The organism is Sphingomonas sp. JUb134 (assembly GCF_004341505.2).
GTDB lineage: Bacteria > Pseudomonadota > Alphaproteobacteria > Sphingomonadales > Sphingomonadaceae > Sphingomonas.
On the sequence record NZ_SLYP02000003.1, the window covers coordinates 113,492 to 171,162 of the forward strand.

Genomic DNA, 57,671 nt, shown 5'->3' on the forward strand with positions numbered 1-57,671 from the left:
GCGACTACCGGCATCGTCTCACTAGGATCCGTAACGGACTCGACCTGGGTGCCTCGCCAGCAGTGGGTTGCCGCCTCATTATTCCTGGTCGTTATGATCGGGCTCGTCATGCTGACGGCCGAGTTGCGCGACTCCCTGCGCCGGGGACATCGACTTAACGAGGAGTTGGTCGAGCGCGAGCGGCAAACTGTGGAGCGGGAAAGCTTCCTGTCGGGCGTGCTGGCCAGTTCTACCGATTGCATCACGGTGCTTGACCCTGACGGGTGCTTGACCTTCATGAGCCAAGGCGGCCAGCGCGTTATGGAGGTGAGCGACTTCAACGCCATCGTCGGCTGTCGCTGGACGGATTTCTGGCACGATGCCGACAACGCGGACGCGGTCGCCGCGATCGAGGCAGCGCGCCGCGGCGAGACACGCAGCTTCATCGGCCGGTCCGGCACCCGGAAGGGCACGATGAGGTGGTGGCACGTCGCGGTTAGCCCTATCCCCGGCCCCAACGGACTTCCAGACCGCATCCTCGCAGTCTCGCGCGATATTACCGACGCGCGAGAAAGCGAGGAGGAGCGTGACCGCTTCGTGCGGCTGGCCGAGAACAGTCCTGATTTCGTCGGTATGGCGCACCTGGACGGAAGCGTGTTTTACATTAACGACGCAGGACGTCGGCTTGTCGGATTGGAAGATGCCGACATTACCCGGCTCGCCATTTCCGACCTCGTCCCACCCGACCAGGTTGAGACTGTCACGAGCGAAGCGCTGCCGGCGGTCGCCTGCGACGGCCATTGGGCGGGAGAACTGTGCTTCCGTCATTTCGAGACGGGCGAACTGATTCCGGTCCTCTACTCGGTTTTCCCGCTCCTTGGCGCGAAAGGCGAGCTGAGCGGCTACGGCACTGTAACGCACGACTATCGCCAAATGAAGCGGAACGAGAATGACCTTCGCTTCCTGAACGGCGAACTGGCACACCGCCTCAAGAACGTGCTGGCCGTTGTTCAATCGATCGCTCAGCAAACGCTCCGCAACTCACCCGATACTGCGGTCGCTTCGGCCAGGCTCGGGGCGCGGCTGGTAGCGCTCGGCTCTGCCACGGACGTGCTCACCAGCGCCTCGTGGCGATCGGCCGACCTGCGCGAGTTGGCGACGCGCGCACTCGCACCCCACGGCGCGATTGGCGAGCGCATCCTGATCGATGGCCCGCCCGTCATGCTCAAGCCGGAGGTCACGGTGGCGTTCGCACTGGCGCTGCACGAATTGGCGACGAACGCCGTCAAATACGGTGCACTTTCCAACGGTGACGGCACCGTGACGCTCTCCTGGAAGGTCGATGGCGCTGGCAGCGATGCCGGCTTTGATCTTGTCTGGCGGGAGCAGGGCGGTCCGCCCGTATCGCTACCTGAGCGGAAGGGCTTTGGCTCGGTGCTGATCGAACGCTCACTTCGCTCATATTTCCGCGGCAAGGCCGCGACCGACTTCCGTCCGGACGGTTTGGTGTTCGAGCTTCAAGCGCGGCTCGGAGATGCCGCTATCGTGACCGGAGATTGAATGGGCCAAGGCACATTGGTCGGCAGCAAGATAATCCTGATCGTAGAGGACGAGGCGCGGGTCTGCTTTGGTCTTGTGGATGCTTCGCGGAGGCCGGCTGGCGCGTGTTCGACGCCGACGATGGCGAAAAGGCTCTCGCCGTTCTGCCAAAATCGATGGATGGCCGGTTCACTATGTGCGCGGCCGTTTCTCTCCGACCGTCTTGTTCGAGTGTCGAGCAATGTGGCTATGCGCCGTAAAGAAATGCCGAAGCATGCCATTCTCCTATCAAAGCCACTCGACCAACACCAGTTTACTGCACCGGCTAGTAAGACCGACGTCTCGACCATGTAGTGCCCTGATCCGCTGTATCGTTCATGAACAAAGAGGCGTGTAATCGCTACTGCGGACTCACGAGGCCTCTGGTGACAACGCTCTGGTCCTCAAGAACACTTGCGGCATTCTTCAGAATGCCGGATTTCAACGCTGAACCCAGTCGCCGACGCGGAGGCATGTCGATCCTGAAAAGACAATGCGACCGCCGGACTTTCAGAATGGCGTAGTTCGATAGCGCGTAAGCAGCGCACCGTCATCCCGAGGACAGGTTGAATTCCCTAAGGAGCTTCTCGACTTCTGTGCCCTCCAGCTTGCTCATCGCTAGCTTGCGCAGGAAAGCCGGACCCGGTAACTCGATGTGCTTCCCATCGCGCAGAGGGGTAATGGCGCCAAGCAGCGTGCGAATGTCATAGGTCGAGTTGAATACCTCGGGCACGCCGCGCTCGACGTTCATGAGCGTGTAGACGGCCTCCATCGGCGTTCTCACCGAATATTCGGTCGTAAAGATGCAATCGCGTTGCTTGGACTCGGCGAATTGGCCGATGAAGGCGAAATTCACTGCCCCTTCCGGAACCACGTCCGGGCGGTCGCCGGCCTGACGTGGCATAAAAAATGCGGTGATATAGGGCATCATCGTCGGAACCGTATTGGCGCCAATTGCGGCGAGCTCCGGGATTTCCTCGACCGGCACGCCAAGGTGATAGAGCCACTCTTGGGTGATCTCCTCGCCGGTGCACTCCTGCATCGGCTTCTTCACATAGTCGCCGGGGCAATCCACGAAGAGCGCATAGAACCAAGCGATCATCTGGTCCTTGGGCTGCTTTTTAAAATGCGGCTGCCGGTGGACCGTCCAGCTCAGCAGCCATGCAGAATCCTTCGCCGTGACGATGCCGGCCGAGACGATCTTGCCGGTGAAGGGGTTACGCTTGGTGATCTTCTCGACGTACCGCGCGATCCGGGGATCGCGCGCGGTTATCGATGCCGATGCCCATTTCGTCTCAGGAATATGGGCACCGAACACATCCGGGCGTCCGAAGGCCGGGTCCTTCGCCGCGATGCGCCGCCACAGATCCCAAGCCGGCGCCGGTCCCTCGTTTAGTTCCGCCGGGGTGTGGTGATCGCCATTGTTCGAGTTTTCGGTCAGCGAGCCGATGGTGATGAAGACGAGATCGTCGGGGCCAAGATCGACGCCGCCTTCCTCGCCCTTCTCCCTCCAGTGAATTCGGGTCGCTTCCTTGTGGCCTTCCCGGATGTCGAAATCCACATCCGTCACCTCAACGCCGTAGCGGAACTGAACGCCGTGATCGGTCAGCCATTTAACCAGCGGCAGCACCATGGACTCGTACTGGTTGTAGCGATTGAACTTCAACGAAGAGAAGTCCGCGAGATGAGCGATATGGTGGATAAAACGGTGAATGTAGAGCTTCATCTCGAGGGCGGAGTGCCACTCTTCGAAGGCGAACATGGTGCGCCAATAGAGCCAGAAGTTGCTTTCGAAAAAGTCCTTGCTGAAGACCTCGTTGATCCGCTTGTTCTCCATCTCTTCGCGCGATGCCAGGAAGACCGAGATCAGGTCCTTTTGCGCCCGGGCGCTCAGCGTCAGCAGATGCTTGTCCGGCACGTCCTGGCCCTGGTTCTGGGTCACGCGCTGCAAGGAGATGTTCGGATCATCCTTGTTGAGCCGGTAGAATTCGTCGAGGACGCTGGCATCCTCGATCTCCAACGACGGGATCGAACGGTAGAGATCCCACAGGCATTCAAAATGCTCCTCCATCTCGCGGCCGCCGCGGATGACGAAGCCCTTCTCCGGCACGTCGAGACCATCGAGTGCGCCACCGGGAAGATCCAGCTCTTCAAGAATGGTGATGCGCTCGCCAGCAACACCGCCGTCGCGGATCAGGAAGGCCGCGCCCGCCAGTCCGGCCAGCCCGGAGCCGACGAACCATGCCGTCTTCCTGTCAGCGCCATCCGGCTTGCGGGGGCGGACGAAAGCTTCATAGTTTCCGCTGCTGTAATGCATGGCAAGCTCCTTCTAACGCCCCCGACGGCGGGGATCTGACTTCGCCTGGCTACGAAGCACCGTCGCGCTGAGCCTTTCCGTTTCGATCAATCGTTTCCCTGCGGACGCGCATAGCAGAGGTTGCAAAGAAAGGGAACCACACGGTTCCCTTGTGTGTTGTTAGTTGCTAATCTCTTCGAGCACGTTGGGTCGAAGCGCACTTGAACAAGGTCAGCAAGCGAGGTCAGGGTTGAAAGCACCGCTTCTCTATTCGTCCGACATCGAGACGATCGCCGAGGATGAAGAGCGCCTGACGGCCGAGATCGTCGAGCAGATGGCGGCCGGCAACCGCTGCGCTTTCGAGCATCACCGTCACGCGATCCGCGACGCGCATGCCAAGTCACATGCCGTCCTGAAGGGCACATTGACGGTTCACGACGATCTGGCGCCGGAACTGCGGCAGGGTATCTTCGTGCGCCCAGCCACGTATGGTGTGGTCGCACGGCTGTCCTCGGCACCCAGCGACATTCATTCGGACGCGATCCCTGCGCCGCGAGGCTTCGCGATCAAGGTGATCGGCGTCGAAGGAGAGCGGTTGTCGCCCGATATCGGGGGCGCCAACCAGGATTTCCTGATGGTGAACTTTCCCGTCCTCGCCTTTGGCACCATCGCCAAATACAAGCTGATGCTGAGCCTTCTCGAGGCGAATGCGCATGCGCCCGACACCTTCCAGCGGCTGATCGCGGGCACTGCGCGGGGTGCCAAGAAGACAGTGGAGGCGTTGGGGATGACGCCGGGGGCGACACTCGAAGGTTTGGCGCGCGACAACCATCATCCGCTCGGCGAGAGCTACCATACGCAAGGTGCTATCCGCTTCGGTGACCATGTCGCCAAGCTGGCGCTGTCCCCAGCTTCCGATAACGTCCGGGCCTTGACGGGACAGCCGGTGGGCAAGACGGATTTCTCCACGATGCGGGATGTTATGGTGGAGCATTTCGCCGGCCAGGGCGCGGAATATGCCCTGTCGGCGCAGTTCTGCACCGATCTGGCGGAGATGCCGGTCGAGGATGCGGCGGTACGCTGGGACGAGAAGGTGTCGCCGCATCGCCCGATCGCGACGCTGCGGTTCGCAGCGCAGGACGCTTACGCCCCGGCACGCCAGGTGTATGGCGACGACGTCCTGTCTTTCAATCCATGGAACGGCGTAGAGGCGCACCGCCCACTCGGCCAGATCATGCGCATCCGCCGGGCGGCTTACGAACGCTCCACCAGCTACCGCCATCGGATGAACGCGCGCCCCCGGATCGAGCCTGACCGGCTCGATGACATTCCCGATTGAACAAGCAGGAGGTCGTGATGACCACAGACAACAAGGACCCGCGCCTCGCGGATGAGAGCAAGCTTCAGGAAATCCGTCGCCGGGTGGAGGAAGTCGCCGCCGATGCACCCCACCTCGCCAAGATCGCGCTCGAGGCGATGATCCGCAAACATAATCCGGACCTGAAGGGCAGCGCCCGGTCGGCCGGCCGCGCCGGCAAGCAATCCGGCAACGTGTCCGAACTCACCGCCATCGCGACGCTCAAGCCGGGCGGCGCGGAGCGCCTGCGACGGATCTTCGATCTCACCGCCGGCAACATGGACGGCGCCCAGCGCGTCTCCACCCTGCACGACATGCGCTTCGTCTTTTTCGACGATGATACGCGCATCCTGTTCGCGACCGCTTACGACGGCGACTGGGACGCCTACATCAATGACTTTGCGACCAAGATCCCCGAACTCATGGACCTTCTGTTCGCCAACGTCGAAGGCTGGCCGGGGATCGACAGCCCCAAGGTGAAGGATTTCATCGCCGACCACCAGATCGACGCTGCCGGCTGGTTCGTTGCCAATCCGCAGGTGACGGTGGTCGACGTACGCCGCTTCCAGCGAATGGAGAAGGCGCTCAACGTGTTCCTCGATGCAGAGGCCGCCAACATGGGCATCGACCCGACGACCAAGGCGGCGCTCGACCAACTTACAGACGCCATCTCCAAGCCGGAAGGGGTGGATTACTGACATGAGCGTTCTGGCGAACCTGAAGGCGCGCTTCAGCCGGGAGCGGGTCAAGCTGCAGCTCGACGACATCCAGGCCCTGATCCTGCGATCGCGGCCCGAGCCCTATGTCGGCCTGCACGCGATGCTGCACGTCGATGAGGCGGAAGGCGGTCGCGATCTCGTCCGCCGGCTCGCGCCGCACATCCCCTCGGCCCACGATTGGACGGACGACATGGACGCTTGGACCGGCGTCGCGATCAGCCATGCCGGCCTGAAGGCGCTGGGCGTGCCAGAGGCATCGCTGAAGAGCTTTCCCCTCCCGTTTCAACAGGGCATGGCCGCCCGAGCCGAGCAATTGCGCGACTTCGGCGAAAACGCACCCGACCGGTGGGAAGATGCCTTTCGGCCCGGCACCTGCCATATCGCGCTGACGATTTATGCCCGCGACGAAGCCGCGCTTGAAAAGGCGATCGAAGTTGCCATGACCGAGTTGGAAGCCTCGCATGGTGTCACGCTCGTCGGCACGCACAGCTTCGGGGCGGATGCCGATGCCAAGAATCCTTTCGGATTTCGCGACTCCATCTCGCAGCCGACAGTGGCGGGCGGCGGGGTGGACCCGCGGGGCGACGAGCGCGCGATCGCGGCGGGCGAGTTCATCCTGGGCGAAAACAGCGAGACCGGCGCGCCAGTCGCAATGCCCGAACCGGCCCCGCTCGGTCGCAACGGATCGTTCGTGGTCCTGCGCAAATATCAGAGCGCGGTTGGCGCCTTCAACGATTTCATCCGCGCAAACGCCGACAGCGAAGCCGACCAGGAGAAGCTGGCGGCCAAGATGTTCGGCCGCTGGCGCAGCGGCGCGCCGCTGATCCTGGCACCGGATCATGACGACGAGGCGCTGGGGGCGGATCGATCACGCAACAACGACTTCAATTTCGCGGAAGATCCCAAGGGACTGGTCTGTCCGCATTCAGCGCACATGCGCCGTCTGAACCCGCGCGACAGCCAGTTGACGATCCTGACCGACGTTAACATCCACCGCATCATCCGGCGCTCTTCCACCTTCGGCCCCAAGTGGACTCCGGACGTGACGGCGGCCGGCGATGCGAAAGGCGATCGCGGCATCTTCTTCATCTTCATCAGCGCGCGGGCGTACGATACGATCGAGTTCCTCCAGCAGGAATGGATCAACCGGGGTAACTTCATCGATCTTGGTACCGAGAGAGATCCGATCGTCGCACTGCACGAGGAGCCGGGGACCTTCACCATTCCGCATGAGCCGGCGCGAACGCGCGTCAACGGCGTGACCACCTTCAACCGTCTGATGGGCGGCGAATATCTCTTCATGCCGTCGCTGACGGCGCTCCGGTGGATCGGTGAAGCAGGCTGGCGCTGAACCGTCCGGCGGGCCCGGGGGGCGCTCGCAATACCGTTCGCATCGGCATGCCATCACCGTTTCGGCGGACGCGATCGACGAACTGGGCCACGTCAACAATGCTGTGTACCTGCAGTGGGTGCAGCAGGCGATAACCGCGTACTGGCGCGCGGTGGCGAGGAAGGAAGATGTCGACCGGCTTCGCTGGATCGTCGCTAGTCACGAGATCTTCTATCGAAAACCGGCCTATCACCGCGATAGTCTCATCGCGACGGTTCAGATTATGAAGCACACAGCGTGGCGAGCATGGTTCTCGACGCATATCGGCAGGGACGGCGAGACGGTCGCCGAGGTGCACTCGACGCTATGCTGTCTCGACGCGAGCTCGGGTCAACTCGTCCGCATCACTCCGGATCTGGCGCAGCCGTTCTGCCTGTAACAGGTCCGAACCTTTAAGGGGGCGGTTATCCCTCGCGAGCGGTTTTAATTGGATGTTGCGTGGCAGCCCACGAGCAGACGGCGCTCATGCTCAGCCTCTCGGCGGCGTCGGAACGGCTCGAGCGGTCGTCGCCGACGCCGACCAGGGGGTGGATGATTGGGTCTGCTGAAGGCCGAGGAAACGTCGCGAAGATCAGGGCGACCCGCAGCGCCACCGGCGGAGATGGGGAACGAGTGCTTCGCTGACCCGGTCCGCCGCTTCCTCCAGGAGCCAGTGCGACGCGCCCTGGAGCGGCAGGAAGCGGTAATCCGATAGGACGAAGTCCTTGGTCGCGTCGGCGGCGCGGCGGCCGAGCGCCTGATCCTCGGAGCCCCATATGAACAGGGTCGGGACCTGGACTGGGCCGGTGATCGCGTGCAAATCGAGCGCACGATACCAGTTCAGGCCGGCGGTGAGCGCACCGGGCACTTCCCAGCGCCGCACGTAGGTCTCGAGCCTCTCGGACGGCAGCTTGCCCCGGTAGGCGCCGCGCAGGGCGGCCGCGTTCTTCCGGAGCAGCAGTCGTTCGGCGATGTGGAACGGCATGCGGAAAAGGGATATGTAGCGCGACTTCCGCCGCTGATCGGGATCGGTACGCCTGGCGTCGAGCAGGGCATCGACGTGAGGGGTGGACAACACCGTGAGCGACAGGAGGCGCTCACGATGCGCGACGGCGAGCTTCCAGGCGACAATGCCACCCCAATCGTGGCTCACCAGATGGAATCGCTGCGCGCCGAGGGCATCGGCTACCGCCAGTGCGTCGTCGATCAGCTCGGATGTGCGGTAGCTATCGACGCCCAGGGGGCGCGCGCCGGGCGAGTAGCCCCGCTGATCGAAGGCGACGGCTCTGAAGCCGGCCCGGCTGACAGCGGCGATGATGTCTACCCACGCGTCCGCAAATTCGGGAAAGCCGTGGAGGAACAGCACCAGTTCGCCGTCTTCCGGGCCGCAAGTGATCGCATCGAAACGCATTCCGCGGACAGAAAACGGAAGGGGCGCGGTCTGTAGGTCGTGGATCAGCATGCGTTGTTGTCCTCGGCCGCGCGGAAGAGTTCTTGCCACCGCGCAAGATCGCGTCGCGCATCTCGGACGAAGGCCGAACGGCGGATCAGGCTAAGGAACAGATCGGCGATCCAGCCTGCCACGCGCGCCATCGGCCGGCGGAATTGCAGCAGCAGCACGATGCGCACCTCGTCCGTGTCGTTCCAGATCTCGTGCGGGTAGGTGTCGTCGAATACCAGTGCCTGGCCGTCCGCCCAGTGCAGCGTCTCGCTTGCCACCAACATTCGACATCCGTCCTGCCGACCGGGCACGGCGAGTCCGATATGGCAGGTCAGCAGCCCCTTGGTGACACCCTTGTGGCGGGGAATGTGAGCGCCCGGCGCAAGGATTGAGAAGAAGGCACTGTTGAGGCCGGGTACGGCGCCGATCAGCCGGCTGGTCGCAGGGCAGCGCCGACGATTTTCCTCGATCGACTGTCCATAGCCGACAAGGAAGAACGATCGCCAGAGACCATCGGCCGCGATCCGGGCATGATCGGGCGAGATGGCGTTTAACGGCGGCACCGCCTCGCGATGGGCGCATACGATGGTCGCCTCATGCGCAATGTTGCGCCACTCGCTCCGCAACAGGTGCACCCAGGGGAAATCGGCCGGATCATGCACCGGCCCGTTGCCGACCAGCGATCCACGCGTGACGATCGCATTGACTATCGGGCGCAGTTTCTTGCCCAGGCGCAGCGTAATCGGCCGCTTGGGCATGCTCGCCGCGCCAACGGAGGACCGCGCCCGGCCTAGACCGGGCGCGAGCGCGTTACTGATCACCGGCCAGCGCCGCGGGAAGGAGTGCCTTTCCGGCGGTGAGTTCCTGCTCTTCCTGCTGCGCCGCGCCGATGGCGATCTGCTTCAGCGCGGGATCGGTGCCATCCTCGGCATAGCCCTTGTACACCGACCAGGCACGGTCCTGCACCTGAATAGCCTGGGTAAGGAACAGGTTGTCGAAGCTGCCGCGCGGCGCCTTCTGCAACAGGCTGAGCAGCGAGGCTCGATCGGACGACAGCGCACTCGACGGCGTCCTGATCGTGCGCTGGTTGTCGCGAAGCGACGCAAGGAGCGACTTCTGGAGAGTGCGGTTCTCGTCCAGCACGCGCTTAGCATACGCCTTCACATCGTCGCGCTGCGCCTTGGAAAGAGCCATTTCGGACGCCTTGATCGCATAGGTATTGGCATCGGACGCTGCTGCAACGAAGGAGGGGGCACTCTGGCCCGCAATCGGGGGGGTGGTCTGCGCCGACACCGCTGTGACGGAAACGGCAAGGGCACTGGTCGCCAGGATCAACTTCAACATCGATCTTCCTCAAGCTAAAAGAACGGGGGTCAATCATTGCGCAACTGACCGCCCCAGAATGCGCAAGGGAACCGGACGGTTCCGTTAATCTCTTACCTCCCCGCAAAGATTTAGCGTAGGTGTGGATTGTGAAGTCGGGTGAGCGGCTGAAACTTGAGGTGACGGAAGGAATGGCCGCGATGGCCGGTGAGAAGGCGATACTGAAACGCCAACGCGGCCGGATAGGCAGGCCGAGTGCAGAAGAGGCGGCCAGTCTGGAAGAAAGGATCCTCTCCGCCACCTGGGACTTGCTGCTCGCAAAGGGCGCCGGCGAACTCTCGGTCGAACGGATAGCGCGTGCGGCAGCTGTTAGCAAAAAGACGATCTACACGCGATTCCATGACCGCAGTGATCTTTTGATGCGCCTTCTGCAGCGCAAGCTGGAACTGGAAGAAGACGGACTTCATGAGGACGTGCATGTGGACGACTTTCGCGCCGCGTTCTGCAGCGTTGGGAGGCGTATCCTAACCTTCTTGATCAGTTCGGAGCGTCAGGCGATTGCTGCGGTGCTGACGGAACTACCGGACGCGCGTCATGACGCCTGGACCTCTACCTATGCTGTCGGTCTGCGCGCGATTGACGCCTTACTAGCACATCCGGGTGCCGCGATCGCGCTAGCGCATACCGATTTGACGACCTTTCGTCACGCATTCTTGCACTGTTTGATCGGCCGGGCGGAGAACGTGCTGCGCGCTCCTGAAACAGATCAGTCTACGAGCGAGGATTGGATGAAGGCATTGGCAGAGCTATTCTTACGGTATGGTCCAGTATAGTAGTCGTTCGTGCATTATGACTGCTAAGCGGTGCCTCTTCGAGTCTCTCCTCGGAATGGAACTGACCTGACTAGGTGTTTGATCCCACGGTTTGATGGTGCGATCCTTTCGTTGGAATGGAAGGAAGCCGTATGGGACAGGTACGTCACGGGAGCGCCACGACCACGCACGCTGTCCGAGCAGCAATACAGCGATCGCAAGCTTCGCTCGCGACGCTGAGCCGTGAGCTGGGGATCAACCCCAAGACGGTGGCGAAGTGGCGTAAGAGGGCGACGGTCGAGGATCTGAAGACCGGGCCGAAGGCCCCTCATTCAACGACCCTGACCGAGGCGGAGGAGGCAATGGTGGTGGCGTTCCGTCGCCACACGCTGCTGCCGCTCGACGACTGCCTCTACGCATTGCAGCCGTCGCTACCGCACCTGACCCGCTCAGCGCTGCACCGTTGCCTTCAGCGGCACGGCATCTCACGGCTACCGGATGTCGAGGGCGACAAGCCCAAGCGTCAGCGCTTCAAGCGTTATCCGATTGGTTTCTTCCACATCGATATCGCCGAGGTGCAAACTGCCGAAGGAAAGCTCTATCTGTTCGTCGGCATAGACCGCACCAGCAAGTTCGCAGTCACCCAGCTGGTCGACAAGGCCGATAGGCGCACAGCATGGGAGTTCCTCGAACACCTGCTGAAGGCCGTGCCGTACCGGATACACACGATCCTGACCGATAATGGCATTCAGTTCGCCGAGCAGCCGCGCAACCGGAACACCGCCTGGTCGCGCCAGATGCGCTTCGACATGATCTGCGAGGCGAACGACATCGAACACCGGCTCACCAAGCCGAACCACCCGTGGACGAACGGTCAGGTCGAACGGATGAACCGCACCATCAAGGAGGCAACCGTCAAACGCTTCCACTACGAGACCCACGACCAGCTCCGGACGCACCTCGCCGACTTCATGGCCGCCTACAACTTTGCCCGCCGGCTCAAGACGCTCAGCGGCCTCACACCCTACGAATACATCGCCAAGATCTGGACGTCAGAGCCAGACCGGTTCATCGTCGATCCGATCCACCAGATGCCGGGACTGAACACCTAGGAACCGTCGCTCTCGGTTGAGGCACCATGGTTGCCCCGGTGCGTTGACCTCTCTCGAGAGGAGAGTGAAGATGCCCGCAAAGCCCGCCGCCCAGCAGAAGACCGCCGGTGCCGCGCTCAGCGCCAAGCGCGGCGACACCCCGAAGTCGAAGCTGAAAGGTGCCTCCAAGAGCATGGAGGACTCCATGAGCGAGAAGCAGCTGGAGGAGTTTGCGCACACCAAGCGCAAGGGAAAGCCCGAGCACGACAGCAAGGGCTGAACCATGACCGACTTCGCTGCCGCCCGCGCCAGGATGGTGGACGTGCAGATCGCGCGGCGTGGCATTCGCGACGCGGCGGTGCTCGACGCGATGCGCACGGTGCCGCGCGAACGTTTCGTACCGAAGGCGCTTGCCGAATTCGCGTATGAGGACACGCCCCTGCCGATCGGGGCGGAACAGACGATCTCCCAGCCGTTCATCGTGGCGGCCATGATCGAGGCGGCCGAGATCGGGCGGCAGGATCGGGTGCTGGAGGTGGGGGCCGGATCCGGCTACGCCGCCGCCGTTCTCGGCCAGGTCGCCAATCAGGTGTTCGCCGTCGAACGGCATGCGCAGCTCGGCACCGCAGCGGCGGCGCGGATCGAGGCGCTCGGCTACGACAGCGTCCGGATCGAGAGTGGCGACGGCAGCGGCGGACTGCCGGCCGAAGCTCCGTTCGACGCGATCCTGGTGTCCGCGGGCGGGCCGGATGTACCCCATGCGCTGAAGCAGCAACTGGCGGTGGGCGGGCACCTGATCGTGCCGGCGGGAGAACCGGGCGATCAGAAGCTCTGCAAGGTGACCCGCATCACCGAGGATAGCTTCGAGGAGCAGAACCTCGGCGCCGTCACGTTCGTGCCGCTGATCGGCGCCCATGGCTGGCCGGAGGATGGCAGCCGCTCGGCGAGCAATCACACCCCCGGCGCCTCGCGCAAGCAGACGCTGCCGGAGATGATCGCCGAAGCGGCAGAGCCGCTGCCCGCGTTCGACGATCCGGCATTCGGCCGCCTGTTCGATCGGTTCGCGGATCGCCGGGTGCTGCTGCTGGGGGAGGCGAGCCACGGCACCAGCGAATTCTACCAGGCGCGTGCCGCCATCACTCGGCACCTCGTCGAGCACCACGGCTTCACCATCGTCGCGGTCGAGGCGGATTGGCCGGATGCCGCCACCGTCGACCGCTTCGTCCGCCATCGCGAGCCGCGGCCCGGCGCGGAAACGCCGTTCCAGCGCTTCCCCACCTGGATGTGGCGCAACACCGACGTCCAGGCGCTGATCCGCTGGATGCACGCGCACAATGCCGACAGGCCGATGCACGACCGTGCCGGCTTCTACGGGCTCGACATCTACAACATGTCCGGGTCGATTGGCGCGGTGCTCGACTATCTGGACCGGATCGATCCCGAAGCCGGTGCCGCGGCGCGCGAGCGGTACGGATGCCTCACGCCCTGGCAGAAGAACCCGGCGACCTATGGCCGCGCGGCGCTCAGCCGGGGCTATGCCGAGTGCGAGCGGGCCGTGATCGAGCAGTGCCAGGCCTTGCTCCAGAAGCAGCTCGACTATGCGGCGGAGGACGGCGACGATTTCCTGGATGCGGCGCAGAACGCGCGGCTGGTCGCGTCGGCCGAGCGCTACTACCGGATCATGTACTATGGCGGCGCGGAGAGCTGGAACCTGCGCGACACGCACATGTTCGAGACCCTGCGCCATCTGCTGGATGCCAAGGGGCCGGACGCCAAGGCGATCGTCTGGGCGCACAACAGCCACATCGGCGACGCGCGTGCGACCGACATGGGGCAGGTGCGGGACGAGCTGAACATCGGGCAGCTCTGCCGCGAGGAGTGGGGCGATGCGGTCGCGTCTATCGGCTTCGGCACCCATAGCGGCACCGTGGCCGCAGCGACTGACTGGGACGGCGACATGGAGGTGAAGCGCGTCAATCCCTCCCGTCGCGACAGCTATGAGCGGCTATGCCACGACAGCGGCACCGAGCGGTTTCTGCTCGATCTTGCGCCCGGACGGCACGAGGCGCTGCGGCGCGCGTTGGCGGAACCGCGGCTGGAGCGCTTCATCGGCGTCATCTATCGCCCCGACACGGAGCGCTGGAGCCACTATAGCGACGCGGTCCTGCCCGAGCAGTTCGACGCCTATGTGTGGTTCGACACGACCCGCGCCGTGACGCCGCTGGGTCCGGAGCACCATCGCGGCATGCCCGAGACCTATCCGTTCGGCGAGTGACGATCGGCCCACGAGAAGGGCCTGCCCAAGTTTCAGGAGGCACAGATGCACGAGAGCAAATCGGTACGGGTGCACGCATTTGGTGGGCCGGAGGTGCTGCGGGTCGAACCGGTCCCGATCCCCCAGGCCAAGGATGACGAGGTGCTGGTCCGGGTCGCCGCCGCCAGCCTGAATCCTGTCGACTACAAGACGCGCGAGGGCGAGTTCCCGCCGGTCGGCGAGGACGCGCTGCCCGCCATTCTGGGCCGCGACCTTGCCGGGACGATCGAGGCGGTCGGCACCCGTGCGCACTATATGCTTCGCAAGGGCGACCCCGTGTTCGCCTTCATCGGCTTCGATCGCGGTGGGCAGAGCGGATATGTGGTGGTGAAGGCGCTGGAGCTTGCCGCCGCGCCAGCTTCGATCGATCTCGTGCATGCGGCCGCGGTGCCGCTGGCGGGCATGACGGCGTGGCAGGGGCTGTTCGACCACGGCGGCTTGCAGGCGGGGCAACGCGTGCTGATCCATGGCGGTGCCGGTGGCGTGGGACACCTCGCCGTCCAATTCGCCAAGGCAAAGGGCGCGACGGTGTTCGTGACCGCGGGGACGGGCGATCTCGACTATGTCCGCTCGATCGGCGCGGATACGGCGATCGACTACAAGAACCAGCGGTTCGAGGACGTCGCGACCGACATCGACCTCGTGCTCGACCTGGTCGGCGGCGAGACGCAGACCCGGTCCTTTGCCGTGCTGCGCGACGGTGGCACGCTCGTCTCCACGCTCGATGTCGCCGAACCCGACAAGGGCAGGGACCGCAACATCCGCGTGCCGGAACGCTGGCTGGCACAGGTCAACACGAAGCAGCTCGGCGAAATCGCGGCGCTGATCGACGCGGGCAAGGTGAAGGTCGAGGTTGCCGCGGTGTTTCCCGTCGAAGACGCGCCCTCTGCATACGAGCGGCTGGAGAAGGGCCATGTCCGCGGAAAGATCGTGCTGACCTTCTAAATCAGCGGCGCGGGCGGTCGGTCAGCACCGGCATAGGACTCAGCCGTTCCCCTTCGATGCGGATGCCGCGGGCTCCTGCTCAGCCGGCTCGGGTGCCACGAAGCTGATCTGGCCCAGGCGCCAGGATCGTTCCGGATCCCCAGTCCAATAGGTTGCGGGATACACCTTTTGTGCAGGAGGCGTCGCGCCGATCACTTGCGCGTGGATGATCCGGCCGGTTTCGCGCAACCGGACCTCCGCGCCCGGGAAGCGGGCTCTGAGTAGCTGGTCTATGGCGGCGGCATCTTCGGCGATCTTCGGACTGTCGAGAGCCCGCGGCGTTCCGTCCACCAGCTCGGCCGTTGCCGCACAAAGGGCGCGCAATCCGTCGTTGAGGATGTCCAGAGCAATGATGCCGGCCGCTACGGCATCGGCCCACCAATAGCCGAGCCCGATCCCGATCACGCCACCGATCCCGGCGATGCCGGTCATCCAGTTCGCCTTCTGGGTCTGCGCGTCGGTAAACAGCGTCTTGTCGTTGAGTGCCCTGGCCAGCGGCAGCTTCAGCCGGCCGAGCACCAGCGGCACCACGATCGAATAGATCTGGGCTGCGACCATGACCCAGCCGAGCCATAATTCGTGACCAAAGACGTCGATGGCACCGATGGTGGCATGTTCCTGCGCGAACAGGCTCATCGCGGAGTTCACCAGCAAGCTTCCACCGAGCGCCGTCAGCGCTGCCGCCGCGATGGCGAAGGCGAGGCTGGGCGCGCGCTGGAAGCCGTTCGGAAACCGGTTTGTCGGCGCCCAGCGCTCAACCCGGACGGCGACCAGGAACACGATCGGCGGGATCAGGCTCAGGCAATCCTCGATCCAGGCCGTCTTCATCGTCTGGCTGGATCCCATTGCCGCGCCCATCACGGCGATCACGCTGATCGTCCAGGCGATCGACCACCATTCCAGCCGCTCGGCGCGGCGCATCAGCGGCACGAGCGCTTCGGGCAGGGCGTTGCTCATCGTGCCACCTTCCTTGCCTCTCGTTGCACCAGCATGATCCATGCATTCTCGCCGTTGCGTGTCACCGCATGGTCGTTCAGCGTGCTTGCCGCTGCCGTCTCGGACGCGAGCGGGGGACCAAGCGTGACGCGGGTCTTCCAAGGTGTGTCTTCGGCGAAACGCCCGCCGACCACGATGTCGAGGTCGCCGGCTTCCAGTCGCAGCAGCAGCGCCTCTTGCCCGTCGCGGGTCACGGCCGGGTTCGCCCCGGTGTCCTTCGCCAAGGCCGCGATCAGGGCGTCGGCACGGCGGATGCTCTGGAGATCGGCGCCCTCGACCATTCCGACGTGCAGGACCCGTTCTCGCCGGATGCGTTTCAGGCTGCCGTCCGGATCGCGCGGGATGTCCCCGCAGCTGGCCAACAGAAAGAAGAAGAGGGGGAACAGGGCTCGCATGCGCCACCCCATATCGGATTTCGCCCGATTACCGAATCAGGCGGAAGCCGAGCTGGCTGCGGTCCTCGGAAAAGGGCGGAACGATACGCCGCCAGGCTTGCATTCTGTCGACCGTGATACCTGCCCCGGGCACCAGCCGCCCGTCGCCGGGAGCAGGGTGCGCCTTCGCGACCTGCTCCCGGGCACCCGCCTCAATCGGGCAGCGCATAGGCGATCAGCGCGTCGCTGACCGGCGTTTCCATGAAGTGGTGTCCGCCCGCCATGATCACCAGATACTGCTTGCCGTTCGCTTCATAGGTCATCGGCGTCGCCTGGCCGCCGCCCGGCAGCACATCCTGCCAGATCGTCTTGCCGGTGCGCAGGTCGATCGCCCGGATCAGATTGTCGGTGGCCGCGGCGATGAACACCAGTCCGCCGGCGGTCACCACCGCGCCACCGTTGTTGGGCGTGCCGATGGTGAAGGGCAGCATCGAGGGAATACCGAACGGCCCGTTGGTGCGTGCGGTCCCGAACGCACGATCCCAGATGATCTTGCCGTCGGCCATGTTGATCGCCCGGATGCCGCCATAGGGAGGCTCCTTGCACAGCATGCCGGTGCCGTTCTTCGAGAACGGCCAGAACTTGTTGCGCCAGCCGGCATTCACGTCGACCGCATAGGGCGTGTTCGCCTGCGGATCGCCGGCACCCTCCGCGCCGCCGATGTCGCCGCGCGCCTGATCGCGCGGCGCCCAGCCCCGCTTGTTCGCCTCGGCGCGGGGCACCAGCGTGACGTAGTTGGGCATGTCGTTGTAATTGGCGACGATCACCCCGCGCTGTGGATCGACCGCGATGCCGCCCCAATCGGTGCCGCCGTTATAGCCGGGGTATTCGATCGAGTGACGCCCGGCCTCGGGCGGCGTGAAGAAGCCCTTGTAGCTCGCCTTACGGTACTGGATGCGGCAGATCATCTGGTCGATGGGCGACATGCCCCACATGTCGCGCTCGGCCAGGTCGGGCTTGCGCAGCGTGTGCCACAGCGACACCGGCTGGGTGGCGGCGCGCTGCTCCGGCTCGACGCCGCCCGAGGGGGCGCGGATCGCGCCCACCGGCGTCAGCGCACGACCGTTGCGGCGGTCGAGCACATAGATGTCGCCTTGCTTCGACGGCAGCACCAGCGCCGGAGTGCCCTTGAAATCGACGAGCGTCGCCTGTGCGCCGAAGTCATAGTCCCATACGTCGTTGCGCACCGCCTGGAAGCGCCAGCGGGGCTTGCCCGTGGTCACGTCGATCGCGACCAGCGAGGTTGCGAACCGCTTCTCCTCCGGCCGGCGCAGGCTGGAGTAATAATCCACCGCCGCATTGCCCATCGGAAGATAGACCAGACCCAGCTGCTCGTCGCCCGAAGCGATCGTCCACATGTTGGGGGTGCCGCGTGCCCAGGTCTGGCCCTCGGGCGGATAGCCGCTCCACTGCGGGTTCATCATGTCCCACGCCCAGCGCAGCTGACCGGTGCGCGCGTCGAAGCCCTGGATCACGCCAGAGGGCGCCCAGCGGTCCTGTCCATCGAGCACCTGATGCCCGGTCACCAGCACCCCGCGCACCAGCGTCGGCGGCGAATTGATCGAGACGAAGCCCGGCGGCACCTCTCCCATGCCGACCTTCGCGTCCGTCTGGCCGTTGGTGCCGAAGTCCGGGCAGAGCCGGCCGCTGCGTGCATCCACGGCGATCAGGCGCGCGTCGAGCGTGCCTTCGATGATCCGGGTCGCACAAACCTGGTCGGCTGCCATGCCCGGAACCGCATAATAGACGACGCCGCGGCACGCGGCGGTATAGGGAATTGCCTCGTCCGGCACCTTGGGATCGTAGCGCCAGCGCTCCCGGCCGGTCGCCGCCTCCAGCGCAATCATGATATTCTTGGGGGTGCACAGATAGAGCGTGTCGCCGATCTTCAGCGGCGTCGTCTCCGCGCCATAGGTGTTCCGGATTTTCTCCGACTTCGGCAGGTCGCCGGTGTGGATCAACCACGCTCGCTCCAGCTTGCCGACGTTTGCCGGATTGATCTGCGCCAGCGGCGAGTAGCGCCGGGCGCTGTACGTGCCGCCATAGGCCGGCCAGTCGGCGCCGACCTGCTGACCGGACGGATCTGCCATCCCGGCGGTGCCGGGTGCGGGCAGCTGGCTCCAGATCGGATTGGGCGCATTGGCGTCCGCCACCCACAGGTTCACCCCGGTGACCAGCACCGCCGCCGCCACGCCGCCCAGCGCCAGCTGCCAGCGGTTACGCCGCCAGCTCAGCGTCGGCATCACGAGCAGCACGGCGACCAGCAGCACGACGGGCGCGACGATCCGCGGCACCAGCGCCCAGGCATCCGGACCCGATTCCCACCATGCCCATATGAAGGTGACAGCAACGATGCCGAGATACAGCCAGCCGCCGGCAAGCCGCCCCTTGATGAGCAGAGCGCCTGCCACCGCCATCGCGACGCCGACGACCAGATAATAAAGGGACCCGCCCAGCATGGCGAGCCATGCGCCTCCTGCCGCCAGGATCAGTCCGATCAGCGCGATCACGGCGCCGACGACGATCGAACTCCAGCTACCCCAGCGGCGTGTTTCTGGACCCGCCTGCACTTGCGAAGGGGGACTGCCGAAGGAAGAGGTTCTGGAGTCGGTCACGACGGGGCTCCTTCACGACGACCGTTGCCGCGCAAGCTATGCTGCTTCACCAGCGCGCAGCGCCCTTTCCGGTCGGATCGAAGTCTGAGTTGCTGCAAGGGACCTGGGACCATAGTCGCAAGATCAGCTATGGGTTGGATCGGCCAAGATCGCCTCGGGTGCGTCGTCGTGGTCATGCTCGCCCTCCTCAACGGATGGAGAATGGACGGAGTTTGCATCCGTTCCATGAATGGCTTTGACCGGCAGAGTATTTGGGTGCTGCTGACAGGTGACGTTCTCCCTGTTTTTTCATCCAAGCTGAGTGAGAGTTTTCCGGCCCTTTAAAGCCTGTGTGCAAGGAGCTGGGACATGAAGAAGTCGAGGTACACGGAAGAGCAGATCGCGTTCGCGCTGAAGCAAGCGGAGACCGGCACGCCGGTGGCGGAGGTGATCCGGCGGATGGGGGTATCCGAGCAGACGTTCTACCGCTGGAAGAAGGTGTATGGCGGGCTGGGTGTGGGCGAGTTGCGGCGGGTGAAGCAGCTCGAGGACGAGAACCGCAAGTTGAAGCAGCTCGTCGCGGACCTGAGCCTCGACAAGCACATCCTGCAGGACGTGCTCGCAAAAAAGCTCTGACGCCTGGGCGGCGGCGCGAGATTGTCGCGCACGTCCAGGCGTCCCATGGCATCAGCGAGCGGCGCAGTTGCCTCGCGCTCGGCGTCGACCGCTCGTCGGTGCGCTACGTGTCGCACAAGCCAGACCAGGCTCCTCTGCGGCTGCGCATCCGCGATCTGGCGGCGGCACGGGTGCGCTACGGCTATTTCCGGATCTATATTCTACTGCGGCGGGAAGGCTGGCTCGTGAACCACATGGCGTAATCAGGAGCGGTGCTCGTTGGGATAGCCTGTCGTCCCCTGAAGAGGAGGACGGAAGATGACCTGCTATGTTGGCCTAGATGTGTCGATGAAGGAGACCGCGATCTGCGTCGTGGACGAAACGGGCGATCGCATATGGGACGGTAAGTCGCGAACGGACCCGGACGCTATTGCGGCCGTGCTGGCGCGGAGGGCCGCAGGAGCCGTGAGGATCGGTATCGAGACGGGCCCGATGACCGTGTGGTTGTGGCACGCATTGACCGAGCGAGAGCTGCCGGTGGTGTGTCTTCATGCCAGGCATGCTGCGGCAGCGCTGAAGCTGCAGATGAACAAGACGGACCGCAACGACGCGTTTGGGTTGGCACGGCTGGTCCGCTCGGGCTGGTACCGGCCGGTCGCTGTTCGCTCGATGGATACGCACCGGTTGCGTGCGCTCCTGATCACGCGAGACCAGCTGGTCGGCATGAGCACCGCGCTCATCAACAAGATACGCGGCCTGGCGAAGACTTTCGGCATTCTGGTCGGACCCGGAAAGGGTGGCACCTTCGAACGTCAGGTCCGGGCAACGCTGCCGGACGATCCGGTGGTCGCCGCACTGTTCGAGAGCCTACTGGCGATGCTGAGCACATTGCGGGAGCAACAGCTTGCCATTGCCAAGCAGCTCGGCCGGGTTGCCCGGCAAAGCGGCGCCTGCCGCTTGATGATGACGATGCCCGGCGTCGGACCGCTGACGGCCGTCAGCTTCATGACCACCATCGAGGATCCTCACCGGTTCCGACGCTCGCAGGATGTCGGCGCCTATCTCGGTCTCACTCCGCGTCGCTACCAGTCGGGCGAGGTCGACATCAACGGCCGCATCTCCAAGTGCGGAGATCGTCTCACCCGCAAGCTGCTGTTCGAAGCGGCCAATGTCATGCTGTCGCGGACCTCGCAGGCGTCGGCGCTGAAGGACTGGGCTGCCGCCATCGGCCGGAGATCGGGCTTCTGGAAGGCGCGCGTTGCGCTGGCCCGCAAGCTGGCGGTGATCCTGCACCGGATGTGGATCGACGGGCGAGGCTTTGACCCAAAGGTGACTGCCATGGCCTGATATCTGCTTTCCGAGCTGCCGCCCCGCCAGGGTGCGGCCACGGCCATCTCGTGACCCGCTTCGTGACCATCTGGAACACGGGAACCACATCGAGAGGCCGGCGATCTGGCGCCATGCTGAGGCTGGACCCGTCCTGACCTCGAAGACGACAACGATGCGCAAAAGAAGATCGACTACGAGCACCTTGGCAAACGGCTTGACCGATTAGACGACAAGCGTGTGTACCGGCTGTATCGGGAGGATGGATTGAGCCTTCGGCTCAGGCGGCCCCGCCGCAACGTCAGCGCCGCGAACCGCGAGCGCCAGCCGGCGGCATCGGCGCCGAACGAGATGTGGTCGATGGACTTCGTCTCGGACGCGCTGTTCGACGGTCGCCGGCTGCGAGCGCTAACGGTGGTCGACGCCTTCACGCGCGAGGCTCTGGCGATCGACGTCGACCAGGGCATCAAGGGCGAGCAGGTGGTGACCGCGATGGCGCGGATCGCTTCGGTGCGTGGTGCGCCGAAGACCATCAGGGTGGACAACGTCCTGGGTCACGAAGGAAAGCGAGATTTGGTCAACAGATCTCTATGCGCCGACATTGAGCGGCGAGGCATGCATTCTGAGCCAGATGGCTTCCACCGTCAACGGGATCGCTCCCTGCCATAGCAAACACAGGATCCAGCGGCGCCGAAGCGGCCGTGGTCCTCACCGTCCTTAGAACGAGATACGCACCCAGGTGGAAGGCCCGAACATTATCTACAGGGTCGCTTTCGCGCCCTCACGGCACTTGCAGAGAGGGGTCCTTCCACCTGGCATCCGACCGTTCAAGGAACGGTCGGTACTCTGTCCCCGTCTTGATGACGGCATGGGCAACGCGCGCCATCTTGGCGGTGAGCGCCGTCATCGCCTTGCGGCGACGATCGGCATCGTCCGCGTGCCCGGCAGTGTATCGTCCGAGCTTGTCGCGGAAACTGTTGTTGCGCTGACGTGCGGCGACCTGGGCAGCCATCCAAAAGGTCCGCCGCAATCGCGCATTACCGTATTTGGACAGCATCGTGCGGCCTCGGAATGTGCCGGACTGCCGGGTCGCAAGATCAAGACCGCAGAACTTCAGGAACTGGCGGTGATGGCTGAAGCGGCGTAGATCGCCTGCCTCGGCGAGAATGGTCAACGCATTGATGGGCCCAATGCCGGGGATCATGCGCAAGAGCTGATAATCGCGGTTTTCGGCCAGCATGGCATGCGCCGTTCGCTCGATCTCGTCGCGCTGTCGGATCAGGTTGCGTGCTTGGGCGATCACCATGCGGAACATAGCGATCGAGACGGAATCCTCGTCGACAGGTAGCGCCACGGAGGCGCAGGCGGTCTCGTAGATATCGTTGATCAGCCGGGCTTTGGACACCTTGCGGCCGACCAAGTCCCATGCTTCGCGGGAGAAAGTCTCCTGGCCGAGCACAGTCATGCTGGCTGGGGTCGGGAATCGTTCGAGCAGAGCAAGGAACCAGTCGGATCGGCTGTTGCCAGCGAAGCGTTCAATCTCCGGGAAATAGAGCGGCAGGTAGTGGGTCAGGATGCGATGCCATGTCTGCGTCTTAGCCTTGGAGATCGCCTCGTGCGTTTTCGACATCTCCTGCAGGTCGTTGATCCCGGCGGCGAGCGGATCGACGTATCGCTGGGTGGCGCCAATCCGCAGCATGTGCAGGATCACTTGCGCATCCTTGGAATCGTTCTTGTCCCAGCCATTGTGCAGAGCCTCGCGCGTTCGAGCCAAGGCAACGGACGAGATCAAGCGCAACTCGAAGCCGGCGGACAGCAGGCGATGCGCCAGCGTGCGATGGTAGTTACCAGTAGCCTCGAAGCCGACGATGATCGGACGCCCGATGTCGCTAAGATCCGTGGCCAAGCGATCATAATCTGCCTTTGTCGCCATCACCGTCATGCGACGTCGGCGTCCGCCTTCTGGACGTTCGATCAGGACCTCCTGGCGGTGTTTGGACATATCGATGGCTACCAGCACGGCGTCGGTGGGATTAGAGCTACGCTTGGTCATGGTCGGTCTGTCTCCAAAGGGTTGAGTCGACAACTTCACTTTAGAGACCTGCGGGCCGATCATGACCGCCTTGATGAAGCCTGCGGGCGCTACGCGCCCTTGCCTTCATCAAGGCGGTGCGCCCCTTCGAGGGGCCGCTTCCCAATGTGCTATGGGCCGGAGTTCATCTCGAAGGCGCTCGACCGCTGGGCCTATGAAAACGGCGTCACGCTCGACTTTTCGCGGCCGGGCAAGCCTACCGACAACGCCTTCGTCGAAAGCTTCAATGGTCGCCTGCGCGACGAGTGCCTGAACAGCCACTGGTTCCTGTCGCTGGCTGATGCCCGGATCAAGATCGAGGCTTGGCGGCGGGACTATAACGAGAGCCGTCCTCACACGGCTCTTGGCTGGCTGACGCCAGCTGAATATGCTGCATCCGCCGGGGTTAACCCCGGCGGATGCAAGCCGGAAGCTCGCATCACGCCCGGATGAGAAACCGGGGGACCGTCATGCAAGCCGGAAGCTCGCATCACGCCCGGATGAGAAACCGGGGGACCGTCACTGCGATGCTCCCGACTAACTGTGTGAGCACGCGCGGTCACCAGGAAAGCATCGTCATGGCGACCATCGCGGGCTTAAGCCACCGCTCTAGTCACCTGAATCTAAAGTTCGCCGCATAACGTACGGTCTGCGGCTTGGCAGAAGCGCTTTACGGAGGCGAGTATCTCGTCGGCGGACTTGGTCCATCGGTAGGGCTTCGGGTTCTCGTTGTGGCGCTCGATGAAGGCACGGATGTCCTGCTCGAGCTGATTGGTGGAGGTATGGACGCCGCGGCGCAGTTGCTTGCGGGTAAGTTCGGCAAACCAGCGCTCGACCTGGTTGATCCACGAAGCCGAAGTCGGCGTGAAATGCACATGATAGTGCGGCCTGCGGGCGAGCCAGGCCCGGACGAGCGCGGTTTTGTGGGTCGCGTAATTGTCCATGATGATGTGGACATCGAGATCGGGCGGCACCTGGGCGTCGATCTGCTTAAGGAAGTCCAGAAACTCGGCGGCGCGATGACGCTTGTAGCATTTGCCGATCACGAACCCCGAAGCGATGTCGAGCGCTGCGAACAGCGAGGTCGTGCCGTGACGGACGTAACTGTGAGTGCGCCGCTCGGGTACTCCTGGCATCATCGGCAGGACCGGCTGCTCTCGATCGAGCGCCTGGATCTGGCTCTTCTCGTCGACGCTGAGCACCAACGCGCGGTTAGGCGGGGAGAGATAGAGCCCGACAATGTCGCGGACCTTTTCCACGAACAGGGGATCGCTCGACAGCTTGAACGTCTCCGACCGATGCGGTTGCAGCCCAAAGGCCGACCAGATGCGCCGGATCGTCGTGTGGGAGAAGCCGGTCGCACCCGCCATCGAGCGTATCGACCAGTGGGTCGCGTCAGTTGGCGTGGAGCGGAGTGTGCGCTCGATCACGGCAGCAACCTGATCATCGTCGATCGTTCTCGGTCGTCCGGGCCGAGCCTCGTCCATCAGTCCCTCAACTCGGTCCTTCAGGAAGCGCCGTCGCCACTTACCGACTGTGTGCTCGTGCACGCCCAACTCAGCAGCGACAACCTTGCTCTGAATACCGTCCGCACAGCGAAGGATAATACGGCACCGCTCCGACATCGAGCGAGACACCCGCCGCCGGCGAACCTGCCGCTCCAGATAGTCCCGCTCCTCCGCCTCCAACACCAGAGGCATCGTCGGTCGGCCGCCCGCGTTCGCCATGCCAAGCTCCTCATCAGCGGAGCCAGCATACAATGCGACTTACTTCAGTTCCAGGTGACTAGGATCGAGCTTTCATAAAGCTCGTCAGGACCAGAACCGGCGTGAAACAACGACGACGCTAGATCTGGCGAAAGGTATAACGCGTGGTAGGCCTTCGGAACGTCTCCGGGGCGAGTGCTCGCGTGATCGGTGGAAGCGAACGATCCGGACAGTCTGGGCGCTCGCATAGATGGCAGGCCGGACCGATCGGTGTTGTTCCGCTCGCCGCGGCTGCGTATCCGATCCGATCGGCGTGGCGCGCCTCACAGCCCAGAACCAGCAGCGTCGGTTCTGTATCTGCGGGCGCGCTGATCGCCCGTGCCCAGGTCAGATATCTCGCATCGTCCGGCAACACGGCCAAGTCGACCACTGTCTCCCCAGGCCGGCGTATTGCCCGGTGGACGCGCCAGCGTGGGCAACCGCCACCGAAGCGGGCAAAGGGCGTGCTTGCCTCCGCGAAACGCTTGGCAACATTGCCGGCAACATCCAGCTTGAGAAAGAACAGCGGGACGCCTCGCGCACCCGGTCGATCAAGCGTGGTCAGCCGGTGTGCGACCTGCTCGATCGACGCGCCGAAGCGATGTGAGAGGAGGTCGAGGTCGTATCGACTTGCTTCGGCGGCGGCGTGGAAGCGGGCATAGGGCATTACCAGCGCGGCCGCCGCGTAGTTCGTCGCGATCTGGAAGGCGAGCGCTCGCGTTTCCGCATTGGGCGGACCGGCGATCACAACGGCAGCAGCGATAGCCTCGCTCAACTCCACTTGCGCCAGCTGCACGGCGATGCCGAACAGGCGGCTCGCGGCCGAGAGCTGTTCCGAGAGCATCAAACGGCGCCGGTGCAAGTCGTAGTGGCGTAGCGCGCCGGGAAGAACCTCCATCGGGACGACCCGAACAGTGGTGCCATGTTGTTCGCGCAATCGCGCTACCATCGCCTCGCGCAGCACCTCCGGATCGTCGCAGATGCCCAGCGATAGCGCCTCCGCCGCTTCGTCCAGCTCGGGAAGATGATTGCGACGCCGGTCTAGCCAGTCGCGCGACCAGGCGAGGGGCGAGGACAGGCGGGTATCTGACGCGCCCGCCGTTTCGACCCGGGCGGGTAACTGGCGCAGGTCCGCAAGTGCGCGGTACAGCCGCTTCACCGCCTCCGCGACGCCGGGGTAGTTTTCTGCGACTTCCAACACCTCCTGGCGGCCGATGCCGATCTCGCGGACTAGATCGTCAGCAAAGATCTCGTGCAGGTCGCTCGCCGCAGCTTCGTTCGCGCCCGCCACAAAGCCGCGCACGTCGATGTCATAGGTGTCCGCCAGTCGCAGCAGCATCTGCGCGGTGAGAGGACGCTGGTTCCGCTCCAGATGGTTGAGGTAGCTCGGCGAGACGCCCAGTTCCTCCGCCATGCGCGTCTGATTGATGCCCAGCTCGCGCCGGAGCATCCGCAGGCGCGGTCCGAGATAAAGCTTCCGATCGCGATTTGGCGCCACACTGTCGGTTTGTCATCATACGACAACGTGATCAAGTCACGATCTGACCCATCGTCAATATCCGTCCTTCCGATCCGTACGGGGCCCGTTCACCACCGCCTACGACTTACGGAGGGATCAATGATCTATCAGGACCTTGTCGCGGAATTGGTGGGTTTGATCGCGCGCCACGGGAATTGGAACGGCATCGCAGCGGAGGCAGCTGCGCGAATGCGGCTCCAGAACCGCTTCGACTGCGGGCTCGACATCGCGCGGCATACGGCGCGGATCATGCGGGCGGACATGGCAGCGTTCGACGCTGACCCGGCGCGGTACACCCAGTCGCTCGGCTGCTGGCACGGCTTCATCGGCCAGCAGAAGGTCATCAGCATTCGCAAGCATTTCGGCTCCACCGCGCGCCGGTATCTCTACCTGTCGGGCTGGATGGTGGCGGCGCTCCGGTCCGAGTTCGGGCCGCTTCCCGACCAGTCGATGCACGAGAAGACCAGCGTTCCCGCACTGATCGAGGAGCTCTACACCTTCCTGAAGCAGGCGGACGCACGCGAGCTGGGGTTGTTGTTCCGTGACCTCGACGCCGCGCGGGCCACCAACGACCACGCACGCGAGCGCGACCTGCTGGAACGTATCGACGCGTTCGAGACGCATGTCGTGCCGATCATCGCCGACATCGACGCCGGCTTCGGCAATGCCGAGGCGACCTATCTCCTCGCCAAGAAGATGATCGAGGCGGGCGCCTGCGCGCTCCAGATCGAGAACCAGGTGTCGGACGAGAAGCAGTGCGGCCACCAGGACGGCAAGGTCACCGTCCCGCATGAGGACTTCATCGCCAAGATCCGCGCCTGCCGCTACGCCTTCCTCGAATTGGGCGTGGAGGACGGGATCATCGTCGCCCGCACTGACTCACTCGGCGCGGGGCTGACCAAGCAGATTGCCTATAGCCGCGAACCGGGGGACCTCGGCGGCCAGTATAATGAATTTCTCGACTGCGAGGAGGTCAGCGACCTCGCGGCCCTGCGCGGCGACGTGCTGATCGAACGGGACGGACAGCTGGTCCGGCCCAGGCGGCTGCCGTCCAACCTGTTCCAGTTCCGCGAGGGCACCGGTGCGGACCGGGTCGTGCTCGACTGCGTGACGGCACTCCGGCATGGCGCCGATCTGCTGTGGATCGAGACGGAGAAGCCGCATATCGAGCAGATCGCGGCCATGACCGACCGCATCCGCGCGGTTGTTCCCGACGCCAAGCTGGTCTACAACAACTCGCCCTCGTTCAACTGGACGCTGAACTTCCGCCAGCAGGTGTTCGACGCCTGGACGGCGGAGGGGCGCGATCTCGCCGACTACGAGCGCGCGGCGCTGATGAGCGTAATCTATGACGGGACCGAGCTGGCGCGCGAGGCGGACGAGAGGATCCGGACGTTCCAGCGCGACGCAAGCGCGCGGGCGAACATCTTCCACCACCTTATCACGCTGCCGACCTATCATACCGCGGCGCTCAGCACCGACACCCTCGCCCGCGACTATTTCGGGGAAGCGGGAATGCTTGGCTATGTCGCCGGCGTGCAGCGTCGCGAGATCCGCGACGGCATCGCCTGCGTCCGGCACCAGAACATGTCCGGCAGCGACATCGGCGACGACCACAAGGAATATTTCGCCGGGGATTCCGCCCTGAAAGCCGGCGGCGTTCACAACACCATGAACCAGTTCGCCTGAAGGAGAGGAAGCATGACGACCGACACCATCCAGCCCACCCCCGCTCGCGCCCGAGCCGTCTTCTCCAACGAGGATTTCGGTCTGCTCAGGAAAGCGGTGATGCACTACCTGAAGCAGCCGGAGGTTCAGGACGCGCCGGAGTCGGTGAAGTACGTCAACCTGTTCCACCGGCTAGGCCGACTGGGTTGAGCCGAGGGACGATGACAACCTATTGCGATCGGGCGGGGCTGCGTGTCGCTGGAGTGCTGGCGGCCTTTGTGGAGGCGCGGGCATTGCCGGCGACAGGCATCGCGCCCGACCGGTTCTGGGCGGGGGTGGCCGCGATCTTTCAGCGGTTCGCGCCGGAGAACCGGGCGCTGCTGGCGCGGCGCGACGAGTTGCAGGCAGCGATCGACGCGCGTTACGCAGCAGGCGAAGCGGTGGATGAGAGTTTCCTGCGCGGCATCGGCTACCTGGCGGACGAGCCCGCGCCGTTCCGCATCGATACCAGCGGCATCGATGCGGAGGTAGGACAGTTGGCCGGGCCGCAGCTGGTCGTGCCGGTGCTGAACGCGCGCTTCCTGCTCAACGCGGCGAACGCCCGCTGGGGCAGCCTTTATGACGCGCTGTACGGCACAGACGCGCTGCCGGGTACGGCGCCTCCGGGCGGCTACGATGCCGGGCGTGGGGCGCAGGTGATTGCCTGGGCCAGGCAGTTTCTGGACCGCACCGTTCCGCTGGCGAGCAAAAGCTGGGCCGAGTGGAGCGGTGATGCGCCCGACCTCGCCGACCCTCGCCAGCTGATCGGCCGGTCCGGCGAGAACCTGCTGCTGCGCCACAACGGTCTGCACATCGAATTGGTGATCGACCGCACACACCCGATCGGCCGGAGCGATCCGGCCGGGATCGCGGACGTGCTGCTCGAATCGGCGCTGACGACGATCGTCGACCTGGAGGACTCTGTCGCGGCAGTGGACGCGCAGGACAAGGTCGCGGGCTATGCCCACTGGCTGGGCGTGATGTGCGGCGACCTGACCGTCATGTTCGAGAAGGGTAGCAGGCGCTTGGAGCGGCGGCTTGCTGAGGACCGGCGCTACGTCGCTCCGGATGGGATCGAGCTGGTCCTGCCTGGCCGCTCGCTGCTGTTCGTGCGCAACGTCGGCCACCTGATGACCACGCCAGCGCTCCTGCTGCCGGATGGCAGCGAGGCACCGGAAGGCATTCTCGACGCGATCGTCACCAGCCTGGTCGGGCTGCACGACCTCATGGGGCTCGGCCGTCGGCGCAACAGCCGTGCGGGGTCGATCTACATCGTCAAGCCCAAGATGCACGGGCCGGAGGAATGCGCCTTCACCGACCGTCTGTTCGACGCGGTGGAGGACCTGCTCGGCCTCGCGCGCCACACGATCAAGGTCGGCGTCATGGACGAAGAGCGACGCACCTCCGCCAACCTCGCCGCCTGTATCGCCGCCGTCCGGCACCGGATCGCGTTCATCAACACCGGCTTCCTCGATCGTACGGGAGACGAGATGCATACCGCGATGCATGCCGGCCCGATGATCCGCAAAGGCGAGATGAAGGAAGCGACGTGGATCCGCGCCTATGAGGATCGCAACGTTCAAGTCGGCCTGGCTTGTGGACTGGCTGGACGGGCGCAGATCGGCAAGGGCATGTGGGCGGCGCCCGACCGCATGGCGGACATGCTGGCGCACAAGGCGGCACATCCGATGAGCGGCGCCAGCACCGCCTGGGTGCCGAGTCCGACCGCGGCGACGTTGCACGCGACGCACTACCACGCGATCAAGGTGGCGGACCGCCAGGCGGCGCGGGCCGGGGAAGTGGTGGCCCCGATCGCCGACCTCTTGACCGTTCCGGTCGCGACCAGGCGGAACTGGCGGCCCGAAGAAGTGCGGGCCGAACTCGACAACAATGTCCAGGGTATCCTGGGTTATGTGGTTCGCTGGATCGACCAGGGCGTGGGCTGTTCCAAGGTGCCGGACATCCACGATGTCGGCCTGATGGAAGATCGCGCGACGCTTCGGATCAGTGCGCAGCACTTGGCGAACTGGCTGCTTCACGGCGTTGCCACGCACGAGCAAGTGGATGCGGCCTTCGCCCGTATGGCGGCGAGGGTGGATGGGCAGAATGCCGGCGATCCGCTGTACCGGCCGCTCACACCCGACAGTTTCGCGATGCAGGCGGCAAAGGCGCTCGTGTTCGAGGGTGTCGCCCAGCCGAACGGCTACACCGAGCCGCTGCTACATCGATTCCGTCTTCAGGCAAAAAGTGCGGGGAATATGCACTCGAAGTCTGCGGCTTAGCGTCGGTACTGAACTGCGGCGATTCGCAACTTGAAGAAGATGCTTCTTTCAGCCGTGTCACCGGCGGGCTGTCTGACGGGTGCTGCGAAGCGCCCACACCCGACCAGCCAGCCCACCTCACCCGGCCTACAGCTTCGCCGTCAGTTCCGGCACGACTGTGAACAGATCTCCCACCAGGCCGATGTCGGCGACCTGGAAGATCGGTGCGTCCTCGTCCTTGTTGATCGCGACGATCACTTTGGAGTCCTTCATGCCCGCCAGGTGCTGGATCGCGCCGGAGATGCCGACCGCGATGTAGACTTCCGGTGCGACGATCTTGCCGGTCTGGCCGACCTGATAGTCGTTGGGAACATAGCCCGCATCCACCGCCGCGCGGCTCGCGCCGACGCCCGCGCCCAGCTTGTCGGCAAGCGGCTCGATCAGTTCGTGGAACTTCTCGCCAGAGCCGAGTGCCCGGCCGCCCGAAACGATCACCTTGGCGCTGGTGAGCTCGGGGCGTGCATTCTCGGCAAGTTCGGAGCCGACATAGGTGGACACACCCTTATCGCCCGTCGAAGTGACGGGCTGGACCGTGCCCGACCCGCCAGTTGCGGCCGCCTTGTCGAAGGCGGTGGTGCGGACGGTTACGACCTTCTTGGCGTCGCTCGTCTGCACGGTGGCGATCGCGTTGCCGGCATAGATCGGGCGGGTGAAGCTATCCTCGCCCTCGACTGACAATATGTCGCTGATCTGCATCACGTCGAGGAGCGCGGCGACACGCGGCGCGATGTTCTTGCCCGTGGTGGTCGCAGGCGCAACGAAGGCATCGTGGTTCCCCATCAGCTGAACCACCACCGGGGCGACATTCTCGGCCAGCGCATGTGCATAGGCGGCATCGTCGGCGACATGCACCGTGCCCGAGCCAGCGATCTGCGCGGCAGCCTGGGCAACGCCGTCCACTCCCTGCCCGGCGACGAGCAGGTTCACCTCGCCCAGCTTCGACGCGGCGGTGACCGCGGCGAGTGTGGCATCCTTTACCGTCGAACCGTCATGCTCGACCCAGACCAACGTTTTCATGCTTCCGTTCCTTCAGCCACTCCCACCCGTTCGCGTCGAGGAGGCATTGAGCCTGTCGAAATGCCGTTTCGAAACACGTCCACCTGGAGGCGGGGCCCTTCGAGACGGGTCTTCGACTTCGCTCAGCCCCTCCTCAGCAAACGGGGAGGGGAGGATCATCCTTACTTTGCGATGCCCATCGCCTGGAGCTTCATCGCCAGTTCGTCGACATCGGCTACCTTGATGCCCGCCTGGCGCTTGCCAGGCTCGACCACCTTGAGCGTTTTGATACGCGGGGTGACGTCGACGCCGTAGTCGGCCGGCGTCTTCTGGGCGAGCGGCTTGCTCTTAGCCTTCATGATGTTGGGCAGAGAGGCATAGCGCGGCTCGTTGAGGCGCAGGTCGGTGGTGACGATCGCGGGGAGGGTGAAGCGGTCGGTTTCCAGCCCACCATCCACCTCACGCGTCACGGTGACGCTGTCCGCCGCCAGCGTCACCCTCGAGGCGAAGGTACCCTGGCCCCAGCCGAGCAGCCCCGCCAGCATCTGTCCGGTCTGGCTGTTGTCGTCGTCGATCGCCTGCTTGCCCAGAACCACGAGGCTAGGCTGCTCCTCCTCGACGATCTTCGCCAGGATCTTGGCGACGCCCAGCGGCTCCACCTTCTGCTCACTGGTGACCAGGATGGCTCGGTCGGCGCCCATGGCCAGCGCGGTGCGGGGCGTGTCCTGCGCCTTGGGCTCACCGATCGAGACCACGACCACTTTGGTGACGCCCGACTTTTCCTTCAGCCGGATCGCCTCTTCGACGGCGATCTCGTCGAAGGGGTTCATGCTCATCTTGACGTTGGCGAGGTCGACGCCCGACCCGTCCGCCTTCACGCGAGGTTTCACATTGTAGTCAAGCACCCGCTTGACAGATACCAGCACCTTCATCGGAACCTCTCCTCAGAACGTCAGCCGAGCGCCAAGCGACAGAACCACCGCGTGCGCATCCTCCAGCGACCCGTCGGTCACGATCGGCGTCTGCACCGCCGTGCCCGCATAGGCGGCGGTGATCCGGTCGATGGTCGAGTCTTTAAAGTCTACATAGTTCGCGGCGGCGTCGATCGACAGGCCCGGGATCAGCTTGAACGTCGCGCCGGCGCCATAATTCCACCGGTCGGAATCCGGCACGCGCGCGTCGCGATCGCCGTCACGTGTGGGGGTAATGGCATGCTGCACGCCCGCGCGCAGCGTCACGGTCGGGGACACGGCATAATCCACACCGCCCGCCAGACTCCAGCTGTCGCGATAGTTCTCGGGAATGGCCGTGTTGATCGCCGCGCCGAGCCGGATCGCGTCGAACTTGCTCCAGGTATAGCGGACCACCTGGGTATTCAGCGTCAGCGCATCGGACGCGCGGAAGCGGCTGCCGACGATGATCTGCGCGGGCGTGTAGAAGGACGCCCGCGCATCGGAAACAGTACGGTTAGAGGCGGCGAGCGGACCCGCAAGGCCGGAGATTTCCAGCTCGCCCTTCAGATGATGCTCGATGGCCGACTTGTACGCGATGCCCACGGTCGCCCACTAATGATGGAGCTGGACACCCGCCGTCCAGCCGAGATCCCAGCCGTCGCCGGCGAGCCGCTGTTCCCCATCGGGCAGCGCGGCCGACAGGTTCGGCAGCTTGTTGCTGAGGCTGGCGTCTGTGTACTCGACATTGACCGCGCCGCCGACCCGCAGCCAGTCGGTCAGCGCGATGCCAAGCGATGGTTGGATGTCGATCGTCCTCAGCCGTGTGCGATCCGCCGAATAGCGAGCCCAGCTGTTCTCGTCATAGTTGGTTGTGAAGCTGTACGGCGACGTCACCGCTAGGCCCACGGCGATGCGATCGGTCAGCGGCAGGGCGATCGCGCCCGACGGCAGCACCGAAAGTGAAGAGGAACTGCGGGGCATCCAGGAAGTGGCCGACTTCTTGGGAATTACGCCGCGAACGCTCAGGTTCTACGAGGATCGCGGCCTGATCGAACCGCGCAGGATCGGAACGGTGCGCATCTACACCAAGCGCGAGACGGGCCGGATGCAGCTGATCCTTCGCGGCAAGCGCCTTGGCTTCTCGCTCCGCGACATCCAGGAGTTCCTCGATCTGTACGAAGCCGATCCGCAGCACGTCGAACAGATGAAGTCCCGCGCAGATCGCCCCGACGACGGCGAACTCAACATTGCTCAGCGACGAACGCCGGCTTCAGGCGCGTCACCAGTGCCGATACGAAGCGACCAAACGTTCGAGACCTAATCCAATTTAACATAATCCTTGCTATCGGACCCAGCTTCAAGCCGAAGAGGGCCGTGTCCCCTGCGAGACACGGCCCCGTACGGTGCAACGCTCAGAACTGGAAGTTGACGGCTAGCGCATAGGTGCGGCCGAAATAGGCCGTGTACAGCGGGTCCTGGCGCGTGGTGTCGACCGTCAGCCGGTTGGTCTCGTTGGTGATGTTCGAGACTTCCGCGATCAGCTTGAGGTTTTCGCTGATGTTGTAGGAAGCCGAAGCGTCCACGAAGATCGAGCTGGCGTTGGACGTCGAGTCCGCATCGACCGAACCGCTCGGCACCGCCGTGAGGAACGACGACCGATAGTTCACGGTAGAGCGGATGCTGAACTTCTCGTCCTCATAGTACAGCGTGCCGCTGGCGGTTTCCGGTGAGAGACCGACGAGCGGAGCCGTGCGCGTGAGGGTCGGCGAGATGATGTAGTCGATGTTCGAGCGCACCCGCGTGAAGTTCGCCAGCGCCCCGAAGTTGCTGAGCGCCCCCGGCAGGAAGCGGAACGGCAGCTGTACGTTCACTTCCCAGCCGCGCAGCGGACCGCCGGGGGTGTTGTTGCTGCGCTGGACGGTGAACAGGTCGGTCGGCCGCAGCTGCGTTCCCGACAGCAAGCTCAGCGGCAGGCCGATGTCCTCGAAGGGAACCTGGGTGCTCGTCGTCTGGATATAGGTTTCGATGTTCTTGTAGAAATAGGCGACCGAAATCAGCGATCCCGGAGCGAAATACCATTCGAGCGAGCCGTCGAAGGTGTTGGCCCGGATGGGGTCCAGGAACGGGTTGCTGAAGGAGGCCGTCTGGATCACCAGATTGGCGGAACCGGCGGGGATCAACTGGCCATAGGAGGGGCGCGACATCACCCGCGCTGCCGACACGCGCGCGATCAGGTCCGGCGTGATGTTCAGGGCCAGGTTGATCGACGGCAACCAATCCTCGTAGGAGCGGCTAACCTCGGAAATCACGTACATCGATGGGTAGGTCGAACCGGGGGGCGACGCGGTGGTGATCGGACCATAGGTGTTCAGCCCGGTGTGGACATAGCGGACACCGGCATCGCCCCGCAGGGTGAACGGCAGGATGTTCTCCGTGTCGAACTTGAACATCAAATAGCCCGAGCCGTAGGTCTCCTTCACGCCACCATAGGTTCCCTTGGCGCATTCCAGATTGCAGTAGACATAGTCGTCCAGACCGACCGCCGAGCGGAACTTGTCCGGATCGATCGAAACGAAATCCTGCAGTTGCCCGTCGAGGTTCTTGCCCACCCCGCTCGTCACGAAGGTGAGGCTTGAGAGGGATACGCCAGTCGGCAGTTCGAGCGGTGTGTTGGTGGCGAGTTGCCGTTCCCGCGCGGTGTAGCTGTTGGTACGATATTGCCCGCCAACCTGCACGGTGAACTGCGACGCAGCCTCCCACTCACCGTTCAGCTCGAAGGTCTTGCTCGTGATCTTGTTGCGCCGGATGAAGTTCGACAATTGGCCGCGCTGGTCGCCGGTGGGGAGCGGTGGGCCATACTGAAACAGCGCGGCGTTCGTCGTGTCGATCCCATAGGTGATCTTGGGAATGTCCGGATTGTCGCGGAAGTCGATCGAGAAGTCGCGCGTATCGTTGGAGTCGATCGCCACCTGCAGGCGGTCCACGTCGAGCACCGACTGGTTGATCCCCGCCAAGCCGAAAAGCCGGAAGGTGTCCGAAAAGCGATGGTCGAAGTTGAAGTTCACCTGCTTGTAGGTGGAGGTGAAGCGCTCGTCCTGCATTTCCGAGCGAAGATCGACGCCGTCGAAGAGGCCGTGGACCAGTGAGCCATTCTCGTCGACTTCGATGTCGCGCACGGAGGTGAGCGGTTGGCCGTTGTTCGAAATGGCGCGACCGAAGGAACGCGCGTCGAACATGGTGTCGAGCCGATGGACCTTGAATCGGGAATAGAGCCCGTCCAGCGAGAAGTCGGTGTCGTCGGTCGGCTTCCACTGCAGGGTGAGCGACCCTGCCAGGCGCTCCTGGTTCTGGCTGCTCTTCACGGGGCGCGGCAGGCGCGGCAGGTACACGCCGCCGCCTGGTTTGCCGTTCACCCCCGTACGGCTCATGATGTAGTCGTACGCAGCCGCCGTGCCGGTGCGCGGATTGTTGGTGCTGCAGTTGTTGGCGTCGGCGCCGATCGGCGTGCCGTTCGGCTGCGTATAGCCGGGCACCGGGCTGGTCGTCGGAACGCCGTTATAGACATAGCCTACCGGCGTGCAGAACGGGAAGATCATGCCTGCGTTGGCCGTGCCGGCCGGCTGGGCCAGGCCATAGACGGTCGTCGGGACGACATCGACCGCCGAATAGGCGTATTCGTCGATGTGCCGCTTCGAATAGGCGATGCTTCCAAGCACGCCGAACGTGTCGCCGAACTTCTTTGAGACCAGCGCGGAGAGGCGCGGATCCACCTTCTTGCGGATGTCGTTGTAGATGCCGCGGGCGGTGCCCGTCAGGACCAGGTCGTCACCGCGCTGATCGAACGGCTTCGGCGCACGCAGGTCGACCGTCGCACCCAGCGACCCCTCCTCCACATCGGCAGACAGCGTCTTTCGCACGGAGAGAGCAGAGAAGATCTCGGTCGGGAAAGTCACGAAGTCGAATGAGCGCCCGCTCGCGACGCCGCCACGAATGTCGCTTCCGCTGACCTGCGAGACGCCTTCCATGCCGTTGATGCGCACACGGGTGAATTGCGCACCGAGACCGCGGACGGAGATGTTGCGTCCCTCGCCGCCGTCGCCTCGCGATAGCGCGACGCCCGGGATGCGCTGCATGGACTCGGCCAGGTTCGAGTCCGGGAACTTGCCGATGTCCTCGGCAACGATGCTGTCGATTGCCGCGGTCTCGTTGCGCTTCGCGTTGAGGGCGCTGTTGAGCGACGCGCGGAATCCCGTGACGACGATGTCGGTTTGCGGAGCGCCGTCGGTTGGCTCCTGTGGGGCTTGTGTGGAAGCCGCCGCTTGGTCCGCCTGCCCCGCCTCGGGCACGCCCACATCGCTCGTCACTCCCGCGGCAGCGGTTTGGGCCTGCGCCTGGATCGCGGCCGTGAGTAGCGGAATGAGAACACTGGTTGAAAGGAGCAAACGATTCTTGTTGCCGCTGTTGAGCCTCACGCCGCCTCTCCCTGTTATACCCGGCGCCCTTGATGGACGTCCTTGGCAGTGATGTGCCGATTACCGGCATCAATCCTGCTGTCGGGTAACACTGCACAACCTGTATGACAATAGAGGCGAAGTGGTCGGGCAGTTCGCGGCAGTAGTTCTCTTACTAGAATGTAGGGTTCAACTGACCAATGTTAGCGAAACCATAGACCTTGATCAGACGGCGCGACGTGCAAAGGCGCGTCGGCGTTGCGCGGTCTCGGCACGGACGCGTTCGACCGCCTCGGCTTCGTTGAGATGGAGCAGGTGGTCGATCACGCGCGTCAGATGATCACGCATGGCGAGTCTCGCCTCGGCCGGATTGCGCGCTTCCAGCGCGCGCAGGATGCGACCGTGCTCCTCGAGACGCTCCTTCGTGCCCAGGCTGCCAGCCTTGCGCAGCACCTCGCGCGCGAGCGGCGACCGGAAGCGCAGGTCCCAAAAGTCGGTCACCGCGGAGATGATGACGGCGTTGCCCGTCGCCTCGGCGATGCCGATGTGGAAGCGGCGGTCTGCGTCCTCAGCCGCGGCCACGTCCTCCTGCGCCATCTCAGCGACAAGCGCGCGCAGCTGCGCCAGCTGGGCGTCGTCGATCTCCGTTGCCGCCACCGCCGCGACTTCCCCCTCTACAAGGCGGCGCGCCTCGATGATCTCAAACGCGCCGATGTCATATTCCTCGCCTGCCTCGTCGGTCGTCGAGGCGAGGACAAACACGCCCGACCCCTTTCGCGCTTCGACCAGGCCCTGCATCTCCAGCGCGATCATCGCCTCGCGAATGGTCGGCCGACTCACCCCGAAGCGTTCCGTGAGGTCCCGCTCGGCAGGAAGGCGCGATCCGATGGGGAAGACGCCAGCTCCGATGTCCGCGATGATGGCCTGCACGATCTTCCGATACAGCTTGCCGCCATTGTTGCCTGACATGTTTATTCCCGATCTCTAACTGCGCGCGATCCGACACCGCTTCCGCGTCGGCCTTCCCGCATGAAGTCGCGCTGCGTCAACCCCTTGGACGCTCTGACGGTACAAGCACTCCCTTAAAATGTCTGACAGCCTCTTGCATGTGGCCGGACCGCCTTTTACGCATGGAGCATAAAGCGCGTGGCAGCGACCGACGCGCGTCCGGGGATGAGGATGATGGCGAAATGAGCGGAAGCGCAATCGCGTCCAGCAGCAAGTCGCGTCGCGCGGTGGGCAAGGCGGTGCTGGCAGCAACCGTCTGGACGACAGCGATGCTGGTCGGCGTCGCGCCACCCCTCGCCTCCCTCCGCGCCGAGACTGCCGAGCCGTGGCGCGACATCACGCCCGACGCCAGCCTGAGGGGCTGGCACAGCACGGGCGGGAATGCGCGCTACACGGTGGTCGGGGGCGAACTGATCGGCGGGGCCGCGCCGGGCAAGGCGAACAGCTGGCTCGTCTCCGACGCCACCTATGGCGACTATATCATGGAGTTCGACGCCAAGACCGATCCGCTGCTCAATTCGGGGGTGATGGTGCGCGGCCAGAGCCGGCCCGATTACCGCAACGGCGTCGTGCACGGCTATCAGGCAGAGATCGATCCGTCGGCGCGGGCATGGAGCGGCGGTCTGTACGATGAACAGCGCCGCCTGTGGCTCTACAGCCTCGGGCGCAACGATCCCGCCCGCAGGACCTTCCGCTCCGGCGACTGGAACCACTACCGGATCGAGGCGATCGGCAACCGTCTGCGGACCTGGGTCAATGGCGTTCCCGCGGCCGACATCGTCGACGACACGGACGCACGCGGCTTCATCGCCTTCCAGGTGCACGCGATCCCCGAGGAGCAGGCACTGAAAGGGCCGGAAGTGCGCTTCCGCAACATCCGCGTGATCACGCAGGCGCCCGCACGCTATGCGCTTCCCGAGAACGCGCTGGAACAGCAAGGATGGCTCGCCAATCAGCTGAGCCCGGGCGAGCGCAAGGCGGGCTGGTCGCTGCTGTGGGACGGCCGCAGCACCAAGGGCTGGCGCAGCATCAAGGGCGACGGCTTTCCGGCGAAAGGCTGGACGATCGCCGACGGAGCCCTTTCGGTCACCGGAGGTGGCGGCGACCTCGCTACTGCGACCCAGTACCGCGACTTCGAGTTGTCCGTCGACTATCGGCTCACCCCCGGCGCGAACAGCGGCATCAAATATCGGGTGGCGCCTGGCACCGGTTCGGTCGGCCTCGAATATCAGCTTCTGGACGATGCACGGCATCCCGATGCCAAGATGGGCCGAGACGGTAATCGCACCCTCGCCGCCCTCTATGACCTGATCGCACCGCAGAATCTCCTCGACCCACCGAACCCGGGGAAGCGGATCAACCCGCCGGGCGAGTGGAACCGCGCGGTGATCGTCGTGCGCGGCAACCATGTCGAGCACTGGCTGAACGGCTTCAAGATGGTCGAGTTCGAACGCGGATCGCCGAAGTTCCGCCAAGCGGTCGCGCAGAGCAAGTTCGCCGGCCAGCAAGGCTTCGGCACCTGGGCCGAGAGCCCGATCCTTTTGCAGGACCACGGCGACCGGGTGGATTTCCGCTCGATCAAGATCCGTCAATTCTAGATCGGGGGGAAGAACGATGCTCGACCGTCGAACGATGATCAAGGGTGCCGGAGCCACGGTGGGCGTGGCGATGTCGGCGCGCAGCTATGGGCGGATCAAGGGAGCGAACGACCGCGTCCATGTCGCCGTCGTGGGCGTGAACGGCCGCGGACAGGCGCACATGAGCGCGTTTTCCAAACTGCCCAATGTTGCCGTCACCTACCTCGTCGATTGCGACAGCGCCGTGCTGGCGAAACGCGCCGCGGCCTCTGCCGAGCGCGGTTTCCCGGTGAAGACGGAGCGAGATTACCGACGCCTGCTCGACCGCAAGGTCGTCGACGTGGTCACCGTCGCAACCCCCGACTTCTCGCACGTGAAGATCGCCACCGACGCCATGGACGCAGGTCACCACGTCTATTGCGAGAAGCCGGTGGGCATCGCTCCCGCAGAGGGCGAGGCGATGATCGCGGTCCAGAAGCGTACCGGACGCAAGCTGCAGATCGGGAACCAGCAGCGTTCCAGTCCCGAGACGCGGCAGCTCGCAGAGCGGATCAAGGCCGGCGAACTCGGCCATGTCTATGAGGCGCAAGCATGGTACGGCATCGCGCGCAAGCCGATCGGGCGCGGCCGGCCAGTGCCGCCCCCTGCCAACCTCGATTGGGACCTGTGGCAAGGTCCGCGGCCGCGCGCGGCGTACCGGTCCAATCTCGTTCCCTACAACTGGCACTGGGTGTGGCAGTACGGAACGGGAGAGATCTGCAACAACGCCATGCACGAGATCGACGTCGCGCGCTGGCTGATGGGCCTCGCCTATCCCAAGGAGGTGGCTGCGCGCGGATCGCGCCAGTTCTTCACCAACGATGACTGGGAAATGTACGATGCGATGGCGCTCGACCTCGCCTATGAGGGCGACCGCATGATCCGCTGGGACGGGCAAAGCGGAAATGCGATGCCGCGCTTCGGCCGCGGTCGCGGCGTGCTGCTGCTCGGTACCAAGGGATCGGCCGTGGTCGACCGGAACGGGTTCGAGATCTACGATCGCGAAGGCAAGCAGACCCGCGCCGTTAGCGCCGCGGCGACATCAGAGACGACCGGCACCGTGGGCGAAGGCGTGCTGGACGTCTACCACGCGGGCAATCTCGTGGACGTGATCCGCGGCAAGGCAGCGTCGCTGAACTCGCCCATCGAAGAGGCGCACATCAGCACCACCATCTGTCACCTCGGCAACATGGCCTATCGCACCAACCGGGCGCTGACCGTGGAGGGAGCGACGGGCCGCCCCTCGAACGCCGAGGCGATGAAGCTGTGGGCGGTCGACTATGAGCCGGGATGGGAACTGAAGGCCTGAGCCGGTGACAATCGAGCCCGGCGTCGTGCGCTTCGCGGCGATGGGAACGCGCGTCGAGCTTCATCGCTTCGACGGCGGCGGGGATGACGCGCTCGCCGCCGCCCGGCGCGCGATCGAGGCGGTAGATGACGCGCTCACGATCCACCGCCCCTCGCCCGCCACGGCCCTGAACGAAGCGCTGCTGTCGGGCCGCTCCGCCCCCGTCGACGACGCGCTGCTGTTCGATGCCTTGGAGGCCGCGGCGGACGGCCATGCCGAGACGGCGGGCTTGTTCGACATCGCAGCAGACGTCCGCACGGGCACGACATGGACCATGGTCGCTTTCGACCCGCTTTCGCGCCGGGTCAGGGCGGACAGGCCTCTGGCGCTCGACTTCGGCGGATTGGGCAAGGGGATCGCGCTCGACCGCGCGACGAGGGTGCTCCGCGACGCCGGGGTAAGCTCCGCGCTGCTTACCTTGGGTGAGAGCTCGATTGCGGTGCTGGGCGAGCACCCGCTGGGCGGAGGCTGGCCGTTCGCGATCCCGCATCCGGAGGATCCGGAGGTCGAGCTGCTGGCGCTGGAGCTTGCCGACAAAGCGCTTTCAATCTCGGCGACCGTGGGCGCCGGAACACGAGCGCCGGAACGCGCCGCGATCATCCGGCCGCATACCCGCGTCCCCGTTGGTGCGCCGCTTTGTGCGGTGGCGGTGGAGTCCAACGGCACCCGCGCCGAGATCATGAGCACCGCGCTGGTCGCTGCCGATAAGGATGCGGCGGAACGCCTTCTTCACGGGCGGTCGAGCTCTCGCTTCCGCTTCGACCTCAGCTCGATCGATTTACCACAGCGCACAAGGACCTTCGCTGCATGACCGACCAAAGCTTTGATTTCACGCGTCGGTCGTTCCTGGATCGCGTGCTGGCGGCCACCGCCGCCGCGGGAGTCGCAGGTGCCGCACCCTGGGCCGTCTCTGCTGCGAACGCCGCCTCCGGCGTGCCAGCTTTAGCCGGCGCGGGCGATCGCGTCCGGCTCGGCGTGATCGGCACCGGCGATCGCGGCCGCGCGCTGATGCGCAACATTGCAAAGACCCGCAACTGCACTGTTGCCGCGGTGTGCGACGTCTATGCTCCCAATTTAGCCAAGGGCCGCGAGATCGCTGGCGCGAGCGTGCCAGCCTTCACCGATCATCGGGCCATGCTCGATGCAGGTGGGCTGGACGCACTGGTGATCGCCACGCCGCTCGACCTGCATGCGCGCCACACCATTGATGGCTTCGATGCCGGGCTGCACGTCTGGTGCGAGAAGGCGATGGCCCGGACGATCGCGGACTGCGGAGCGATGGTCAGCAGGTCCAAGGCGGCGGGCAAGGTGCTGCAGATCGGCCATCAGCGCATGTTCCACCCCACCTACCTGAATGCCTTGAAGCGTGTGAAGGCGGGCGAGATCGGCACGGTCACCCAGATCCGCGCCAGCTGGCACCGCAACAACAGTTGGCGCCGGCCGGTCCCCGCCGGAGCCGACGACCGCCACGTCAACTGGCGGCTGTATCGCGACAGCTCCGCGGGGCTGATGACGGAGCTCGCCACGCACCAGCTACAGGTCGGCAACTGGTTCCTGGACGGGGTGCCGACCCGCGTCATCGGATCCGGCAGCATCTGCTTCTGGAAGGACGGGCGGGAGGTCTATGACCATGTCGCGCTGATCTATGAATACAGCGGCGGGCGGAAGTTCATCTACACCTCGTTGCTGAACAATGCGCGCTACGGCTGCGAGGAGCAGATCCAGGGAAGCAAGGGCACGATCGAGCCCGAACTCGGCCGCATCTATGCCGAGGTGCCGCCGAAGGTGCTCGCGCTCCAGCGCATGCGCCAGGACGTGGCACGCGGACACAAGCGAACCGTGCCGATCGGAGGGGCCACCTGGTTCCCGGAGCTGCCCGTCACCACGCCGGGCGAGTCCCTGGGCTGGGGCGAATATGACGAGACCATGCTCCAGTTCGAGGGCTTCGGCGAGGCGGTCCGTTCCGGCAAGCCGCTGCCCGGGCTGCTTGCACAGGCCTATCAGGCAAGCGTCGCCTCGCTGCTCGGCGAACAGGCGATGGACCGTGGCGAGGCCATGCCCTGGCCGACCGGCCTGGTTGACGTCTGATCCTGCCGACCCTCTGTTGCCAGACTTCCCCTCTGCCCAAGGACTCGCCGTGACCCACACAGACCGCCGCACCCTCCTCGGCCTGGCTGCTGCCGCCGGCCTTTCCGGCCTTGCTGCCGATGCGCTCGCACAGTCCGCCGCCCGCGGCGATGCCCCGACGGAGGGGGCGCCCGCGCGCCCGGCGCCGAAGGCCAAGTATCGCGTGCCATTCGGCGTCATCGGCATGGATCATGGCCACATCTACGCCATCACCGACGCGATGATCCGCGGCGGCGGGGTGCTGACCAGCTTCTACTCGGCCGTGCCGGAACAGGTCGCGACCTTCCGGAAGCGCTACCCCGGTGCGCAGCTCGCCCGTTCGGAAGACGAGATCATCGAGGACCGGCGGATCAAGCTGGTCTGCAGCGCCGCGGTCCCGGCCCTGCGCGCGCCGCTCGGCATCAAGGCGATGCGCGCCGGCAAGGACTTCCTCGGCGACAAGGCCGCGGTCGTCACGCTGGAGCAACTCGCCCAAGTGCGCGCCGCGATCAAGGAAACGGGCAAGAAGTTCGGGATCATGTATTCCGAACGGCTGGAGGTGCCCGCTGCCGTACAGGCCGGACAGCTGGTGCATGACGGCGCCATTGGTCGCGTCCTCCAGACCGTGAACCTGGCGCCGCATCGGCTGGGCGCACCGAACCGCCCGAAATGGTTCTGGGACACGGAGCGTAACGGCGGCATCCTGACCGATATCGGCAGCCACCAGGCAGACCAGTTCGTCTATCTGACCGGCACCAGGCGCGCCGAGGTGATCGCGTCGCAAGTCGGCAACTTCGCCCATCCCGAATACCCGCAGTTCCAGGACTTCGGCGACATGATGCTGCACGGCGACGGCGGCACCGGTTATGTCCGTGTCGACTGGTTCACGCCCGACGGCCTGCCGACCTGGGGCGACGGGCGTCTCTTCATCCTGGGCACCGAAGGCTATATCGAGCTGCGCAAATACGTGGACATCGAGGGGCGGCCCGGCGGCAACCACCTGTTCCTGGCCGACCGCAAGGGCACGCGCTATCTCGACTGCTCCAAGGTGCCGCTTCCCTTTGGCCCGCAGTTCATCACCGACATCGTCGAGCGCACGTCCGTCGCGCAGGACCAGGAAGGCGCGCTGCTGGCAGCCGAGCTGGTGCTGACCGCACAGGCAAAGGCAACCCGCGCCACCAGCGCCTGAGCACCCGGTCCCGCGGCTTCGCCGGCACTACAGGAAGAAGGCAGAAGATGGTGTTGCAAAAAGCTCCCGCCCCCGCGCTTGCCCGTCCTGCCACCAACGTCCGCTGGATCATCTGCGCGCTGCTGTTCCTGGCGACCACCATCAACTATGTGGATCGCCAGATCATCGGCATCCTGAAGCCCACCCTGGAGGTTGAGCTCGGCTGGAGCGAGGTCGACTACGGCAACATCGTGTTCTGGTTCCAGGCTGCCTACGGACTTGGGCTGCTTGCGTGCGGGCCGGTGATCGACCGTATTGGCACGCGGCTCGGCTATGCGGGCGCGATCGGGCTCTGGAGCCTGGCAGCGATGCTGCACGCCCTGGTGCGCACGCCGCTCGGCTTTTCCGGCGCGCGGTTCCTCCTTGGCCTAGGCGAGGCCGCGAACTTCCCTGCGGCGATCAAGACGGTCGCCGAGTGGTTTCCGCGACACGAGCGCGCGCTCGCGGCAGGCATCCTCAATGCGGGTGCCAATGTCGGCGCGATCGCCACGCCGATCGTCGTGCCGCTGCTGACCATCCACTTCGGCTGGGAGGCAGCCTTTGTGGTGACCGGGCTCATCGGCTTTCTGTGGCTCGTCGCGTGGCTCCGCTACTATCGCCAGCCTGCCGCGCACCCTCGGGTGAGCGCATCCGAGCTCGCCTACATCGAAGCCGACGCCGCCACAGAGCCGCAGGCCCGCGTGCCTTGGCGCCGCCTCTTCGGGCAGCGTCCGACCTGGGCCTTCGCCATCGCCAAGTTCCTGACCGATCCGGTCTGGTATCTGTTCCTGTTCTGGCTGCCGGACTTTCTGTCGAAGCAATATCAGCTCGATCTGAAGACGTTCGGCCCCCCGCTGATCGCAATCTATCTGCTGGCCGACGCGGGCAGTGTCGGCGGCGGCTGGCTGTCGTCCGCACTGATGAAGCGGGGGTTCGGCGTCAACGCCGCGCGTAAGCTCGCGCTGCTGGGCTGTGCGCTGTGCGTAATCCCGATCCTCTTCGCCACCGGCGCTTCCCATCTTTGGAGCGCCGTCGCGATCCTGGGTCTCGCCGCGGCGGCGCATCAGGGATGGTCCTCCAACCTCTACGCCGTGGTGTCGGACACGGTGCCGCGCGGCTCTGTCGCATCCGTCATGGGGATCGGCGGTGCTGCGGGGGCGATCGGCGGCATGATCATGGCCCAATATGTGGGCCACGCGCTGGAGTCCTTCGGATCCTATTGGCCGGTGTTCGTCTGGGCGAGCAGCGCCTACCTGATCGCGCTCCTGATCCTCCATCTCCTCCTGCCGCGGATCGGCGAAGCCGAAGCCGGCGCGGAAACCGGGCCCGGTCCGGCTGTGGTGTGAGCCGGGGCGGGGATGTGACCGGCGAATGTCGCGGACCGGGAATGCTCCTGTGCGCCGGCTATACCGCCCTTGCCTATCTGGCGGTCGGGCTTCCCCTCGCAGTGCTGCCGGGCTGGGCGCTGGATCTGGGGTTCGGCCCGGTGGTCGGGGGGCTCCTTGTCTCGGCCCAATATCTGGCGACGGTGGCCAGCCGCCTGCTGGTGGGGCCGATGATCGATCGCTCAGGTCCCCGCCGAGGTGTCGTGCTGGGGTTCCTGTGCTGCGCAGGCGCGGGCATCGCCACCGTGGTAGCCCTGCAGTTCCCCTCACCCGCCGCGGCACTGGCCGTGATGCTGGCCGGCCGGCTTCTGCTGGGAGCAGGCGAAAGCCTGGTCAGCACCAGCGCGATGCTATGGGGGATCGCCCGCATCGGTGCGCCACAGGCCGCGCGGATGATCTCCTGGAACGGCATCGCCACCTATGGAGCGATCGCGGCAGGTGCCCCGCTGGGCGTAGTCCTCAGCGAACGCGGCGGTCTGGTGCTGCTCGGTGCGGCCCTGACGTCGATCGGCATCGCCGGCTGCGCACTCGCGCTGGTCCAGCCGTCGATGCGCGCCCGAGAGGCGGTTCGCATGCCAATACGGAGCGTTTTCGCGCGCGTGTTTCCCTTCGGGGCAGTGCTCGCCCTGGCGACGATCGGGTTCGGAGTGGTGACCGCATTCGTCACCCTCTTCTTTGCGGCGGCCGGATGGCCGGATGGCTGGATGGCCCTTTCCGCCTTTGGCGGCGGTTTTGTCGCCTCCCGGATGCTTTTTGCCGCACGGCTCGAAAGCCGCAGCGGGCTGCGGAGCGCGTCCCGCTTCCTCGCGGTCGAAGCGGCGGGCCTGGCGCTTCTGTACCTGTCCGCCAGCCCCCAGATGGCCGTTGCCGGTGCCGCGATCACAGGGCTCGGCTTTGCGATGATCTTCCCCGCGCTGGGCGTCATCGTGATCGAACAGGTGCCGCCGCAAAGTCGCGGAACGGCGATCGGCACCTTTGCATTGTTCATCGATGCCGCGCTGTGTGCAGCAGGTCCGCTCGCGGGCGCGATCGCCGCACGCTCGAACTACGCCCTTCCCTTCGCCGCAGCGGCCTTTTGCGCGCTCGTCGGCCTGTGGGTCACCATAGGCCTTCAAACTGCCGGGCGGAGGCACGAAGCAGAGCGGGTGACGTGGTGACACGCCCGCGGCGAGGCCGCCCTCGACCGGCGAACCTCTGCGCCTCCTCAGCCCTGCCGGAGCGCGCGCCGGGCCTCCTCCGTCACCGTATACACTGCCTGCCGCTGTGCACCGCGGTTGTGGTGGTCGACGCGATAGCCCTCGTAATGTCGCCGGACGAGCCCAGCGCGCACGAGCTCCGACACCGCCCGACTGACGTTGGTACGGCCCGACTGACGTACGCGCTTGCGCACCTGGCTCTCGATCACGGCCTCCGCCTCTGCCGGGTCGGCGGGCAAGGCGCGCTTGGCCTGCAGCTCCGCACGTACCCTGCCGGCGATCGCGCGCCGCCGCGGATCCCGCTGGGCCACCGGCATCAGCGCGTCGCACAGCCAATCGCGCACCGGCACGCGACGATTGCCTTCCCGCACGAAGGGACCGGCCGAACCCGTCTGCGCGCTCGCCTGGGCGATCAGGTTCAGCACCATGAAGCTGTAGCGCGGGCGCTCGCACAAGGTGGACAGGCGTTCGAGGACGGCAGGCAGGTCCATGGACCGGGCGGGCACCGGCGCTGCCGGCTCTTGAGCCACGGGGACCGTGAAGAGATCGGGCTGGAACATGGGAACATTCCAAGCACACAGCAGCTCCGATGTGAATCCCCCGCGCGGCCCCACCCATGTTTTGACCACGAATGGCACTTTACCCGGGTGAAGTGCCACGAACGGCAGTCAGCATGCCGTCGTTCACGCACCTTGCATCCCCTTCTGACACCGCTTACCAAAGCGCATGCCCATCAAGAGGCAGGGGAGAGGCCGGTGCCGCAATCAACCGCCCAAGCTTGTGATCGTCGGATCCGGTCCGCCGGGGTGGCCGGCACGCGCGCGCCCGTTGCAGCACGCCCGTCCGAAGCGTACCGCTGTCTCCACGCGCTCGGCGCCCCCTCGTTCGCCCGCCTTTCCGCTGCGCACCGCGCCGCCTGACGTTCCAAGAGGAGCCACCATGTTCGAACGCACCTATTACGCCACCCACCCCGACATGATGGAGTGCGTCTCCAACGAGGAACTGCGCGACCGCTATCTCATCCAGGGGCTGTTCCGCGAGGGTGAGTGCGTGCTCAACTATACCCATGCCGACCGCTTCGTGATCGGCGGGGTCGCCCCAGGCGCCGAGCCCGTGAAGCTGCCGGCTCAGACGGAGCCCGCGTCTGCCGCCGGCCATCCCTTCCTGGAGCGCCGCGAGCTCGCGATCGTCAACATCGGCAAGACCGAAGGCATCGTCACCGTCGACGGCGAGACCTTCACGCTCGGCAACAAGGACTGCCTCTACGTCACGATGGGGGCAAAGGAGGTCGTGTTCGCCGGTCAGGGCGCACGCTATTATCTGGCGTCCTGCCCCGCCCACAAGGAATTCCAGACCCGCAAGCTCGGCATCGCCGACGCGAAGGCGCTGGAGCGCGGCAGCCTGGAGGAATCCAACGAGCGCACCATCTATCAGCTCGTCATCCCCGGCGTGTGCGACAGCGCGCAGCTGGTGATGGGCCTGACGGTGCTCAAGCCTGGCAGCGTGTGGAACACCATGCCCCCGCACATCCATGAGCGCCGCAGCGAGATCTATTGCTACTTCGAACTCGACAATCCCGACACCGATCGCGTCATGCACTTCATGGGTGAGGGCGAAGCGATGCGCCACATCGTCGCCGCCAACGAAGAAGTCGTGATCTCGCCGCCCTGGTCGATCCACATGGGCGCGGGCACCAAGGCCTATGCCTTCATCTGGGCGATGGCGGGCGAGAACCAGGACTATACCGACATGAACGTGCTGGACATCTGCCAGCTGGCGTAACTTCCTATGCTCCCCTCCCTGGAAGGGAGGGGCTGGGGGTGGGTTCCGAGCCGCCAGGCTCGGCTCTCTCCGCCAGCCAAGAGCGCGCCGCTTCGCGACGCGCACCCACCCCCGACCCCTCCCTTCCAGGGAGGGGAGGAGTTGCAAATGACGAATTTCTTCGATCTTTCCGGCAAGGTGGCGGTCGTCACCGGCGCCAACACCGGTATCGGCCAGGCGATCGCCCTCGCGCTTGCAGAAGCCGGCGCCGATATCGCTGCGGTCGGCCGCACCCCGGCCGAGGACACCGTCGCCAAGGCGCGCGCGCTCGGCCGCAGGGCAGAGATCGTCTCGGCGGATCTTTCCACGATCGAGCCGCTCGGGCGCGTGATCGAGGAGACGGTGGCAAAGCTCGGCGGCCTCCATATCCTCGTCAACAATGCCGGCATCATCCGCCGCGCCGACGCGGTCGACTTCACCGAGGAGGATTGGGACGCGGTGATCGACACCAACCTCAAGTCGGTGTTCTTCCTCTGCCAGGCGGCCGGCCGCCACATGATCGCCAATGGCGGCGGCAAGGTCATCAACATCGCCTCGATGCTGACCTTCCAGGGCGGCATTCGCGTGCCGAGCTATACCGCATCCAAGTCGGGCATCGGTGGCCTCACCAAGCTGCTCGCCAACGAATGGGCGGCCAAGGGCATCAACGTGAACGCGATCGCACCGGGCTACATCGCGACCAACAACACCGCCGCACTCCAGGCGGACGAAGCCCGCAACAAGTCGATCCTCGATCGCATCCCTGCGGGACGTTGGGGCGATCCTTCCGATCTCGGCGGCGCCGCCGTGTTCCTCGCGAGCCGAGCCGCCGACTACGTCCAGGGCCACATCCTCGCCGTCGACGGCGGATGGCTGGCTCGCTGATGACGACGCAGCGCCTGCTCGCCTTTGGCGAAATCATGTACCGCATGTCCCCGCCGGGACGGGAACTGCTGCTCCAGACGCCCAAGCTCGACCTGTGGGTCGCAGGCGCCGAGGCCAATGTCGCGACCGCGCTCGCCCGCCTCGGCCACGACGTGGCCTTTGCGAGCCGCCTTCCCGACAACGATCTCGGCCGCGCCGCGATCAGCACCCTGCGCGGGTATGGCGTGGACACGCGCGGCATCCAGCTCGGCGGCGAGCGCATGGGGCTGTATTTCGTCACCTCAGGCGCGGGCATGCGCGCGACCGAAGTCATCTACGACCGCGCCCATTCGGCCTTTGCCGAGGCACCAGCCGAAGCCTGGGATTGGGACACGCTGCTCGACGGCGTCGACCGGCTCCACCTGTCGGGCATCACCCCGGCGCTCGGCCCCGTGCCCGCCGAGAGCGCGCTTGCCGCCGTCCGCGCAGCGGCCGCGCGTGGCATCGCCATCTCGTTCGACGGCAATTATCGCGTCAAGCTCTGGGAGCGCTGGGACTCCGATCCGCGCACCATCCTCACCGAGCTGGTTTCCCATGCCGACCTGATGTTCGGCAACCACCTCGACATCGCGCTGCTGCTCGACCGCACATTCTCGAGCAATGCCGAGGAGCGCCGGCGCGAGGCCGCCGAAGCCGCGTTCGCCGCCTTCCCCAAGCTCCAGATGATCGCGTCGACCGCCCGCCATGTCGAGCATGTCGACCTCCACCGGCTCTCCGCGCGCATCGACGCGCGCGATCGGGCCGCGCAGACGGAGGAGATGGAGCTCGCCGGCATCGTCGACCGCATCGGCGGCGGCGACGCCTTTGCGGCAGGCGTGCTCCACGCGCTGCGCCGCGGCGACGATCTCGACACCGCCGCGCACACCGGCCTCGCTCTCACCGCCCTGAAGCATTCGCTACCGGGCGACGCGAGCATCTTCCGCCAGGCCGATCTCGACGCGTATCTCCAAGGCGGGCTTGATGTCCGCCGCTGACGGCTGGACCCGCCGCGGCGCCCTCACCGGCGTGGCGGCAAGCGGCGCGGCCCTGTGGGCCGTGAACGCGGCAAAGGCCGCCCCGGCCGGCACCGTGCGCGCGCCCGCCGGCGACTTCGTCGGCACCCGCGAGGGCGGTGTCCACGTCTTTCGCGGCATCCGCTACGGCCGGGCCGAACGCTTCCGCGCCGCCGTGCCGGTCGCCCAGCCCGGGACCCGAGTTCTCGCCCAGCGCTTCGGGCCGATCTGCCCGCAAAAGGCCGAAAGTGGCGAGCCCCGGTCCGAGGATTGCCTGTTCCTCAACATCTGGACCGCAGAGCCGCGCGCCGCCGCCAAGAAGCCGGTGATGCTCTACATCCACGGCGGCGCCTATTCGAACGGCAGCGTCACCGATCCGCAGACGCATGGCCATCATCTCGCCGCACGCGGCGACGTGGTGGTGGTGACCGTCAATCACCGCCTCAACGCCTTCGGCTATCTCTACCTGGCGCGCCTCGACCCGCGCTTCGCCGACAGCGGCAACCTCGGCCAGCTCGACCTGATCCTCGCCCTGCAATGGGTGCGCGACAACATCGCCGCCTTTGGGGGCGATCCGAACTGCGTGATGGTATTCGGCCAGTCCGGCGGCGGCGCCAAGATCGCCACGATGATGGCGATGCCGGCGGCCAAGGGCCTGTTCCACCGCGCCGCAACCATGAGCGGACAGCAGGTCACCGCCTCTGGGCCGCTGAACGCCACTGCCCGCACCCGCGCCTATCTGCAGCGGCTCGGCGTGACGGAAACCAATCTTGAGCCGCTGCTGGCGATGCCTACCGAACGGCTCGTGGACGCCCTCGACGCGACCGACCCAATTCTGGGCGGCGGCGTCTATTTCGGCCCGGTGCTCGACATGAGGTGGCTGACCCGCCACCCCTTCTGGCCCGGCGCCCATCCGCAGGGCCTCGCCATCCCGATGCTGCTCGGCAACACGCATGACGAGACCCGCGCCTTCCTCAGCCCGGACAGTCCCAAGGTGCAGGGGCTCACCTGGGACAATGTCGCCGATCGCATCGCACCCGAGCTGCGCATCGACATTCTGCCCGAATGGGTCGTCGCGCAATATCGTGGGCGTTTCCCGGACTGGACGCCCACCCAGGTCTTCTACGACGCCACCACCTGCGGGCGCAGCTGGCGCGGCCAGGTGATCGAGGCGGAGGAACGCGCGCGTGCCGGCGTCCCGGGCTGGGTCTATCAGCTCGACTTCGGCTCGCGCACCGATCCCAGGCGGGGCGCCTTTCACACCATGGATATCCCGCTCGCGTTCGGCACGCTCGATGCCCAAGGGGCGCAGACCGGCACCGCCGCGGATGCGCGCACCGCCTCGGCAGCCATCCAGGAGAGCTTCGTCGCCTTCACAAAGACGGGTGACCCGAACCATGCCGGGTTGCCCCACTGGCCGCGCTACGATCTGGCGACGCGCAGTACGATGGTTTTCGACACCCACTCGCGCGTGGAGAACGACCCCCGCCGCTGGCAGCGGGAGCTGTTCGCCCGCGTTCCCTACATCCAGCCGGGCACCTGAAATCCACCATGTGGCAGACGGTTGACACCGGTTCCGATCGGCCGCATGTCTATGACACCGGTTACTAGACCAGAACAGGCCGGTTGAACGACGCGCCAGACAAGCGTCGGATCGAGAGGATGTCGGACGCGGGCCTGTCGCCCGCCCTACCGAGCCGTGCGTGATACAGCGTGTCAGGAATCGTTGCCGATGCCAGACGTCGGCCGTGAGGGGAGAGATTTCGCATGACTATGTCCCGTCGTACGTGCCGCGGATCGTTGCGCCTGGCCGGCGTTTCGCTCGGCGCGATGTCCGCCGCACTGCTGCTTCCGCAGGCGGCCCTCGCCCAAGCCGCCGAGGTCCCGGAGACGGTCGCACCCGGCACCCCGGCGCAGCAGGATCCGTCGCCAGCCCAGACCGCGATCGTGCCGGTCGATCAGGCCACGCCCGACCCCGCTGCCCAGGTCGCATCGCCCGAAGCAGACACGGGAGGCGACATCGTCGTCACCGGCTTTCGCCAGTCGCTAGGCGCCGCGATCGCGCTGAAACGCAACACCGTCTCCTCGGTCGATGCGATCGTGGCGGAAGACATCGCCAAGTTCCCCGACCAGAACCTCGCCGAGTCGCTGCAGCGCATCCCCGGCATCTCGATCCAGCGCGATGCCGGCGAAGGCCGCGCGATCACCGTGCGCGGTCTCGGCGCCCAGTTCACTCGCGTCCGCGTCAATGGGCTCGAGACGGTCGCCACCTCCACCGACGGCGCCAGTTCCAACCGTGACCGCGCCTTCGACTTCAACGTGTTCGCGTCGGAGCTCTTCAACTCGATCGTCGTCCACAAGACCGCGGAGGCGTCGCTCGACGAAGGGTCGCTCGGCGCCGTGGTCGATCTCAACACGGGCAACCCGCTGGCCGGCAAGACCGGCGTCACCTTCGTGGCCTCGGGGCAGGCGTCGTACAACGATCTTTCGGAGAACTGGGGCCCGCGTCTCGCCGGCCTGCTCTCGTACAAGAACGACGCCGGTACCTTCGGCGTCGCGATCTCGGGTGCGTACCAGAGCACCAACAATTTCGAACTCGGCAACAACACCGTGCGTTGGGCCCAGGGCGTGTTCGATTCGGTCGACGGCACCCCCTGCTTCTCGCAGCCGAACCGGGGCGGCACCTATGTCGGCACCCCGGGCGGCGTCTGCGACCAGGTCGCGCTCGCCTTCCACCCGCGCATCCCGCGCTACGGCTCGGTCCGTCATGATCGAGAGCGCCTGGGCCTGACCGGCAGCGTCCAGTGGGCGCCGACCGACGCAACCAAGGTCTCGATCGACGCGCTCTATTCGCGCTTCAAGGAAACTCGCGAGGAGAAGTGGGGCGAAGTGCTGCTGCGCTCCAACGAGCGCCAGATGAACGTCCGCGACTATACGATCGACGACAACAACAACCTGATTTCCGCAACGATCGACGACGCCTGGGTGCGCACCGAGCATTATCTTCGCGAGTCGCAGACCGAATTCTACCAGATCGGCGGCAGCTGGGATCAGGATGTCAGCGACACGTTCCGGTTTACGCTGATGGGCGGCTATTCCAAATCCAACGCCACCATCCCGGTCGAGACCACCTTCGTGTTCGACGATCGCGACGCGCAGGGCTTCAGCTACGACTATACCAACATGAAGCGCCCGGTGATCAGCTTCGGCACCAGCGTCACCGATCCGGCCAACTTCCAGCTCTCGGAAATCCGTGACCGCCCGTCCAAGACGGTCAACGACTTCCGCACCGTCCAGCTGCGCACCGAGTGGGACGTGACGGAGGGGCTGAAGATCAAGTCGGGGGCGATGTACCGCCGCTTCTCGTTCGATACCCAGGGCTTCTCGCGCGATGCGGTGGTCTGTCCGAATGCCGGCGGCACCGACGTGGTGCTCGGCACCATCACCTGCACGCCCAACAGCAACATCGGCCCGACGGCGGTGTACGGCTTCCCGGCAGGAAACCTCGGCGAGCTGTTCAACCTGGGCAAGGCCGGTCAGCCCGGCGGCACCACCACCGAGTTCCTGATCCCGAACATCGATGCAGCGGCGAACTACACCGGCCTCTATGATCGCACCGCCAATGTGCTGGTCGGGGACACCCGCAGCGTCTCCGAGGAAGTGACCGGCGGCTATGTCCAGTTCGACATGGAAGGCGACCTGTTCGGCCTCCGCTACGCGGCCAACGCTGGCATGCGCTATGCACACACCGCGCAGAAGTCGACCGGCCTGACCTCGGCTACTGCGGGCGGCGTCACCACCAACACGCCAGTGACCGTCGAGCGCAGCTATGACGACTGGCTGCCGGCGATCAACGTCGCGCTGTTCCCGCATGAGGACATCGTCCTGCGCGGCGCCATTTCGAAGGTCATCACCCGGCCTTCGCTGGGCAGCCTGACGCCCGGAGGCTCGGTCGACGGCTTCAACTACCGCGTCAACTTCGGCAATCCGCAGCTCGATCCGTTCCGCGCCACCTCCTTCGATCTGTCGGCCGAATATTATTTCGCGCCCCAGTCGCTGTTCTCGGTCGCGCTGTTCAAGAAGAACATCGCCAGCTTCCCGGTCTCCGGCACCCGCAGCGGCACCTTCGCGTCGACGGGCCTGCCGCTCAGCGTGATCCCGGCGAGCTCGCCGGCCGCCCAGGCGCCGGAAGGCCAGCTGTGGCAGATCAGCGGCCCGGTGAACGGCGAAGGCGCGTCGCTGAAGGGCATGGAAATCTCGCTCCAGGCGAGCTTCACCTTCCTGCCGGGCTTCCTCAAGAACTTCGGCTTCCTCGCCAACGCCACCTTCGTCGACTCCAGCGCCAGCTACTCGCAGGGTGGTCCGGCGACCGAGGTGATCCAGCCTGGCGTCAGCCCGACCGGCGCACCCATCCCCGGCGGCACCCTCGGCGCGCTTCCCAACACCACCCGGGACGCGACGCTCTACGGCCTGTCGAAGCGCGCCTACAACGGCACGCTCTACTATGAGGATGCGAAGTTCTCCGCGCGCGCGTCGGTCAGCTATCGCAGCCCGTACATCGACGGCGCCTCGGCGACCGGCAACCTGTTCGAAGGCTATGACGAGACGGTCAACGTCGACGCATCGCTGCGCTACAAGGTCACGCCGAGCTTCGAACTGTCGCTGGAAGGCACCAACCTGACCGACGAATATCGCGATCGGTGGGTCGATATCGACGCAAAGCGCAACTACGAGTCCAACCACTTCGGGCGGACATTCCTGATCGGCGGCCGGTTCAAGATGTAGGTCGTCCCGGGCGCCCCGCTCTCCTCCCTTGGGGCGCCCTTCTTTTCTTCCGCGGGAATTCTGCATGATCGATCGGCGACAGACGCTGGCCGCGCTCGGCTCCGTGATGGCCGCGGCCGCCGCAGGCTCCGCGCGGGCCCAGCAACCCACCCCGCCGGCCCGTGGCACGTCCCCCGATCCCACTGAGATTCTCGAGCTGTGGCCGAACGGCGCTCCCGGCGCCCCTGCCACGCTGCCGGTCGAGCGGATCGAGGAACGCAGCAAGGATCCCGCCCTTTCCGACCGCGCCGTGACCGGCACCCACCGGCCGCGCCTCGTCGTGTTCCGCCCGCGCAAGCCCAACGGATCGGCGCTGATGGTCGCGCCCGGCGGCGGCTATGTCCGCGTCGTCCTCGACAAGGAGGGCTTCGAGATCGGCCGGTGGCTCGCAGAGCGGGGGTGGACCGTGTTCGTGCTCTTCTACCGCCTGCCAGGCGATGGTTGGGCGGCGGGTCCCGACACCCCGCTCCAGGACAGCCAACGGGCGATACGCCTCATCCGCTCGCGTGCGCAGAGCTACGGCATCCGTCCGGATCGCGTCGCCGCGATGGGCTTTTCCGCCGGCGGCCACGTCTGCGGCGACCTCGCCACCCGATACCACGCGCGCGTCTATGCGCCGGTGGATGCCGCGGACCGGCTGAGCGCCCGTCCCGACATTGCCGCCCCCATCTACGCCGTGCAGTCGATGCGCCTCCCCGTCGCCCACGGCGGATCGCGCACGCAGCTGCTTGGCACCCACCCCACGCCGGCGCTCGAAGCTGCGCACAGCCCCGAGGACAGCGTCCGTGCCACCACCCCGCCCTGCTTCCTGGTCCATGCCGAGGATGACGCGACGGTGCCGGTCGAAAACAGCCTCGCGCTGCGCGCCGCTCTCAAGCGCGCGGGCGTACCGGTCGAGACGCACCTGTTTACCGAGGGCGGCCACGGCTTCGGCATCCGCGGTGCGGCGGGCAAGCCGGCGGGGATCTGGCCCGAACTGTTCGCGCGCTGGGCCAAGACCCACGGCTTCGGCTGAACGCGAACCGGTGTCGCTGACACCGCTATCAGATTTGGATTGGAGGAGCTCCAGGTGGCGACCGTATTGCAGCAGAATATCGAACGCATCGCCGATACCTTCGTGCGAGCGCGCCGTGAGGGCATGGCGATCGTCGACTATCCCGGCACCATCCCCGCTGCGCTGGCAGAGGCCTATGCGGTGCAGGACCGCGCCCTCGCGCTCGACGGCCGCCGCGTCGCGGGGTGGAAGGTCGGCAAGATCGACCCGCCGATCGAGGGCGTGAACCGCCTCGCCGGCCCGATCTTTGCCGACCAGATCGTCACCGCCGCGGGCGCCGGAACGCCGGTCGCCATGCCGGTATTCCGCGGCGGCTTCGCCGCAGCCGAGGCCGAGTTCCTGCTGCGCGTGGGCACCGCGCCCGATCCCGCAAAGCTCCACTATACGATGGAGGAGGCGATCGACCTGATCGACGCCGTCCACGCCGGCATCGAGATCGCCAGCTCTCCCTTTCCCGGCATCAACGCGCTCGGTGCTACCGTCACCATCTCCGACTATGGCAACAACAACGGCCTGGTGATCGGCCCGGCGATCGACAACTGGCGCGACGCCAACATCACGGACTGGCCGGTCGAGCTCACCATCGACGGCGCCCCGATCGGCGCCGCCACCGCCGCCGCCATGCTTGACGGACCCTTCGGCGCGGCGCGTTTCCTGTTCGAGCTGCTCGCCGCCCGCGGCATCGCGCTCCAGCCGGGCGACTGGATCTCGTCCGGGGCCGTCACCGGCGTCCACCAGGTGTCGCTCGGCGCGCGCGTCGACGTCCGCTTCGACAATCGCCTCGCCACCGCCTGCACCATCGTGGCGCGGTGACGATCCCCAACCACGCCATGCTGCCGTACCCCGGTGACGGCCGGGGTACAGTTGCGGTGCGGGTGGGGTTGGGGCTCGCCTCTCGGGGGCCTTCCCAACTGGACCCCGGCCTCCGCCGGGGTACAAGTCCAGCTGCCGCCTTCCGCCTCCTGCCCTAGCCGTCGACCGCACACCCAATGCCCGCCACCGGCCAAACAGACGGGGACCACCCCGCACCTCCGCCGGCCCGAGGAGAGAGAATGACCCGTTCCCCCGTTTCCGCGCTGGCCCTCGCCGTCGCCGTCCTCGCCGCCCCGGCCGCCGCCCAGACTCAGGCACCCGCCACTGCCGCGCCCGCCGCCGACCAGAGCCTGATCTTCCACGCCACTCTGGACACCGGCTTCACCGCCGAGCACGCAGCCGGCGAC

General features: G+C 65.5%; 43 protein-coding genes and 6 pseudogenes (2 of these 49 running past the window's edge). 33 read left to right on the forward strand and 16 right to left on the reverse strand.

Annotated elements, in window-relative coordinates:
• Positions 1-1,539, forward strand: the 3' portion of a protein-coding gene (locus EDF69_RS18805) for a PAS domain-containing protein (RefSeq protein WP_239556286.1). The gene continues 225 nt to the left of window position 1, outside the view; 1,539 of the gene's 1,764 nt are visible here — the last part of the coding sequence; the start codon falls outside the window, past its left edge; its stop codon occupies positions 1,537-1,539.
• Between the two features lie 568 nt (positions 1,540-2,107).
• Here EDF69_RS18805 and EDF69_RS18810 read toward each other — a convergent pair.
• On the reverse strand, positions 2,108-3,874 hold the full coding sequence (locus EDF69_RS18810; protein ID WP_132884460.1) for an oleate hydratase: 1,767 nt from the start codon (positions 3,872-3,874) through the stop codon (positions 2,108-2,110).
• A gap of 229 nt (positions 3,875-4,103) precedes the next feature.
• Between EDF69_RS18810 and EDF69_RS18815 the strand changes: the two genes are divergently transcribed.
• From EDF69_RS18815 to EDF69_RS18830, 4 genes are read left to right on the forward strand one after another with little or no spacing between them, the layout of a single operon-like run.
• Entirely contained in the window at positions 4,104-5,192 is a 1,089-nt protein-coding gene (locus tag EDF69_RS18815) for a catalase family protein (RefSeq protein WP_239556289.1), read from the forward strand.
• A 17-nt stretch (positions 5,193-5,209) separates the two neighbouring features.
• Positions 5,210-5,908: a hypothetical protein gene (locus tag EDF69_RS18820; protein ID WP_125944062.1), complete on the forward strand. Its 699-nt coding sequence runs from the start codon at positions 5,210-5,212 to the stop codon at positions 5,906-5,908.
• A gap of 1 nt (position 5,909) precedes the next feature.
• On the forward strand, positions 5,910-7,280 hold the full coding sequence (locus tag EDF69_RS18825; RefSeq protein ID WP_125962484.1) for a Dyp-type peroxidase: 1,371 nt from the start codon (positions 5,910-5,912) through the stop codon (positions 7,278-7,280).
• The gene (locus EDF69_RS18830; protein ID WP_132884459.1) at positions 7,261-7,698 is read left to right on the forward strand and encodes a thioesterase family protein; all 438 of its coding nucleotides are present in this window, start codon (positions 7,261-7,263) and stop codon (positions 7,696-7,698) included. The genes EDF69_RS18825 and EDF69_RS18830 overlap by 20 nt, the downstream gene beginning before the upstream one ends.
• A 192-nt stretch (positions 7,699-7,890) precedes the next feature.
• On the opposite strand, the gene EDF69_RS18835 is transcribed toward EDF69_RS18830, so the two are convergent.
• From EDF69_RS18835 to EDF69_RS18845, 3 genes are read right to left on the reverse strand one after another with little or no spacing between them, the layout of a single operon-like run.
• Positions 7,891-8,760 (reverse strand): alpha/beta fold hydrolase, encoded by an 870-nt coding sequence (locus EDF69_RS18835; protein ID WP_132884458.1) that lies wholly within the window; start codon positions 8,758-8,760, stop codon positions 7,891-7,893.
• Entirely contained in the window at positions 8,754-9,497 is a 744-nt protein-coding gene (locus tag EDF69_RS18840) for an aspartyl/asparaginyl beta-hydroxylase domain-containing protein (RefSeq protein WP_125962481.1), read from the reverse strand. The genes EDF69_RS18835 and EDF69_RS18840 overlap by 7 nt, the downstream gene beginning before the upstream one ends.
• A gap of 52 nt (positions 9,498-9,549) precedes the next feature.
• Complete coding sequence (locus EDF69_RS18845) at positions 9,550-10,083, reverse strand: DUF4142 domain-containing protein (RefSeq protein ID WP_125962480.1); 534 nt, start codon at positions 10,081-10,083, stop codon at positions 9,550-9,552.
• A 119-nt stretch (positions 10,084-10,202) separates the two neighbouring features.
• On the opposite strand from EDF69_RS18845, the gene EDF69_RS18850 reads away from it, so the two are divergent.
• From EDF69_RS18850 to EDF69_RS18870, 5 genes are all read left to right on the forward strand, one after another.
• Positions 10,203-10,895 (forward strand): TetR family transcriptional regulator, encoded by a 693-nt coding sequence (locus EDF69_RS18850; protein ID WP_204991471.1) that lies wholly within the window; start codon positions 10,203-10,205, stop codon positions 10,893-10,895.
• Positions 10,896-11,026: 131 nt separating this feature from the next.
• Positions 11,027-11,986, forward strand: a complete 960-nt coding sequence (locus EDF69_RS18855) for an IS481 family transposase (RefSeq protein ID WP_035386709.1) — start codon at positions 11,027-11,029, stop codon at positions 11,984-11,986.
• A 70-nt stretch (positions 11,987-12,056) separates the two neighbouring features.
• Entirely contained in the window at positions 12,057-12,245 is a 189-nt protein-coding gene (locus EDF69_RS18860; protein WP_132884456.1) for a DUF3008 family protein, read from the forward strand.
• 3 nt (positions 12,246-12,248) lie between these two features.
• Positions 12,249-14,240, forward strand: a complete 1,992-nt coding sequence (locus EDF69_RS18865; protein ID WP_184117147.1) for a protein-L-isoaspartate(D-aspartate) O-methyltransferase — start codon at positions 12,249-12,251, stop codon at positions 14,238-14,240.
• A gap of 45 nt (positions 14,241-14,285) precedes the next feature.
• Entirely contained in the window at positions 14,286-15,224 is a 939-nt protein-coding gene (locus tag EDF69_RS18870; protein WP_204991472.1) for an NADP-dependent oxidoreductase, read from the forward strand.
• Between the two features lie 39 nt (positions 15,225-15,263).
• On the opposite strand, the gene EDF69_RS18875 is transcribed toward EDF69_RS18870, so the two are convergent.
• The 3 genes from EDF69_RS18875 to EDF69_RS18885 form a co-directional block, all read right to left on the reverse strand.
• Positions 15,264-16,220, reverse strand: a complete 957-nt coding sequence (locus EDF69_RS18875) for a cation transporter (RefSeq protein WP_204991473.1) — start codon at positions 16,218-16,220, stop codon at positions 15,264-15,266.
• Positions 16,217-16,654 carry a hypothetical protein gene (locus tag EDF69_RS18880; RefSeq protein ID WP_125960852.1) on the reverse strand — a complete coding sequence of 146 codons (438 nt, stop codon included), beginning with the start codon at positions 16,652-16,654 and terminating at the stop codon, positions 16,217-16,219. Before EDF69_RS18880 ends, EDF69_RS18875 begins: the two co-directional genes overlap by 4 nt.
• A gap of 191 nt (positions 16,655-16,845) precedes the next feature.
• The gene (locus EDF69_RS18885; RefSeq protein ID WP_425336697.1) at positions 16,846-19,308 is read right to left on the reverse strand and encodes a membrane-bound PQQ-dependent dehydrogenase, glucose/quinate/shikimate family; all 2,463 of its coding nucleotides are present in this window, start codon (positions 19,306-19,308) and stop codon (positions 16,846-16,848) included.
• Between the two features lie 348 nt (positions 19,309-19,656).
• On the opposite strand from EDF69_RS18885, the pseudogene EDF69_RS18890 reads away from it, so the two are divergent.
• From EDF69_RS18890 to EDF69_RS18900, 3 genes and pseudogenes are all read left to right on the forward strand, one after another.
• Positions 19,657-20,156: pseudogene (locus tag EDF69_RS18890) on the forward strand (transposase); the annotation flags it as partial.
• 64 nt (positions 20,157-20,220) lie between these two features.
• Positions 20,221-21,249 carry an IS110 family transposase gene (locus EDF69_RS18895; protein WP_204991311.1) on the forward strand — a complete coding sequence of 343 codons (1,029 nt, stop codon included), beginning with the start codon at positions 20,221-20,223 and terminating at the stop codon, positions 21,247-21,249.
• A gap of 201 nt (positions 21,250-21,450) precedes the next feature.
• Positions 21,451-21,774, forward strand: a pseudogene (locus tag EDF69_RS18900) (DDE-type integrase/transposase/recombinase); the annotation flags it as partial.
• Between the two features lie 213 nt (positions 21,775-21,987).
• On the opposite strand, the pseudogene EDF69_RS18905 reads toward EDF69_RS18900, so the two are convergent.
• Positions 21,988-23,281, reverse strand: a pseudogene (locus EDF69_RS18905) (IS110 family transposase).
• A 153-nt stretch (positions 23,282-23,434) separates the two neighbouring features.
• Between EDF69_RS18905 and EDF69_RS18910 the strand changes: the two are divergent.
• Positions 23,435-23,752: pseudogene (locus EDF69_RS18910) on the forward strand (integrase core domain-containing protein); the annotation flags it as partial.
• A gap of 170 nt (positions 23,753-23,922) precedes the next feature.
• On the opposite strand, the gene EDF69_RS18915 reads toward EDF69_RS18910, so the two are convergent.
• Both EDF69_RS18915 and EDF69_RS18920 read right to left on the reverse strand, forming a co-directional pair.
• A complete protein-coding gene (locus EDF69_RS18915; RefSeq protein WP_132884640.1) occupies positions 23,923-25,026 on the reverse strand; it encodes an IS630 family transposase in 1,104 nt (367 codons plus the stop codon).
• Between the two features lie 118 nt (positions 25,027-25,144).
• Positions 25,145-26,542 carry a short-chain fatty acyl-CoA regulator family protein gene (locus tag EDF69_RS18920; protein WP_132883708.1) on the reverse strand — a complete coding sequence of 466 codons (1,398 nt, stop codon included), beginning with the start codon at positions 26,540-26,542 and terminating at the stop codon, positions 25,145-25,147.
• Between the two features lie 120 nt (positions 26,543-26,662).
• Between EDF69_RS18920 and EDF69_RS18925 the strand changes: the two genes are divergently transcribed.
• The 3 genes from EDF69_RS18925 to EDF69_RS18935 are packed head-to-tail and all read left to right on the forward strand — an operon-like array spanning position 26,663 to position 30,552.
• Positions 26,663-28,252: an isocitrate lyase gene (locus tag EDF69_RS18925; RefSeq protein ID WP_132883707.1), complete on the forward strand. Its 1,590-nt coding sequence runs from the start codon at positions 26,663-26,665 to the stop codon at positions 28,250-28,252.
• A gap of 12 nt (positions 28,253-28,264) precedes the next feature.
• Complete coding sequence (locus tag EDF69_RS18930) at positions 28,265-28,441, forward strand: hypothetical protein (RefSeq protein ID WP_165890034.1); 177 nt, start codon at positions 28,265-28,267, stop codon at positions 28,439-28,441.
• Between the two features lie 11 nt (positions 28,442-28,452).
• The gene (locus tag EDF69_RS18935) at positions 28,453-30,552 is read left to right on the forward strand and encodes a malate synthase G (protein ID WP_132883706.1); all 2,100 of its coding nucleotides are present in this window, start codon (positions 28,453-28,455) and stop codon (positions 30,550-30,552) included.
• Positions 30,553-30,678: 126 nt separating this feature from the next.
• Here the strand turns inward: EDF69_RS18935 and EDF69_RS18940 are convergent, their stop codons facing one another.
• From EDF69_RS18940 to EDF69_RS18950, 3 genes and pseudogenes are all read right to left on the reverse strand, one after another.
• Positions 30,679-31,608 (reverse strand): electron transfer flavoprotein subunit alpha/FixB family protein, encoded by a 930-nt coding sequence (locus EDF69_RS18940; RefSeq protein ID WP_132883705.1) that lies wholly within the window; start codon positions 31,606-31,608, stop codon positions 30,679-30,681.
• Between the two features lie 161 nt (positions 31,609-31,769).
• Positions 31,770-32,519, reverse strand: coding sequence for an electron transfer flavoprotein subunit beta/FixA family protein (locus EDF69_RS18945; protein ID WP_132883704.1), 750 nt, complete (start codon positions 32,517-32,519; stop codon positions 31,770-31,772).
• Between the two features lie 12 nt (positions 32,520-32,531).
• Positions 32,532-33,494 (reverse strand): annotated as a pseudogene (locus tag EDF69_RS18950) (OmpP1/FadL family transporter); the annotation flags it as partial.
• Between EDF69_RS18950 and EDF69_RS18955 the strand changes: the two are divergent.
• Positions 33,451-33,765: pseudogene (locus EDF69_RS18955) on the forward strand (MerR family transcriptional regulator); the annotation flags it as partial. The pseudogenes EDF69_RS18950 and EDF69_RS18955 overlap by 44 nt on opposite strands.
• Positions 33,766-33,952: 187 nt before the next feature.
• On the opposite strand, the gene EDF69_RS18960 reads toward EDF69_RS18955, so the two are convergent.
• Positions 33,953-36,904, reverse strand: a complete 2,952-nt coding sequence (locus tag EDF69_RS18960) for a TonB-dependent receptor (protein WP_165890033.1) — start codon at positions 36,902-36,904, stop codon at positions 33,953-33,955.
• A gap of 312 nt (positions 36,905-37,216) precedes the next feature.
• Complete coding sequence (locus EDF69_RS18965; protein ID WP_132883701.1) at positions 37,217-37,960, reverse strand: FadR/GntR family transcriptional regulator; 744 nt, start codon at positions 37,958-37,960, stop codon at positions 37,217-37,219.
• A 221-nt stretch (positions 37,961-38,181) separates the two neighbouring features.
• On the opposite strand from EDF69_RS18965, the gene EDF69_RS18970 reads away from it, so the two are divergent.
• Genes EDF69_RS18970 through EDF69_RS19000 form a run of 7 tightly spaced genes read left to right on the forward strand, consistent with a single transcriptional unit; the run spans position 38,182 to position 46,818 of the window.
• Positions 38,182-39,597 carry a 3-keto-disaccharide hydrolase gene (locus EDF69_RS18970; RefSeq protein WP_239556292.1) on the forward strand — a complete coding sequence of 472 codons (1,416 nt, stop codon included), beginning with the start codon at positions 38,182-38,184 and terminating at the stop codon, positions 39,595-39,597.
• A 16-nt stretch (positions 39,598-39,613) separates the two neighbouring features.
• Positions 39,614-40,924 carry a Gfo/Idh/MocA family protein gene (locus EDF69_RS18975; protein WP_132883700.1) on the forward strand — a complete coding sequence of 437 codons (1,311 nt, stop codon included), beginning with the start codon at positions 39,614-39,616 and terminating at the stop codon, positions 40,922-40,924.
• A 4-nt stretch (positions 40,925-40,928) separates the two neighbouring features.
• The gene (locus EDF69_RS18980) at positions 40,929-41,774 is read left to right on the forward strand and encodes an FAD:protein FMN transferase (RefSeq protein WP_132883699.1); all 846 of its coding nucleotides are present in this window, start codon (positions 40,929-40,931) and stop codon (positions 41,772-41,774) included.
• Positions 41,771-43,051: a Gfo/Idh/MocA family protein gene (locus EDF69_RS18985; RefSeq protein ID WP_132883698.1), complete on the forward strand. Its 1,281-nt coding sequence runs from the start codon at positions 41,771-41,773 to the stop codon at positions 43,049-43,051. Before EDF69_RS18980 ends, EDF69_RS18985 begins: the two co-directional genes overlap by 4 nt.
• Positions 43,052-43,100: 49 nt before the next feature.
• Positions 43,101-44,258: a Gfo/Idh/MocA family protein gene (locus EDF69_RS18990; RefSeq protein WP_132883697.1), complete on the forward strand. Its 1,158-nt coding sequence runs from the start codon at positions 43,101-43,103 to the stop codon at positions 44,256-44,258.
• A gap of 47 nt (positions 44,259-44,305) precedes the next feature.
• Positions 44,306-45,622 (forward strand): MFS transporter, encoded by a 1,317-nt coding sequence (locus tag EDF69_RS18995; protein ID WP_132883696.1) that lies wholly within the window; start codon positions 44,306-44,308, stop codon positions 45,620-45,622.
• A 47-nt stretch (positions 45,623-45,669) separates the two neighbouring features.
• Complete coding sequence (locus EDF69_RS19000) at positions 45,670-46,818, forward strand: MFS transporter (protein WP_425336701.1); 1,149 nt, start codon at positions 45,670-45,672, stop codon at positions 46,816-46,818.
• Between the two features lie 47 nt (positions 46,819-46,865).
• On the opposite strand, the gene EDF69_RS19005 is transcribed toward EDF69_RS19000, so the two are convergent.
• On the reverse strand, positions 46,866-47,417 hold the full coding sequence (locus EDF69_RS19005; RefSeq protein ID WP_132883694.1) for a hypothetical protein: 552 nt from the start codon (positions 47,415-47,417) through the stop codon (positions 46,866-46,868).
• Between the two features lie 379 nt (positions 47,418-47,796).
• Here EDF69_RS19005 and kduI point away from each other — a divergent pair, with 379 nt between their 5' ends.
• The 8 genes from kduI to EDF69_RS19045 form a co-directional block, all read left to right on the forward strand.
• Complete coding sequence (gene kduI, locus EDF69_RS19010; protein ID WP_132883693.1) at positions 47,797-48,639, forward strand: 5-dehydro-4-deoxy-D-glucuronate isomerase; 843 nt, start codon at positions 47,797-47,799, stop codon at positions 48,637-48,639.
• A gap of 147 nt (positions 48,640-48,786) precedes the next feature.
• A complete protein-coding gene (gene kduD / locus EDF69_RS19015; protein ID WP_132883692.1) occupies positions 48,787-49,542 on the forward strand; it encodes a 2-dehydro-3-deoxy-D-gluconate 5-dehydrogenase KduD in 756 nt (251 codons plus the stop codon).
• On the forward strand, positions 49,542-50,555 hold the full coding sequence (locus tag EDF69_RS19020) for a PfkB family carbohydrate kinase (protein WP_132883691.1): 1,014 nt from the start codon (positions 49,542-49,544) through the stop codon (positions 50,553-50,555). Before kduD ends, EDF69_RS19020 begins: the two co-directional genes overlap by 1 nt.
• Positions 50,542-52,116, forward strand: a complete 1,575-nt coding sequence (locus EDF69_RS19025) for a carboxylesterase/lipase family protein (protein ID WP_132883690.1) — start codon at positions 50,542-50,544, stop codon at positions 52,114-52,116. Before EDF69_RS19020 ends, EDF69_RS19025 begins: the two co-directional genes overlap by 14 nt.
• 224 nt (positions 52,117-52,340) lie before the next feature.
• Entirely contained in the window at positions 52,341-55,358 is a 3,018-nt protein-coding gene (locus EDF69_RS19030) for a TonB-dependent receptor (protein WP_239556298.1), read from the forward strand.
• Positions 55,359-55,422: 64 nt separating this feature from the next.
• Positions 55,423-56,412, forward strand: a complete 990-nt coding sequence (locus EDF69_RS19035; RefSeq protein ID WP_132883689.1) for an alpha/beta hydrolase — start codon at positions 55,423-55,425, stop codon at positions 56,410-56,412.
• A gap of 123 nt (positions 56,413-56,535) precedes the next feature.
• Positions 56,536-57,264 (forward strand): 2-keto-4-pentenoate hydratase, encoded by a 729-nt coding sequence (locus tag EDF69_RS19040; RefSeq protein WP_132883715.1) that lies wholly within the window; start codon positions 56,536-56,538, stop codon positions 57,262-57,264.
• A 239-nt stretch (positions 57,265-57,503) separates the two neighbouring features.
• Positions 57,504-57,671, forward strand: partial view of a LamG-like jellyroll fold domain-containing protein gene (locus EDF69_RS19045; RefSeq protein WP_132883688.1) — the 5' end (the start) only. Its footprint extends 3,684 nt past the window's final position; only the first 168 of its 3,852 coding nucleotides appear in the window; its start codon is at positions 57,504-57,506; its stop codon lies off the right edge, out of view.

Excerpts from the sequence above, each read along its gene's own strand:
- EDF69_RS18810 (WP_132884460.1), bottom strand. The coding sequence starts at position 3,874 with ATGCATTACAGCAGCGGAAACTATGAAGCTTTCGTCCGCCCCCGCAAG.
- EDF69_RS18820 (WP_125944062.1), top strand. The coding sequence starts at position 5,210 with ATGACCACAGACAACAAGGACCCGCGCCTCGCGGATGAGAGCAAGCTT.
- EDF69_RS18825 (WP_125962484.1), top strand. The coding sequence starts at position 5,910 with ATGAGCGTTCTGGCGAACCTGAAGGCGCGCTTCAGCCGGGAGCGGGTC.
- EDF69_RS18835 (WP_132884458.1), bottom strand. The coding sequence starts at position 8,760 with ATGCTGATCCACGACCTACAGACCGCGCCCCTTCCGTTTTCTGTCCGC.
- EDF69_RS18840 (WP_125962481.1), bottom strand. The coding sequence starts at position 9,497 with ATGCCCAAGCGGCCGATTACGCTGCGCCTGGGCAAGAAACTGCGCCCG.
- EDF69_RS18845 (WP_125962480.1), bottom strand. The coding sequence starts at position 10,083 with ATGTTGAAGTTGATCCTGGCGACCAGTGCCCTTGCCGTTTCCGTCACA.
- EDF69_RS18855 (WP_035386709.1), top strand. The coding sequence starts at position 11,027 with ATGGGACAGGTACGTCACGGGAGCGCCACGACCACGCACGCTGTCCGA.
- EDF69_RS18860 (WP_132884456.1), top strand. The coding sequence starts at position 12,057 with ATGCCCGCAAAGCCCGCCGCCCAGCAGAAGACCGCCGGTGCCGCGCTC.
- EDF69_RS18865 (WP_184117147.1), top strand. The coding sequence starts at position 12,249 with ATGACCGACTTCGCTGCCGCCCGCGCCAGGATGGTGGACGTGCAGATC.
- EDF69_RS18870 (WP_204991472.1), top strand. The coding sequence starts at position 14,286 with ATGCACGAGAGCAAATCGGTACGGGTGCACGCATTTGGTGGGCCGGAG.
- EDF69_RS18875 (WP_204991473.1), bottom strand. The coding sequence starts at position 16,220 with ATGAGCAACGCCCTGCCCGAAGCGCTCGTGCCGCTGATGCGCCGCGCC.
- EDF69_RS18880 (WP_125960852.1), bottom strand. The coding sequence starts at position 16,654 with ATGCGAGCCCTGTTCCCCCTCTTCTTCTTTCTGTTGGCCAGCTGCGGG.
- EDF69_RS18895 (WP_204991311.1), top strand. The coding sequence starts at position 20,221 with ATGACCTGCTATGTTGGCCTAGATGTGTCGATGAAGGAGACCGCGATC.
- EDF69_RS18915 (WP_132884640.1), bottom strand. The coding sequence starts at position 25,026 with ATGGCGAACGCGGGCGGCCGACCGACGATGCCTCTGGTGTTGGAGGCG.
- EDF69_RS18925 (WP_132883707.1), top strand. The coding sequence starts at position 26,663 with ATGATCTATCAGGACCTTGTCGCGGAATTGGTGGGTTTGATCGCGCGC.
- EDF69_RS18930 (WP_165890034.1), top strand. The coding sequence starts at position 28,265 with ATGACGACCGACACCATCCAGCCCACCCCCGCTCGCGCCCGAGCCGTC.
- EDF69_RS18935 (WP_132883706.1), top strand. The coding sequence starts at position 28,453 with ATGACAACCTATTGCGATCGGGCGGGGCTGCGTGTCGCTGGAGTGCTG.
- EDF69_RS18940 (WP_132883705.1), bottom strand. The coding sequence starts at position 31,608 with ATGAAAACGTTGGTCTGGGTCGAGCATGACGGTTCGACGGTAAAGGAT.
- EDF69_RS18945 (WP_132883704.1), bottom strand. The coding sequence starts at position 32,519 with ATGAAGGTGCTGGTATCTGTCAAGCGGGTGCTTGACTACAATGTGAAA.
- EDF69_RS18965 (WP_132883701.1), bottom strand. The coding sequence starts at position 37,960 with ATGTCAGGCAACAATGGCGGCAAGCTGTATCGGAAGATCGTGCAGGCC.
- EDF69_RS18970 (WP_239556292.1), top strand. The coding sequence starts at position 38,182 with ATGAGCGGAAGCGCAATCGCGTCCAGCAGCAAGTCGCGTCGCGCGGTG.
- EDF69_RS18975 (WP_132883700.1), top strand. The coding sequence starts at position 39,614 with ATGCTCGACCGTCGAACGATGATCAAGGGTGCCGGAGCCACGGTGGGC.
- EDF69_RS18985 (WP_132883698.1), top strand. The coding sequence starts at position 41,771 with ATGACCGACCAAAGCTTTGATTTCACGCGTCGGTCGTTCCTGGATCGC.
- EDF69_RS18995 (WP_132883696.1), top strand. The coding sequence starts at position 44,306 with ATGGTGTTGCAAAAAGCTCCCGCCCCCGCGCTTGCCCGTCCTGCCACC.
- EDF69_RS19005 (WP_132883694.1), bottom strand. The coding sequence starts at position 47,417 with ATGTTCCAGCCCGATCTCTTCACGGTCCCCGTGGCTCAAGAGCCGGCA.
- kduI (WP_132883693.1), top strand. The coding sequence starts at position 47,797 with ATGTTCGAACGCACCTATTACGCCACCCACCCCGACATGATGGAGTGC.
- kduD (WP_132883692.1), top strand. The coding sequence starts at position 48,787 with ATGACGAATTTCTTCGATCTTTCCGGCAAGGTGGCGGTCGTCACCGGC.
- EDF69_RS19020 (WP_132883691.1), top strand. The coding sequence starts at position 49,542 with ATGACGACGCAGCGCCTGCTCGCCTTTGGCGAAATCATGTACCGCATG.
- EDF69_RS19025 (WP_132883690.1), top strand. The coding sequence starts at position 50,542 with ATGTCCGCCGCTGACGGCTGGACCCGCCGCGGCGCCCTCACCGGCGTG.
- EDF69_RS19030 (WP_239556298.1), top strand. The coding sequence starts at position 52,341 with ATGACTATGTCCCGTCGTACGTGCCGCGGATCGTTGCGCCTGGCCGGC.
- EDF69_RS19035 (WP_132883689.1), top strand. The coding sequence starts at position 55,423 with ATGATCGATCGGCGACAGACGCTGGCCGCGCTCGGCTCCGTGATGGCC.
- EDF69_RS19040 (WP_132883715.1), top strand. The coding sequence starts at position 56,536 with ATGGCGATCGTCGACTATCCCGGCACCATCCCCGCTGCGCTGGCAGAG.